At 64.4% G+C, this 57426-nt stretch carries 54 protein-coding genes (1 of these 54 only partly in view); 27 read left to right on the top strand and 27 right to left on the bottom strand.

What is annotated here, in order from left to right:
• Positions 1 to 643, bottom strand: the 5' portion of a protein-coding gene (locus ACQY5A_RS00850) for an FAD-dependent oxidoreductase (RefSeq protein ID WP_428338468.1). 608 nt of this gene lie to the left of the window's left edge; the window shows 643 of its 1251 coding nt (coding positions 1-643); it begins with the start codon at positions 641 to 643; its stop codon lies off the left edge, out of view.
• A 230-nt stretch (positions 644 to 873) separates the two neighbouring features.
• Here ACQY5A_RS00850 and ACQY5A_RS00845 point away from each other — a divergent pair, with 230 nt between their 5' ends.
• The gene (locus ACQY5A_RS00845; RefSeq protein ID WP_428338467.1) at positions 874 to 4995 is read left to right on the top strand and encodes a SpoIIE family protein phosphatase; all 4122 of its coding nucleotides are present in this window, start codon (positions 874 to 876) and stop codon (positions 4993 to 4995) included.
• The gene (locus tag ACQY5A_RS00840) at positions 4995 to 5330 is read left to right on the top strand and encodes an STAS domain-containing protein (RefSeq protein ID WP_428338466.1); all 336 of its coding nucleotides are present in this window, start codon (positions 4995 to 4997) and stop codon (positions 5328 to 5330) included. The genes ACQY5A_RS00845 and ACQY5A_RS00840 overlap by 1 nt, the downstream gene beginning before the upstream one ends.
• Here ACQY5A_RS00840 and ACQY5A_RS00835 read toward each other — a convergent pair.
• Positions 5327 to 5521 carry a hypothetical protein gene (locus ACQY5A_RS00835; protein ID WP_428338465.1) on the bottom strand — a complete coding sequence of 65 codons (195 nt, stop codon included), beginning with the start codon at positions 5519 to 5521 and terminating at the stop codon, positions 5327 to 5329. The two genes, ACQY5A_RS00840 and ACQY5A_RS00835, sit on opposite strands and share 4 nt — an antisense overlap.
• A 156-nt stretch (positions 5522 to 5677) precedes the next feature.
• On the opposite strand from ACQY5A_RS00835, the gene ACQY5A_RS00830 reads away from it, so the two are divergent.
• Positions 5678 to 6490, top strand: a complete 813-nt coding sequence (locus tag ACQY5A_RS00830) for an adenylate/guanylate cyclase domain-containing protein (protein WP_428338464.1) — start codon at positions 5678 to 5680, stop codon at positions 6488 to 6490.
• A 640-nt stretch (positions 6491 to 7130) separates the two neighbouring features.
• Here the strand turns inward: ACQY5A_RS00830 and ACQY5A_RS00825 are convergent.
• Positions 7131 to 7316, bottom strand: coding sequence for a hypothetical protein (locus ACQY5A_RS00825; RefSeq protein WP_428338463.1), 186 nt, complete (start codon positions 7314 to 7316; stop codon positions 7131 to 7133).
• 562 nt (positions 7317 to 7878) lie between these two features.
• Positions 7879 to 8001, bottom strand: coding sequence for a hypothetical protein (locus tag ACQY5A_RS00820; protein WP_428338462.1), 123 nt, complete (start codon positions 7999 to 8001; stop codon positions 7879 to 7881).
• Positions 8002 to 8070: 69 nt separating this feature from the next.
• On the opposite strand from ACQY5A_RS00820, the gene ACQY5A_RS00815 reads away from it, so the two are divergent.
• Positions 8071 to 8661: a hypothetical protein gene (locus ACQY5A_RS00815; RefSeq protein ID WP_428338461.1), complete on the top strand. Its 591-nt coding sequence runs from the start codon at positions 8071 to 8073 to the stop codon at positions 8659 to 8661.
• Between the two features lie 243 nt (positions 8662 to 8904).
• Here the strand turns inward: ACQY5A_RS00815 and ACQY5A_RS00810 are convergent, their stop codons facing one another.
• Entirely contained in the window at positions 8905 to 9318 is a 414-nt protein-coding gene (locus ACQY5A_RS00810) for a nitroreductase/quinone reductase family protein (protein ID WP_428338510.1), read from the bottom strand.
• Positions 9319 to 9624: 306 nt separating this feature from the next.
• Here ACQY5A_RS00810 and ACQY5A_RS00805 point away from each other — a divergent pair, with 306 nt between their 5' ends.
• Positions 9625 to 10140 carry a cupin domain-containing protein gene (locus tag ACQY5A_RS00805; protein WP_428338509.1) on the top strand — a complete coding sequence of 172 codons (516 nt, stop codon included), beginning with the start codon at positions 9625 to 9627 and terminating at the stop codon, positions 10138 to 10140.
• A gap of 29 nt (positions 10141 to 10169) precedes the next feature.
• Here ACQY5A_RS00805 and ACQY5A_RS00800 read toward each other — a convergent pair whose 3' ends face one another.
• The 5 genes from ACQY5A_RS00800 to ACQY5A_RS00780 form a co-directional block, all read right to left on the bottom strand.
• Positions 10170 to 10559 carry a hypothetical protein gene (locus tag ACQY5A_RS00800; RefSeq protein WP_428338460.1) on the bottom strand — a complete coding sequence of 130 codons (390 nt, stop codon included), beginning with the start codon at positions 10557 to 10559 and terminating at the stop codon, positions 10170 to 10172.
• Positions 10560 to 10620: 61 nt separating this feature from the next.
• Positions 10621 to 11145, bottom strand: a complete 525-nt coding sequence (locus ACQY5A_RS00795) for a cupin domain-containing protein (protein WP_428338459.1) — start codon at positions 11143 to 11145, stop codon at positions 10621 to 10623.
• Between the two features lie 2 nt (positions 11146 to 11147).
• On the bottom strand, positions 11148 to 11756 hold the full coding sequence (locus tag ACQY5A_RS00790) for a carboxymuconolactone decarboxylase family protein (protein WP_428338458.1): 609 nt from the start codon (positions 11754 to 11756) through the stop codon (positions 11148 to 11150).
• A 51-nt stretch (positions 11757 to 11807) separates the two neighbouring features.
• A complete protein-coding gene (locus ACQY5A_RS00785) occupies positions 11808 to 12782 on the bottom strand; it encodes a hypothetical protein (RefSeq protein WP_428338457.1) in 975 nt (324 codons plus the stop codon).
• Positions 12783 to 12791: 9 nt separating this feature from the next.
• Positions 12792 to 13364 (bottom strand): carboxymuconolactone decarboxylase family protein, encoded by a 573-nt coding sequence (locus ACQY5A_RS00780; protein WP_428338455.1) that lies wholly within the window; start codon positions 13362 to 13364, stop codon positions 12792 to 12794.
• Positions 13365 to 13468: 104 nt separating this feature from the next.
• On the opposite strand from ACQY5A_RS00780, the gene ACQY5A_RS00775 reads away from it, so the two are divergent.
• Positions 13469 to 13678, top strand: coding sequence for a hypothetical protein (locus ACQY5A_RS00775; RefSeq protein WP_428338454.1), 210 nt, complete (start codon positions 13469 to 13471; stop codon positions 13676 to 13678).
• Between the two features lie 5 nt (positions 13679 to 13683).
• Here the strand turns inward: ACQY5A_RS00775 and ACQY5A_RS00770 are convergent, their stop codons facing one another.
• From ACQY5A_RS00770 to ACQY5A_RS00755, 4 genes are all read right to left on the bottom strand, one after another.
• Complete coding sequence (locus ACQY5A_RS00770; RefSeq protein ID WP_428338452.1) at positions 13684 to 13926, bottom strand: hypothetical protein; 243 nt, start codon at positions 13924 to 13926, stop codon at positions 13684 to 13686.
• A 42-nt stretch (positions 13927 to 13968) separates the two neighbouring features.
• The gene (locus ACQY5A_RS00765; protein ID WP_428338450.1) at positions 13969 to 16809 is read right to left on the bottom strand and encodes an RND family transporter; all 2841 of its coding nucleotides are present in this window, start codon (positions 16807 to 16809) and stop codon (positions 13969 to 13971) included.
• On the bottom strand, positions 16806 to 17228 hold the full coding sequence (locus ACQY5A_RS00760; protein WP_428338508.1) for an MmpS family transport accessory protein: 423 nt from the start codon (positions 17226 to 17228) through the stop codon (positions 16806 to 16808). The genes ACQY5A_RS00765 and ACQY5A_RS00760 overlap by 4 nt, the downstream gene beginning before the upstream one ends.
• 230 nt (positions 17229 to 17458) lie before the next feature.
• Positions 17459 to 17965, bottom strand: coding sequence for a hypothetical protein (locus ACQY5A_RS00755; RefSeq protein ID WP_428338449.1), 507 nt, complete (start codon positions 17963 to 17965; stop codon positions 17459 to 17461).
• 31 nt (positions 17966 to 17996) lie between these two features.
• Here ACQY5A_RS00755 and ACQY5A_RS00750 point away from each other — a divergent pair, with 31 nt between their 5' ends.
• From ACQY5A_RS00750 to ACQY5A_RS00720, 7 genes are all read left to right on the top strand, one after another.
• Positions 17997 to 18539, top strand: a complete 543-nt coding sequence (locus ACQY5A_RS00750; RefSeq protein ID WP_428338448.1) for an N-acetyltransferase family protein — start codon at positions 17997 to 17999, stop codon at positions 18537 to 18539.
• A 33-nt stretch (positions 18540 to 18572) separates the two neighbouring features.
• Complete coding sequence (locus ACQY5A_RS00745) at positions 18573 to 20051, top strand: MFS transporter (protein ID WP_428338447.1); 1479 nt, start codon at positions 18573 to 18575, stop codon at positions 20049 to 20051.
• A gap of 114 nt (positions 20052 to 20165) precedes the next feature.
• A complete protein-coding gene (locus tag ACQY5A_RS00740; RefSeq protein WP_428338446.1) occupies positions 20166 to 20522 on the top strand; it encodes a DUF732 domain-containing protein in 357 nt (118 codons plus the stop codon).
• 585 nt (positions 20523 to 21107) lie between these two features.
• Complete coding sequence (locus ACQY5A_RS00735) at positions 21108 to 22106, top strand: Gfo/Idh/MocA family protein (protein WP_428338445.1); 999 nt, start codon at positions 21108 to 21110, stop codon at positions 22104 to 22106.
• 48 nt (positions 22107 to 22154) lie between these two features.
• Positions 22155 to 23786, top strand: a complete 1632-nt coding sequence (locus ACQY5A_RS00730) for a class I adenylate-forming enzyme family protein (RefSeq protein ID WP_428338444.1) — start codon at positions 22155 to 22157, stop codon at positions 23784 to 23786.
• Positions 23773 to 24546, top strand: coding sequence for a class II aldolase/adducin family protein (locus ACQY5A_RS00725; protein WP_428338443.1), 774 nt, complete (start codon positions 23773 to 23775; stop codon positions 24544 to 24546). The genes ACQY5A_RS00730 and ACQY5A_RS00725 overlap by 14 nt, the downstream gene beginning before the upstream one ends.
• A 10-nt stretch (positions 24547 to 24556) precedes the next feature.
• The gene (locus ACQY5A_RS00720; RefSeq protein WP_428338442.1) at positions 24557 to 25825 is read left to right on the top strand and encodes an amidohydrolase family protein; all 1269 of its coding nucleotides are present in this window, start codon (positions 24557 to 24559) and stop codon (positions 25823 to 25825) included.
• A gap of 128 nt (positions 25826 to 25953) precedes the next feature.
• Here the strand turns inward: ACQY5A_RS00720 and ACQY5A_RS00715 are convergent, their stop codons facing one another.
• The 5 genes from ACQY5A_RS00715 to ACQY5A_RS00695 form a co-directional block, all read right to left on the bottom strand.
• Positions 25954 to 26532, bottom strand: a complete 579-nt coding sequence (locus tag ACQY5A_RS00715) for a hypothetical protein (protein ID WP_428338441.1) — start codon at positions 26530 to 26532, stop codon at positions 25954 to 25956.
• A gap of 155 nt (positions 26533 to 26687) precedes the next feature.
• A complete protein-coding gene (locus tag ACQY5A_RS00710; RefSeq protein WP_428338440.1) occupies positions 26688 to 27776 on the bottom strand; it encodes an NAD(P)H-dependent amine dehydrogenase family protein in 1089 nt (362 codons plus the stop codon).
• Between the two features lie 149 nt (positions 27777 to 27925).
• Positions 27926 to 28681, bottom strand: coding sequence for a cutinase family protein (locus tag ACQY5A_RS00705; RefSeq protein ID WP_428338439.1), 756 nt, complete (start codon positions 28679 to 28681; stop codon positions 27926 to 27928).
• 136 nt (positions 28682 to 28817) lie between these two features.
• The gene (locus ACQY5A_RS00700) at positions 28818 to 29939 is read right to left on the bottom strand and encodes a DUF1214 domain-containing protein (protein ID WP_428338438.1); all 1122 of its coding nucleotides are present in this window, start codon (positions 29937 to 29939) and stop codon (positions 28818 to 28820) included.
• Positions 29936 to 30511, bottom strand: coding sequence for a TetR/AcrR family transcriptional regulator (locus ACQY5A_RS00695; protein ID WP_428338437.1), 576 nt, complete (start codon positions 30509 to 30511; stop codon positions 29936 to 29938). Before ACQY5A_RS00695 ends, ACQY5A_RS00700 begins: the two co-directional genes overlap by 4 nt.
• Before the next feature lie 28 nt (positions 30512 to 30539).
• Here ACQY5A_RS00695 and ACQY5A_RS00690 point away from each other — a divergent pair, with 28 nt between their 5' ends.
• Entirely contained in the window at positions 30540 to 31787 is a 1248-nt protein-coding gene (locus ACQY5A_RS00690) for a sulfotransferase family protein (RefSeq protein WP_428338436.1), read from the top strand.
• Positions 31788 to 31794: 7 nt separating this feature from the next.
• Here the strand turns inward: ACQY5A_RS00690 and ACQY5A_RS00685 are convergent, their stop codons facing one another.
• The 3 genes from ACQY5A_RS00685 to ACQY5A_RS00675 form a co-directional block, all read right to left on the bottom strand.
• The gene (locus ACQY5A_RS00685; protein WP_428338435.1) at positions 31795 to 32340 is read right to left on the bottom strand and encodes a peptidoglycan endopeptidase; all 546 of its coding nucleotides are present in this window, start codon (positions 32338 to 32340) and stop codon (positions 31795 to 31797) included.
• Positions 32341 to 32675: 335 nt separating this feature from the next.
• Positions 32676 to 34400 carry a DUF4407 domain-containing protein gene (locus ACQY5A_RS00680; RefSeq protein ID WP_428338507.1) on the bottom strand — a complete coding sequence of 575 codons (1725 nt, stop codon included), beginning with the start codon at positions 34398 to 34400 and terminating at the stop codon, positions 32676 to 32678.
• Between the two features lie 172 nt (positions 34401 to 34572).
• Complete coding sequence (locus ACQY5A_RS00675) at positions 34573 to 35589, bottom strand: DNA topoisomerase IB (protein WP_428338434.1); 1017 nt, start codon at positions 35587 to 35589, stop codon at positions 34573 to 34575.
• A gap of 147 nt (positions 35590 to 35736) precedes the next feature.
• Here ACQY5A_RS00675 and ACQY5A_RS00670 point away from each other — a divergent pair, with 147 nt between their 5' ends.
• Together ACQY5A_RS00670 and ACQY5A_RS00665 are read left to right on the top strand one after the other, a co-directional pair.
• Positions 35737 to 36300 carry a hypothetical protein gene (locus ACQY5A_RS00670; RefSeq protein ID WP_428338433.1) on the top strand — a complete coding sequence of 188 codons (564 nt, stop codon included), beginning with the start codon at positions 35737 to 35739 and terminating at the stop codon, positions 36298 to 36300.
• An 89-nt stretch (positions 36301 to 36389) separates the two neighbouring features.
• Positions 36390 to 36818 carry a type II toxin-antitoxin system Rv0910 family toxin gene (locus tag ACQY5A_RS00665; RefSeq protein WP_428338432.1) on the top strand — a complete coding sequence of 143 codons (429 nt, stop codon included), beginning with the start codon at positions 36390 to 36392 and terminating at the stop codon, positions 36816 to 36818.
• Positions 36819 to 36839: 21 nt separating this feature from the next.
• Here ACQY5A_RS00665 and ACQY5A_RS00660 read toward each other — a convergent pair whose 3' ends face one another.
• Positions 36840 to 37124 carry a LapA family protein gene (locus ACQY5A_RS00660; RefSeq protein WP_428338431.1) on the bottom strand — a complete coding sequence of 95 codons (285 nt, stop codon included), beginning with the start codon at positions 37122 to 37124 and terminating at the stop codon, positions 36840 to 36842.
• 116 nt (positions 37125 to 37240) lie between these two features.
• On the opposite strand from ACQY5A_RS00660, the gene ACQY5A_RS00655 reads away from it, so the two are divergent.
• Entirely contained in the window at positions 37241 to 38545 is a 1305-nt protein-coding gene (locus ACQY5A_RS00655) for an NAD(P)/FAD-dependent oxidoreductase (protein ID WP_428338506.1), read from the top strand.
• Positions 38546 to 38602: 57 nt separating this feature from the next.
• The gene (locus ACQY5A_RS00650) at positions 38603 to 39775 is read left to right on the top strand and encodes a glycosyltransferase (protein WP_428338430.1); all 1173 of its coding nucleotides are present in this window, start codon (positions 38603 to 38605) and stop codon (positions 39773 to 39775) included.
• Here the strand turns inward: ACQY5A_RS00650 and ACQY5A_RS00645 are convergent.
• From ACQY5A_RS00645 to malQ, 3 genes are read right to left on the bottom strand one after another with little or no spacing between them, the layout of a single operon-like run.
• Entirely contained in the window at positions 39772 to 40239 is a 468-nt protein-coding gene (locus tag ACQY5A_RS00645; protein ID WP_428338429.1) for a nuclear transport factor 2 family protein, read from the bottom strand. The genes ACQY5A_RS00650 and ACQY5A_RS00645 overlap by 4 nt on opposite strands.
• A complete protein-coding gene (locus ACQY5A_RS00640; RefSeq protein WP_428338504.1) occupies positions 40236 to 41117 on the bottom strand; it encodes an LLM class F420-dependent oxidoreductase in 882 nt (293 codons plus the stop codon). Before ACQY5A_RS00640 ends, ACQY5A_RS00645 begins: the two co-directional genes overlap by 4 nt.
• 21 nt (positions 41118 to 41138) lie before the next feature.
• A complete protein-coding gene (gene malQ, locus ACQY5A_RS00635) occupies positions 41139 to 43298 on the bottom strand; it encodes a 4-alpha-glucanotransferase (protein ID WP_428338428.1) in 2160 nt (719 codons plus the stop codon).
• 303 nt (positions 43299 to 43601) lie between these two features.
• On the opposite strand from malQ, the gene eccB reads away from it, so the two are divergent.
• From eccB to ACQY5A_RS00595, 8 genes are all read left to right on the top strand, one after another.
• Positions 43602 to 45116, top strand: a complete 1515-nt coding sequence (eccB, locus tag ACQY5A_RS00630; protein ID WP_428338427.1) for a type VII secretion protein EccB — start codon at positions 43602 to 43604, stop codon at positions 45114 to 45116.
• A complete protein-coding gene (gene eccCa / locus ACQY5A_RS00625; protein WP_428338426.1) occupies positions 45113 to 49288 on the top strand; it encodes a type VII secretion protein EccCa in 4176 nt (1391 codons plus the stop codon). Before eccB ends, eccCa begins: the two co-directional genes overlap by 4 nt.
• A 201-nt stretch (positions 49289 to 49489) precedes the next feature.
• On the top strand, positions 49490 to 49789 hold the full coding sequence (locus ACQY5A_RS00620; RefSeq protein WP_428338425.1) for a PE family protein: 300 nt from the start codon (positions 49490 to 49492) through the stop codon (positions 49787 to 49789).
• 14 nt (positions 49790 to 49803) lie between these two features.
• Positions 49804 to 51003 carry a PPE family protein gene (locus ACQY5A_RS00615; RefSeq protein WP_428338503.1) on the top strand — a complete coding sequence of 400 codons (1200 nt, stop codon included), beginning with the start codon at positions 49804 to 49806 and terminating at the stop codon, positions 51001 to 51003.
• Between the two features lie 379 nt (positions 51004 to 51382).
• On the top strand, positions 51383 to 52663 hold the full coding sequence (locus ACQY5A_RS00610; protein ID WP_428338424.1) for a PPE family protein: 1281 nt from the start codon (positions 51383 to 51385) through the stop codon (positions 52661 to 52663).
• Positions 52664 to 53380: 717 nt separating this feature from the next.
• The gene (locus ACQY5A_RS00605; RefSeq protein WP_428338423.1) at positions 53381 to 53680 is read left to right on the top strand and encodes a PE family protein; all 300 of its coding nucleotides are present in this window, start codon (positions 53381 to 53383) and stop codon (positions 53678 to 53680) included.
• A 15-nt stretch (positions 53681 to 53695) separates the two neighbouring features.
• A complete protein-coding gene (locus tag ACQY5A_RS00600; RefSeq protein WP_428338502.1) occupies positions 53696 to 54940 on the top strand; it encodes a PPE family protein, SVP subgroup in 1245 nt (414 codons plus the stop codon).
• 228 nt (positions 54941 to 55168) lie between these two features.
• Positions 55169 to 55540, top strand: a complete 372-nt coding sequence (locus tag ACQY5A_RS00595) for a hypothetical protein (RefSeq protein ID WP_428338422.1) — start codon at positions 55169 to 55171, stop codon at positions 55538 to 55540.
• 27 nt (positions 55541 to 55567) lie between these two features.
• On the opposite strand, the gene ACQY5A_RS00590 is transcribed toward ACQY5A_RS00595, so the two are convergent.
• On the bottom strand, positions 55568 to 55762 hold the full coding sequence (locus ACQY5A_RS00590) for a ferredoxin (protein WP_428338421.1): 195 nt from the start codon (positions 55760 to 55762) through the stop codon (positions 55568 to 55570).
• Positions 55763 to 55906: 144 nt separating this feature from the next.
• Here ACQY5A_RS00590 and ACQY5A_RS00585 point away from each other — a divergent pair, with 144 nt between their 5' ends.
• Complete coding sequence (locus ACQY5A_RS00585; RefSeq protein WP_428338420.1) at positions 55907 to 57088, top strand: cytochrome P450; 1182 nt, start codon at positions 55907 to 55909, stop codon at positions 57086 to 57088.
• The last annotated feature ends 338 nt before the right edge of the window (positions 57089 to 57426 follow it).

Raw genomic sequence — 57426 nt, 5'->3', positions numbered from 1 at the left:
TGAGTGGCCTGGCCATCAGCCGCGGAAGTGATTGCATGCCAGCGGCGGGCAGTGCGGGCACTCCGAGCAGAAACGCCCGCGCCAGCAGCAGAGCGAACGCGTTGGAGCTGCAACCGGTGTCCTCGAGAAGAACTCCGGCCAGGAAGCGGTCGATCACACGGCGCAGCTCACCGCTGACACCCTTGTTGTTCAGTGCCGATTTCAGTGTGATGTCCTCGTCCACATGCGATTTGAGGGCACCGGGTCGCAGTGCCGGAAGGGCCCACCGCGCTACCGCGACGATATCGGCTGGCCGAATAACACCTGACGCCAACATCTTCGGCATCAGCTTGGGCTCGCGCAGTGGGTGAGCCAGGACAGCTGAGGTGGACTGGCGCCGCACCGCGACCCCCGCACCGAACGGTTGCAGATCGAGCGCGGTGATGTCGACAGCGTGCGGCAGCTCCGGGTAGGCCGGGTTCAAGACCTGAAAGCCACGATCACAGAGGAAACCGTCGAACACATCGGTGCGCACGCGGCCCCCGACGTCATCGTTTTGTTCCCAGACGCGAACGTCACGGCCCGCAGCCGCCAACACGCCGGCGCACCGCAGCCCGGCCAACCCGGCGCCGATCACCAACACCTCAACACCGTTACCAATCACAGCCCACCCACCCTTCTCGCCGCCCGACACTGACATTGCCTTGATCACCGACGCCAAAACCACCGAGGGTCGATCCGGCGGGCTTGGATTCCGGGAAAAAAGGGAAACCGTCGTCGATTCGCTGAACGACGCTCGGGCCAGAGGCTGATCTTGGCGGTTGCAATCAAGTGTCTTCCGACAAAAGCTGGCACTCTGGGCAGAATGACGCTAACCCGTCACAGGTCGAAAGGATGTCAGTGGTCTTTCGCGCAGACCAAGAGATCGGACGCGACCTAGCCGCTGTCGACTGGGCGGCAACTCCACTCGGTCTGGTAGAAGGTTGGCCACAAAGCCTGCGTACGACCGTCGACATTCTGCTGTCGTCGCGTTTTCCGATGTGGATGGCGTGGGGCCCGGAATTGACGTTCTTCTGTAACGCCGCCTACCGCCGCGACACCCTCGGCTTGAAATACCCGTGGGCGCTTGGCCGCCCGGCTCGCGAGGTGTGGACCGAGATCTGGGCTGACGTCAGCCCACGGATCGACCACGTCTTGTCGACCGGAGAGGCAACCTGGGACGAAGCCTTGATGTTGCTGCTGGAACGGTCCGGCTACAGCGAGGAGTCCTACCACACGTTTTCCTACAGTCCGTTGCGCGACGAAGATTCGGTCGTGGTCGGCATGCTCTGTGTGGTCAGCGAGGACACCGAGCGTGTGATCGCGGAACGGCGGATGGCCACGCTGCGCGAACTGGGTTCTGACCCGAGCGTGGTGCGCACCGAGCGGGAGATGTTGAATTTCGCCGCCACCCAGCTATCGCGAAACCCGTACGACCTGCCCTTCACCCTCATCTACCTCTTCGATGACGACGGCAATGCTCGGCTGGCCGGGGCGAGTGGGATCGCGGTCGGGCATCCAGGGGCGCCGCCGGTTCTCCAGAGCGGTGGTCCCTCGATATGGCCCGCCACAAAGGCCATCCAGGGTGAATCCGAACTGATCGAGCTTGGCCATCTCGCCGTAGATCTGCCGGTCGGCGCCTGGCAGCGGCCGCCCGTTCAGGCGCTCGTAGTGCCGATTCTGCAGCAGGCCGGCCCGCCGCTCGGGCTCTTCGTAACCGGGCTGAATCGGCATCGCCGGTTCGACGACGGCTACCGCGGGTTCGTGGAATTGGTGGCCACGCACATCGCCGCAGCGGTCGGCAGCGCCCGCAGCTTTCAAGCCCAGCAGCAACGTGCCGAAGCCCTGGCCGAGCTCGATCAGGCCAAGACCACGTTCTTCTCCAGCGTCAGCCATGAGTTCCGCACCCCCCTCACATTGATCCTCGGACCCGTCAACGAGCTGCTGGGTCAGACGGATGTCGGCGAAGATGCCCGCCGCGAACTCGAGCTCATCCAACGCAACGGATTACGACTGGCCAAGTTGGTCAACACCTTGCTCGATTTCTCCCGCATACAAGCGGGACGCATGCATGCCCGCTTCGAGCCGGCGGACCTGTCGACCTTGACCGCAGAGCTGGCCAGCGTCTTTCGCTCCGCATTCGATCGGGCCGGCCTGGTCTTCACGGTGGACTGCCCACCACTGGATCAGCCCGTCTATCTGGATCGCGAGATGTGGGAGAAGGTGATGCTCAACCTGCTGTCGAACGCGTTGAAGTTCACCTTCGACGGCTCGGTCGTCGTCCGGGTCGGACGCGACGCTACGGCTGCCGTCGTGACGGTCACCGATACCGGCATCGGAATATCTCGCGCAGAACTGCCGCAACTGTTCGAGCGTTTTCACCGCATCGAGTCGTCCCGTGCCCGATCCACGGAAGGCAGTGGAATCGGCTTGGCTCTGGTCAAAGAATTGGTCGGCATCCACGGCGGCACCATCCACGCCGACAGCCGGGAGGGCGCCGGCACGACGTTCACGGTGTGCCTGCCTTTCGGTGTGGCCCACCTGCCCGCGGACGAACTTGTGCAGACGCCGGTCTCGCGTGCGGTCTCCGGCGTGATCGCCGACCCATACGTGCAAGAAGCGTTGCGGTGGTTGCCATCTGGCACCGGAACCAAGGCCACCACGCAGGCGACCACGACGGGCGTGATTCCTGCCGAGAGCGACGGCGAGCGGGCACGGGTGTTGATCGCTGACGACAACACCGACATGCGCGAATACCTGACCAACCTGCTCCGGAATTCCGGCTATCAGGTGAGTGAGGCCGTCGACGGTCGGGAAGCATTGGCGGCCATCCGGGCCGACGTTCCTGATCTCGTCATCAGCGACGTCATGATGCCCGAACTCGACGGACTGCAACTCGTGGCCGCAGTGCGATCCGAACCCCGCACCGCGGCGATTCCGATTCTGCTGTTGTCCGCGCGCGCGGGTCAGGAAGCGTCGATCGAAGGTCTGCAAGCCGGCGCTGACGACTACCTCGTCAAACCATTCGCGGCGGCGGAGCTGATAGCGAGAGTCCGGGCCAACATCGAGTTGGCGCGGCTACGCAACCATCAGGCGCGCTGGCGCACTGCGATGGTCGACTCGTTGCAGGAGGCGTTCTTCGTCTGCGACGAGAACGGCGCCGTCGTCGAAATGAACAGCGCGTTCACCGAGATCCTCGGCTACGGGCCCGATCACCTTCCATATCCGGCGGCTCATCCGTGGTGGCCCGACCCGGACACCGATCCCGAAGCCCACCGGCTGGCCGAGGCGGCTTTCGCGGAAATGCTGGGCAGCACTCACGGCGGCTTCACCGTTCCGGTCGATCACCGCGACGGGCACCGAGTCTGGGTTGCCGCCAACTTCAACCATGCCAAGGACCCCGAGACTGGCCAGCAGATCATGGTCGGGACGATGCGGGACGTCACGGCCGAGCACTACCTGGTTCAACGCCAGACCGCACTGGCAGGCCTCAATCAGCTACTGGCTCAAGCAGATACGGTCGACGGCGCCTTGCGCGGAGCCGCCGAGGAGCTGTGCCGGGTGTGGCAAGCCCGGCGCGTTGTCGTCGTCACTTTCTCCAGCGCCGACGACGCCGTCGCGCCCGAAGTGGTGTGCGCGGGGGAGCCGGTGGGATGGGCAGAGTTGACGCCGCGGCAGCGGCAAACCATGCAGTCGTTACGCGACAGCGATCCACTGAATACTGTGGCCGATGAGCCGGGCGCAGCGGGGATCGCGCTGCGCCACCTTCGCTGGGCGTCGGTGTTGTGGGTCGAGTTGGCCGAGCAACGGCCGTTCACTGCTGAAGACCACACGTTGCTGACAGTGTTGGCTGGGCGCCTCGGTCAGGGCTTGCAGCGGGTTCATGAGGTCGACGAACAGCGCGAAACCGCTGTGGCATTGCAACATGCGATGCTCGGCCCGTCCAGCTTGCCAGGCGGCTTTGCGGTGCGGTATCTCCCTGCGAGTCGACCGCTGCAGGTCGGCGGCGACTGGTATGACGTTGTCAATCTCGATGGGGGTCGCGTCGCACTGTTCGTCGGTGACTGCGTCGGGCACGGGCTGGCTGCGGCCACCGTGATGGGACAACTTCGCAGTGCGTGCCGGGCGTTGCTTCTTGAAAAGTCGAGTCCGAGAGCGGTTCTCGAAGGACTCGACCGGTTCGCCGCGCGCCTCCCCGGCGCCGACTGCACCACAGCATTCTGCGCAGTTCTCACACTTTCGACTGGCGAACTGGTGTACTCGAGCGCGGGGCACCCGCCGGCGATCATGGTTCTTGTCGACGGTGACACCGAGTTGCTGGAAAGCGGACAGGGATTTCCCTTGACCGTCCGATCGGACAGCACCCGACCCGAAGCCAGGGTCACCATGTCGGCCCGCTCGACGCTGTTGCTCTACACCGACGGACTGGTGGAACGCCGTGGTGACTCCATCGAAGACGGCATGGGTCGGGCCGCGGATCTCGTCGGGGGTGGTCGCTCGTGCGAACTCGATGACGTCGCCGATGCACTCATGTCCGGACTCGAACCGCCCGGCGGCTACCCCGACGACGTGGCAATCCTGTTGTACCGGCAGCCGGCCCCGCTGGAGATGGACTTCCCCGCGGACGTCCGTCAGTTGGCCCCGAGTCGCGCAGCGCTGCGGACTTGGCTGAACGAGGCGGGAGTCGAACCCGACCAGATTCAGGACGTGCTAATCGCCACCGGCGAAGCCGTCGCCAACGCGATCGAACACGGCCACCGCAATCGCCCCGACGGAATCATCTCGCTACGTGCGACGGCCGTCGTGGACGGGCTTCACGTCAGCGTCGTCGACACCGGCGTCTGGAAGGTTCCGCACCCAGTGGCCAGCGAGCACCGCGGCCGCGGTCTCTCGCTGATGCGATGCCTGGTGCAGGACTTGAGCATCCATTCCAACGACGCCGGTACTACAGTTCATATGTACGCAAGGATCACGTAATGGTGACCCCGCTCACCCTTAACACCGACCGCGGCGTCGATGGGACACCGCGGGTTATCGCGGCGGGCGAGATCGATGTCAGCAACATCCACGCCTTCACCGAGGCGTTGACGGCAGCCAGCGAGGGCAACAGCAAACCCATCACCGTCGACATGAGCGAGGTCAAATATCTGGATAGCGCAGGCATCAACGCGCTCTTCAAACACGCCGACGAGATCGAACGCCTACACCTGATCGTCCATCCTTTTTTAATGAGGGTGATATCGATCACCGGTCTCAGCGCGATCGCGACGGTGCAACCTGCACCCGCCGGTCAGGACGGGCAGAGTGCCTAACGTCCTTTGAAGCGACGCAATTGGACCAACCCGTTGGCCACGGCTGCGACGCCGGCGATCAGCAGCGCCATCGACACGACCGCTGTGGCTGCCATGCCGAGTACACCGTGCAGTGGCACATTGACGAACAGGGACGCCACGAGCAGACCGGCGCCGACGGCGATCAGAGGCGGGCACGGGTCAACGGTCAATCCTCCTGAGCATCAATGACAATCAGGGTAGGCCAGGTTACATCGATGTACACCTGAGGATGGCGCCGGCGGCGGTGCGGCGGGCGGCTCTCAGTTCGGGTGCGCGAACCGTCATACTCAACCCGTGACAACACCGTTCGCTGGGGCGGGCTGTCGATGAACGCGGTAATGCTGTCGAGCGGCATCGCAGTCGTCGAGCTCGGCGGCCTCATCGCCTCAGGGGTGTTGCTCGTCGTCTCCCGGCGCCAGCTGAACCAGACCCGAGCGGAACTCGAGCGCAGCCGCCAGCCCACGTCGGGTCGGCGTCGACGTCGTCCCGGACTCGCGCCTTTCGCCATCAGGACGGCGTGGCGGACCGCCGACTCGCTGATCACCAAGGGCATTGGCGCCACTGTCCGTAACTCGATCGAGGATCTGGCCGGATGGGCGCAGGTCGAGCGCCCCGATCTCGCGCGACTGACCGCCGATGGCGATGTGGTGATCGCCTTCTCCGACATCGAGGACTCCACGGTCCACAATGAGGAGCTCGGCGATAGAGACTGGGTGAAGCTCCTGGAGCGCCACAACCGGCTCCTCGAGAAACTTGTCGCCGAGCACGACGGGCACGTCATCAAGACCCAAGGCGACGGCTTCATGATTGCCTTCGCCGACGCCGAACAAGCTGTGCTGTGGGGGATTGGCGTCCAACGAGCATTGCTCAAGAATGCCGACCAGTGGGGCGGGATCCGCGTCCGGATCGGTATTCACATTGGGCCGTCGGTCAGACGCGGAGACGATTTGTTTGGACGCAGTGTCGTCATGGCTGCCCGGATCGCGGGGCAGGCCGGCGGCGGCGAGGTCCTGATCAGTGAGGCGGTGCGGGTAGCCGTCGACGGCGCGGGCGGTATCGGATTGTGCGCACCCCGCGAGGCCGAACTCAAAGGCCTGCAAGGCACGCACAGTCTTTATGCTGTCAAGATTCCCGACTGAGGAGACAGGGCCGGATCTCCACCTGGTCATTGGGATCGAAATACCGCTCAGTCCCGTCGCAAGGTAACGGCTTCATGATTGCCTTCGCCGACGCCGAAAAAGCCGGTTAACAGATCGGTGGCGGTGCTGTTGCGACGGCTCGGGAGCCATAGTCACTCTTCGACTAACGACCCCGGCCATCGGGGGACTTAACGTTCCGGTCACAATTTACAGCGGTGCGGAGTGGACTCCCGGGTCATCGAATCAACGCGATCACGTGGAGTTCTCCAAAGCTGTTGCCGCGGTCTATGATTCGCTGCAGGTCCGCCGCGATGGTTGTTCGAGGATGGTCCTGAGCCTACTCATGCTGTGGTGATCGACGACGACTGTTACGAACGCGCCGTTGCGTCATTGAGTGCACATCAGGTGTACCTTTCGGCCCTCGATCCGAAGACTCCGGTACACGAGCAGGTAGACATCGCCACCACGAGGCGTTTAGAGTTCGGTGGCCTCCGCTCGGTGGGCTTCACTCTGCGACGGTCCCTTAGGTCATGAAACTCGTGGTGTAGCTTGTGCACCCGCACTTCCGGTGGGTTCAAAGGACTGCCTTTTGCCCGGCGGCGTTCATGTTTGAGTCTTGGGAGTGCGCGGACGAACCCCGTCAGGGACTTCCGCCGAACCGATCGATCAGGTGGTCCAGCGTCAGACCGTAACGTAAAAGGAGATTTCCATCGCGGTCGAGATCGATGCTGTCGGGCAGGTTTTGAGCTGCGTCCGCAACGAGATTGCCCGAACCAATCTGTCTGAGCATATCTAGCGCCTGCTGCTTGGTGATTGTCCTGGCCATCGTCGTAAGTCGAATCATCGTTCGGTTCCCAGAGTCCGACATGCGTAGCGCGGTGAGATCAATCGAGCATACAACCCAGGCAGGTGCCGGCACTTACCCAAGTAAGTCGTCAACCGTGCTCGGTTTTGGCGGTGTCGGCAAGGCTGGACTTGACTTAGTTGAGAGGGGCTTGCCCTACTCCTAGTCCACCATCGTTGCTCGATGCGGCTTAAGGGCCAACCCGAGGCGCCGAACCCGAAAAGCTGGTTCGCTGGGGAACCAACGAGGTCTCCGCTGGCGCCTATTCAAACCTCACGCCGCCCAGCAATGTGCGAACGCGCCGCGGTCAAACCGCCGTCGAGCGGGCAGGCCGCGCCGGTAATCCAACTGGATTCGCTGCTGGCGAGGAATGGGCGTGGCGCGATGCCCGGACTACCCAGCTCATGCCGTCACGCCGAATGCCCAGCACCTCGTGTCCCCGGGTACAGCGATAAACACGGATTTACTTGATCTCGTGTGCCGAGACGGTAATTGGGCTAAGCGATCCGCGTACGGTCAGCGGCCATCGTAACTGGGGCGGGTGTCAGCCGCGCACGACCCTGTTGGAGACCACGATCAGCGTCCGCTTGGGTGCCGCATCGGCCAGGGTCGTCGGGTGGGTCGTCGCAGGCGATGCGTGGTCGTCGTCGGATCCGCAATCGATCATGAAGCGACTGCGCAACTCAAGATCAACCGGATTCCGGATAATTACCGTCAACGAATTTAAGATCCTGAGGTGATCAAAGGCTGGCAGGCAACCTCATCGACAATTGTGGTGGCGGTGCTGACGTCAGCTCTGATTACTGGCGATCTCACCGATGAGGCGTTTCGCCGCTGGTGGTCATCGCGTGCTCTGACCACCGACATTGTCGGGGGCATTCTCGTCGTCCTGGTCACGGTGCTAGTCGTCGATCAACTTGTGCGGTTCCGCCGACAGCGCGACCAATCCCGCGCGACCGCCACGCAAGCCGCCATCGTGCTGAGTCAAGCTATCCGAGTCACGCGCTTAACTTCAGAACTGGGCGACAACTCCGGTGACCGCGCCGCAGCGTCTGAGGAAGGCAGAATCTACACGATCATGCTATTGGTTGCTGCACCGATCCTTATCGAGGCCAAAATTCCCCGCGCCTTCCTGGAGCAGGCTCAAAAGCTCGGTGCTCAGCTAACGCAGCGCCTGACCCCGGCTACCTATACGTTTCACCTGGCTATGCAATCAAACACGGACCTTGAAGAAACGCTGAACCAAGTCAAAATCGCAGCAGCCCCATTGATTGCGCTACTAACCGCGGCAGAGCGCACCGCCGCGGGCGGCGAGGATATCGAGTAAGCGAAGTACCGGTCGAGCCGCAACAGGGTAGTTCTCAGCAACCCACCAACGGCCAGTCGAAACTTCGTGGTCTCCACACCCGTAAGCGACGCGACTGGTTCTCATCGCTAAGCATTGCGACAGATGCCCGTCTCGGCCGCGACCGCACCGGCCGCTCGCAGCCGGCCCGAAAATTTGCCGCGCGCAACCTCGCCGGTCCTGAAGCGGGTTCCTCGATCGGTGCCTGGGTCGGTTCAATCACCTTCAGCTGGAGGCTCGCTGTAACTCGATGACGGGAATGAGGCGGTCGGTGTTGCGCTGATAGTCGGCGAACTGCGGTTCTACGGCACTTTGCTGCGCGTAGATGTTGTCGCGTTCGGACCCGTTTAACACTCGGGCCGTCACGGGGATCGTTTCGGTGCCTTCATCGGTGCCCACCTCCACGGTCGTGTTCGGGTTGGCGACCAGATTGTGATACCAGTCCGGATTTGTCTCGGCACCGGCCTTGCTTGCAAAGACGTAGATGTGTTGGCCGTCAAGATAGGGGACGAGCGGTGTGATGCGCTCGGTCCCCGATTTCGCGCCGCAATGGTGAACCAGGATGAGAGGCTTGCCTTCGAAAGGGCCGCCCACTTTGCCGCGGTTGACGCGAAAATCACCGATTACGTTGCGGTTCATCTCGTTGAGGTCGTTTGAATCCGGCACGGCCACAAACGATACACGTTTTTAGTCGCGATCTGATGGGCACTGGGTCCAATGAAGGCTGGGGCTACTGAAATGGTTGGATGCTCCTGCGATGACCGTGCGGTGGCGCAGATTCTGCGCGGATCGCGTTCTGCGACAGGCAATGTCCTCGGTGGTGGTCCACCTCGACGCTTGTACTCACCAATCCCGGCGCATGACACCAGATCTCGATATCCTTCAACAAGCCGGCCTTTCACAGAACGCAGACGGCCCCACCAACAAGCTGGAGAAATCGTGAAGATGGAAGTGCGTCGGGTAGTTGCCGCCAACGATCACGTCGGGGGCGCCGGCATCGTCAGCGACGAGCGTTTGGCGGCCGTGTCGCGGGGGATCGGTGAAAACGTCAACGGCTGCGAAATATGGTCGACGAATACGATGCCGGTTGATAATTCACCCGGTGCCGACGAGTCTCAGCGCCGTGGCTACATCAAGGTGTACAACGATTACAACTACGTTGGCAGCGGGCAGGGGACGACGTTCCGGATCACCGAGTGGCTGCCTGGGCACCCTCGCTTCACCCATCGCACGCACACCCTTGACTACGACATAGTGCTGCGGGGCGAGATCGACTTGGAACTCGACGACGGTGAGGTTGTTCATCTCAAGGCTGGTGACGTCGTGGTCCTGCGAGGAAGCACCCATACCTGGGTCAATAGAAGCACCGAGCCAGCCGTGACGGCATTCATCCTGGTCGACGCCGCACCAGTCGAACTCGACACCGGCACGCTCAGTCCGGTGTTCCCCGCACCGCGCTGAGCCCAAGAGCCTGCCGCGACCAGTCGCCGTCAGAGCGACGTCGGACCAACCGCTCCGTAGACCGCCCGGACCTTGGTGGCGTCGTTGTCGGCCATGTAGAAGATGTGGACCATCGCTGGAGTGACAACGTCACCCCCGTCGTGGCGCTTCATCGTAACTTCACCACGAACGATCTTGACCGGCCCGCCGTCGTAGAACTCGGTCACTGTGTGTTTGGTGTCAATGCCCCTATCGAATTCTTGTAACTTCGCCTTGATCTGGGCGAGGCCAACCCAGTGACCGACGCCGAAGGTCATCTCGCCGTCGGCGGTGAAGCAGTCGAAATCCGGGCCGAACCGCTTAGTGTCGATCTCGTGGAAGAACTTCACGATCCACTCCGGCGGTGTCTGTGATTGCAGTCCTGCCGTGGCGTCGCTCATCGACTTTCCCTTTCCTTTGTGACGTGCCGAATTCGTGAAGGCAGGCGGCGGACCTGCACACTTAAGGGGTTGCCTGGCTTGGGTAGTGCTGGTCCAGCGTCCGTCCGTCGGCCACCACCGGGGCGGCGTCGATCATGATGAAGGCGAGCACGGCAGGTTCGGTGCCACGGTTCCACCAGGCATGCAGAGCGCCGCGTAGCACGACCGTGTCGCCAGCCCTCAGATGGATGGTCTGGTCGTCGTCGAGCACGAGGTCGATCTCGCCGGACAGGATCACGTCGTAGTCGACGCTTTCGGTGCGGTGGAACACCTTCGGGGTGCCGGGGGGTATCTCGGTGATCCGGAACGCGGTTCCTTGCCCGTTGCGGACGTAGAGGTTGCCGAATCGCTCGAGCGAGCCTTGTTGCTGCTCGGGTTGCGTGCCGGCGGTGTTGTCGACGGGCATGGCGTCGGTGACCCAGAGCTCGCAACCCGCAATGGGTAGCGACGGTCTGACCGTCGCGGCCTGCAGCACCTGATCGTCGGCGACGATTGACTGGCCGGCGGAGTCGTTCTCCACGACGACGCGGCGTACTTTGAGGGGCACTCTTACCTCCGTGTGGTGTCGTGAGCGGCGTCGGAAAGCCAGGAGGTCGGCTCGCCCGGCGGCACGTCGTAGGCGTTGAGCATCGAGCAGATCACCAGGTAGTGAATGGTCACGAAGACGGCCGTGTCCAGGGCGTCCTGGCCCAACGTCGTGACTACCGCCTCGTAGGTGGGTGCGGGCAGCACGCCGCCGCGCAGGAGTGCAGTCGCTACCTCTGCGGCCAACGACTCCTCGACGGTGAGGTCAGTGGGGCGGCCGCCGGCGCTGAGGATCGCGATCTGGTCCCGGGTCAGGCCGGCGTGGGCGCCGATCGCGGAATGGGCGTACAACTCGTAGGCCGCGTTGAGGTGGCCGCCGACCGTCAGGATGACGACCTGCCGGGCGCGGTCGGAGAGCCCGCGCATGTTTTCAACCGCCGATACGAACTGACCCAAGCCCGTTGCGAGCGCGGGGAAGTTCATCAGCACCGACCATGGGCCGAGGAACGCCCCGTCGCCGTTCTTGGCCTGAAACCCCGCTAGCGAGGCGGACTCGATGATCTTCTCCGACGCGTCGTAGAAGGACCGTTGTTCCGCTGTGAGCTCGCTGGGGCGGTAGAGCGGTAAACGCATGGGGTCTCTCTTCTTTAAGTCGATGTCAACTAAACGGTCCAGTAGAAGCGATCACCCGTCCGAAAGCTCGACCCGGAGCAGCGCGGCCTTTCGGGTCACGCCGTCGGGTGCGGCGGTGGTCCCGCCGTCGGTGGTCACGAACGCGACGCGGCCGACGTCGCCGTCACGTCGTCCCCAGGCCGCGCTGGAGGGGCCGACCAGCCTGGTGTCCAGGGGGTCCCCGGCGATGTGGCGGACCTCGCTACCGTGGCGCGGCTGCAGCGGAACCCGAGTCAGCGTATTGGTCCGGTGACGTGCGACGTAGGCGAAGCCGGCCTGGTCGTCGATACAGAAGTCGTCCGCGTTATCGATCGCCGCGACGAACTGCGCGCCGCCGTCGGGCTCATGCGTGTCCGGGTTCACCGCGACGCGCATGAACACCTTCTGCGCCGTCGAAGTGTAGTAAACGTGGCGAGCGTCGCAGCGCACGCCGTTGACGCCCGGCTGGGGCGGCGGCGCAATCTCGCTGTCGGGATCGGGGAACATCGTGTCGTCCGACAACCAGACCGAAGCCGATGCGCCGCGCGCCCCGGCTTCGAGGTCCACGCGCCAGATGAGGCCCGCGAAGCAGTCAGCGATCAGCAGGATCCCGGGCGCGAGCAGGCAGCAGCCGTTGAGCCCGCGGACCCGCTCGTCGGTGAAGGTGAAGATGAACTCCGGCTCGACAGGATCGCCGGAATCCCAGCGGTTGAGGTCGAGACGGGCCAGATGAGACTTATGCGTCGTGTAGGCCTCGCTGACGCAGATGATGAACACGTCAGGCTCCACCTCGGCGATGCCGGTGGTGAGGTGGTCGAAGGCGTGCACCAGGATCGGCTCCACCTCAGCGGTGAGGTCGGGCCCTGGCACGAGCCACAGCTCCTTCTGCAGGACGGCCGTGATGAGCACCGATCCGTCCTGGCGGACGGCGAGGTTCTCCAGAAAGTACCCTTTGGGGAACTGCGCGACGGGCGTGAGGGCCACGGTCGGGAGGGGGGCGATCGGCATGGTGTCTCCTTACTGGTCCAGCCCGACCGCGTTGGACGGCACGTCGTAGGTCATCAGCGTCAACGACACCATGGTGAACCAGCCCATCAGGGCCGTCACGTCCACGATCCCTTCGTCACCAAGCAGCCTCTGCGCGCGGCGGAAGAGGCCGGTCGGCACTATGCGCGCCGCCGCGAGCGTCGTCGCCAGGTCGTAGACGACCTGCTGCCGTTCGTTGTCGAAGGACGTCGGCAGGCCAGCGATCAGCGCTTCCACGCGATCGGGTGGCAGATTGCCTTGCTCTTCGCCGATCTTCTCGTGCTCGTAGTTGCCGTAGGCGGCTCGCCACTTCCCGTTGATCACGCTGGTGGCAATCTCGATCTCGGCCTTGGAAAGGCTCGACTCGGTCTGAAAGTACGCACCGGTCGGCACGATCGTCTTGGACAGGTTGGGGTTCGCCAACCAGATCTTGTGCGGACCAGGCACCAGTCCACGCAGCTTCATGGTGACGTCATAGGCCGACCTCATCTCGTCGCTCATCTGGTCCACCGGTGTCTCCTCGAACCGTCCGAAGGTTCCGAAGTCTGTGTCAGCGTTGGGCATTCCTGAGCTCCGTTGCGTGATCGCCGAAGTACGCGGGACTGCCATTCACGGTATGCGGGGATAAGCGATTGCGATACCTCCATAACGTCCGAAGCCCGGCCGTCATGGCGATCTTAAGTAAAACCTCGGTGGCCTTGGCCCACCCGACTGTTTCGACGGCGTCAGTCTTTGGACTCCGCGCCAGTTTGATCAGTGAGGCGGTGCGCGATGCCGTCCACGGCGCGGCCGGCATTGATGTGTGCGCACCCTACGAGGCCGAACTCAAAGGCCTGCAGGGCACCCACAGCCTTTACTCCGTCAAGATTCCCGCCTGAGGGGTTCAGGGCCTGATTTCCACCTGGTCATCGGGATTGAAATAACGCTCGGTTCCGTCGGTGAACTTGACCGTGCATATCTCCGGCAGGAAACTGCCGTCGTGCGGCGACAATTCCGAGACCACCCGCGACTTGACCCGTTTCCACGCGTCGTCACCTTCGCCATGCTCACGGAGCTGGTAACCCGGCAAGCGGTTGGTGAGGTCGACTGCCCGCAATTGGAGCACTCGGGGAGATGGCGTCGGCATAACATTCAATTCTGCCGAGCAATTCTTACGAGCAGATGACGGCTAGTCACGAGCTGGCTGCGGAAGCGGGCGACGGCGCACCACTGTCGGCCACCAGAACCACGGTCCCAGGATGGCCAGGATGGACGGCACGACGAACGAACGCACGATCAGCGTGTCGAGTAGCAGGCCGATGCAGACGGTTGAACCCATCTGACCGATGGTTCGCAGACCGCTTGTGAGCATGGCCAGCATGGTGAACGCGAACACCAGACCGGCCGACGTCACCACGCCGCCTGTGCTGCCGAGCGCCCGGATCAGACCGGTGTGAATGCCCCCGTGAAGCTCTTCCTTGACCCGGTTGATCAGCAGCAGGTTGTAGTCCGATCCCACCGCCACCAGGATGATGAACGTCAGCGGCAAGATCAGCCAATGCAACGGCAGCCCGATCAAGTGCTGCCAGAGCAGGATCGACAACCCGAACGCGCCGGCATAGGAGAACGCCACCGTCGCAGGAATCACCAACGCCGCCACCAGACTTCGCGTGATGAACATCATGATCAGGAAGATCAGCACAAAGGCGGCGATGGCCGCGATGAGCAGATCCGATGCGGCATATCCCTTGATGTCCTTGTCGGTGGCTCCCGAGCCACCGATATAGACCCGGGCCCCGGCCAGCGACGTCTCTTTGAGGATCGTTTTTATTGCATCGGGGAACATTTCGACATGTTCCACGCCTTCGGGGCCCATCGCGTCACCCTCGTGGGTGAAGATGAACCGGGCCGCCTTGCCGTCCGGCGAAATCATCAATTTCTCGCCGGTTTTGACGTCTTCATTGTCGAAACCCTCGTGCGGGATGTAGAAGAAATCATCGCTGCGCGATTTGTCCCAGTCGTTTCCGACGTTGACCGAGTCATCGAACGTCTGCTCGGTCGCCAGGGACTGAAGGTCGGCAGAACCGTACGAGTTGACCAACTTTGCCTTCAAAGCCTCGGTGTCATCGGCCGTGGCTTTCAGCTGCGCGATGATTTTCGGGAAGGTTTTGTCGACCTCCTCGATAGAGATTCTGGCGAAGTTGATCTGTTCAGCCAACTTGTCGATGTTGTCGATCGTGTCGAACACCGATCTGAACGTGAAGCAGATGGGAATGTCGTAACAGTGCTTCTCGAAATAAAAGTAGCTTTTGATGGGGCGGAAGAAATCGTCGAGATTTGATACTTCGTCCCTGATGTCCTCGCTGACCTTTTGCAGTTCCGCGATGGTGAGAGCCGTCTGATGCAGCTCGTCGGACACCTTCTGGAAGAAAACGATCTCCTTGCGCAGCACCTCGACGGAGTGCGACTGGATCTCTGCTTGCTCGTCGGTGTTGGTGTTCTGCTCCCTGTTGAAAGGCAGCTGTTGACCGTTGCCGCTGCCCTGAGTCGTGAACAGGTAGGGAATGCTGGCGTGTTCGAGCGGTCGGCCCAAGGGTCTGGTCATGCCCTGCACCATCGCCGCACCATGCAGGCGGATCAGAGCCCGAGCAACCCGGTCCAGCGAGATGAAGTCGGCCGAGTTGCGCATATCGTGGTCGGTTTCCACCATCAGCATCTCGGAGAACAATTTGCTCTTGGGGAAATGCCGGTCGGCGGCCTGGAAACCCAGATTCGACTTCGAATCGTGCGGCTGGTACTGCCGGTCGTCGTAGTTCTGCCGGTAGCTCGGCACGAAGATAGCCCCCAACATGACGATGGCCGAACTGGCGACCAGAATCGGCACCGGCCAGCGCACCACGCTCGCGCCGATCCGTCGGTACAGATGCGCCTTGGCGGCCTGTCGCGGATCGAACATCCCGAACAGGCTGCCCACCGTCAAAATCGCCGGGCCGAGCGTCATCGCCGCGGCGATGTTGAACAGCATCGTGATCGCGACCGCCGGCCCCATAGTGTGGAAATAGTTCAATCGCGCGAACGTCAGGCAGAAACACGCACCGGCGATCGTCAGCCCCGAACCGACGATGATCGGCGTGACACCCTTATAGGCAATGTAGAAGCTGTCTTCGCGGCTCTCTCCGGCTTGCCGAGCTTCGTGATAGCGCCCCATCAGGAAGATGCCGTAGTCCGTCCCGGCGCCCAAGGTCAGTGCGATGACGATGTTGACGGCGAACGAGGACAACTCGAGCAATCCGTGATGCCCGAGGAATGAGATGAGCCCCTTGGCGAACAGCATCTCGATGAGGACGCCGAGCAAAACGGGCAGCAGCGTGGGTGGTGAGCGATAGACGAACATCAACATGACCAATATGAGCAGGATCGTGATGATCGTGACGTTGTTCAAGCTCGAGTTCGCGATGCTCAACGTATCCGAGGCCAGTGGCGCCGCGCCGCTCACGAAAGCCTTGAGTCCCGGCGGGGGCGGGTCTTTGGCGATGATGTTGCGGACCGTGTTGACCGACTCGTTGGCCTCCATCTGGCCGATGTCGCCCGCCAGACGCAGTAACACGTACGTGCACTTGCCGTCCACACTTTGCGCCCCGGCCGCCGTGAACGGTTTGCCCCAGAGATCCATCACGAACTGCACGTGCTTGGTGTCACGTTCGAAGCGCTTCACCAAATCGTCGTAGTACGCGTGGTCCTGGTCGCCGAGTCGTCGGCTTTGCGCTTCGAACACCACCATGGTCAAATTCGTCGAATTGGACTCGTGAAACTTTTCGCCGATGTGCAGCAGCGCGCGCTGCGACGGCGCATAGTGCGGGACCATCGGACCGGCGAGTTCTTCCGCGACGTCCTCGACCTTGGGCGTGAACGCAGTCATCGTGACCGCGGAAAAACCCCAGAAGAAGATGAGTGGGATCGCGAATCGACGCACCATCCTGGGCAGGAACGGGCGTTTGACCCGGGGTTCATCCAGCCGGTGCTCGCTCATGCGGATTTCACCCTGCACTGGACGTCCGCGTCCGGATGATTGTCCGAAGCCTCGGGGACGCCGGACTCCGGCGGCGGGGGCATGCCATTGACCAGCATGCGGCAGCGCAGCGGACCGCCGTGGACATGCACTGAAATCGCACCGGATGCCACTGTCAGTGTGGTTGTCTCGTCGTGGCTCCAGGGCTCCGTTGTGAAGGTGACGTCGACCGGGTGGGGGTGCCCGGCGATGTCGACGTACACGATCTTCGCGGTCTTTCCGACGGGGCCGAACACCTGATACGTGAGCCGTTTGATGTTGAATTCCTCCGGCGCCTGCGGACCGTTTACCGTGATGACCGGCTCCGGCTCGGAGAATTGGTGCACCTTGTACATGCACACCAGGCCGACGCTCACGGCAATCACCGCAACCAGCGGCATCCAGAATCTGGACAGGACAGCCCGCCCGTGTGGACGAGGACTCACTGGATCACCTTTCGGAACGCGCTTCCCCGGACCTCGTGCTCTGAGCCGACTCCGTCGTCGGCGAGCGCATATCAATCAGGTTGACATGGGCACGTCATGACGTTACCAGTACAGAACGGGAACGACTACAACGTGCGGAACGTTATCACCTGCCGATGCACTCGGCAGCGCAGACAACCAGGGACTCAGCCCGCTACTTCCGCCGTCCGCAAACGACCCTTGAGTCGCTTGGCGCGCAGCAGTTGAATGGCGAGGTTCGTCGAGGTGAGCATCGGGATCACGCCAATGAACGATCGCTCGGACGGGGTGGCTCCCTGCAGATACTCCAGACACCCGAAGACGTAGTAGGTCGAGAGCGCGAACAACGTAAAGGGGATGCAGAAGGCCATGGGGTTGCCGCGGATGGCGACAATGCGCTGCGCGTACTCGAACTCTTCTCTTGTCATGGTTTCGCGTTTCCGCAACTTCCTGATGACGCGCGGCGCGGCCCGGATTTCCTCGCCGAACGGCAGCTTGGGTTCCGCCTCCAACCGCCGCGCGTAGAACGTTCCGATGGACAACAGCAGAAATGTCACCGCCAGGGCGATCAACGCGAGCAGACCCCAGAAATACGTACTCACATCCCACTCCTTCGCTCCGCCGTTCGAACCTAACATCACCGGCAGGATCCGGCCGATCGTCGACGGGCGCACAGCGCCGACGTCCGACTGCAAGACTGGCGGCATGCCCGTCATCAACACCCGTGTGCGCCAGGCCGGCCCGCAGGACGCCGGCGGATGCCTGACGATCTACCGCCCTTACGTCGAGAACACCGCGGTGAGTTGGGAACTCGACGTCCCAACCGTCGACGAGATGGCGGAGCGGATCACCGCAGCCTGCGAGACGCACGCGTGGTTGGTCCTCGAAAAGAACGACCGGACAATCGGATTCGCCTACGGGAACGCCTTCAACCGCCTTCCCGCCTTTCAGTGGTCAGTCCAGACCGGCCTGTATGTCGCCGACGATCATCATCGTCGCGGGGGAGGCCGCGCACTGTACACGCAACTTTTGACCCGCCTCGGCGAGCGCGGCTACCGACGAGCGTTGGCCGGTATCACTCAGCCCAACGAAGCCAGCAACGCATTTCACCGATCGATGGGGTTCGGAGATGCCGGTCTGTATCGGCGCGTTGAATACAAGCATGACCGTTGGCACGACGTCGCCTGGATGCAGCTCGATCTGCCGGTTCCGGTCGACAGTGCTGACCCGCCCGGATTGATCAATTGAACGTCTACGGGATCTGACGAGAAACGGGGAAACGTGAGCGACGGCGCCCAAACCGGAATCATCACCACCCACGTACCGGCACGTCTGGATCGGCTGCCGTGGTCGCGGTTCCACTGGCGCGTCGTGATCGGCCTCGGCGGCGTATGGGTACTGGACGGCCTCGAGGTGACAATGGTCGGCAACGTGTCGTCGCGCCTCACCGAAAAGGGCAGCGGCATCGCGCTCACCGCCGCGGACATCGGCACGGCGGCCGCGTTCTACATCGCCGGAGCGTGCCTGGGCGCGTTGTTCTTTGGCCACCTGACCGACCGCTTCGGGCGGCGCAACCTGTTCATCCTGACGCTCGCGGTGTACCTGGTCGCCACGGTCGCGACGGCGTTCGCGTTCGCGCCGTGGTTCTTTTTTCTTACCCGGTTCTTCACCGGCGCCGGCATCGGCGGCGAGTACGCCGCGATCAACTCAGCTATCGACGAATTGATCCCCGCACGGGTGCGCGGTCGGGTGGATCTCATCATCAACGGGACCTACTGGCTGGGCTCGGCCGCCGGAGCGGGCGGAGCGCTGCTTCTGCTGAATACCTCGAACTTTCCCCCCGACCTGGGATGGCGGTTGGCTTTCGGAATCGGCGCCATCTTCGGAATATTCGTCCTCCTGGTGCGGCGCAATGTCCCGGAAAGCCCACGCTGGCTGTTCATTCACGGCCGTAACCAGGAAGCCGAGGAAATCGTCGGCGACATAGAGGCCGGCATCGAGCAGGAGACCGGTCAGCCGCTTCCAGAACCGCCCGGAAAGCCGCTGAAAGTCCGCCAGCGCGAGACGATTTCATTTGTCGAGATCGCGAAAGTTGCTTTTCTGCTCTACCCGCGGCGCGCCGTGCTCGGATTGGCGTTGTTCATCGGGCAGGCATTTCTCTACAACGGCGTGACGTTCAATCTGGGCACCCTGTTGAGCGGCTTCTATGGAGTCGACGCCGCGAAGGTGCCGCAGTTCTACGTGTTGTGGGCGCTGAGCAACTTCTTCGGACCCTTGGTGCTCGGTCGATTTTTCGACACCATCGGCCGCAAAATGATGATCACCATCTCCTACATCGGCTCGGGGGCGGTGGCGGTTGTTCTCGCGGTCCTCTTCGTCACCCAGACCGGCGGGGTCTGGGCCTTCATCGGCGTCCTCGCCGCCACCTTCTTTCTGGCCTCCGCCGGTGCCAGCGCCGCCTACCTGACCGTCAGCGAAATCTTTCCGATGGAGACCAGGGCCTTGGCCATCGCGTTCTTCTACGCCGTCGGCACCGCCATCGGCGGTATCAGCGGGCCGCTGCTGTTCGGGCACCTGATCGAGTCCGGTCAGCGCAGCGAGGTCATGTGGTCGTTTCTCATCGGGGCGACCGTCATGGCGACGTCGGGTCTGGTCGAACTATGGCTAGGGATCAACGCCGAGCAACGTCCACTCGAAGAATTGGCGCTGCCCTTGACGGTGGCTGACGCGGAGCGCGACGAGGAATCCGACACGCGCTAATGCATCCGGTGGGCCACAACGTCATTAACGCCGGCTGAACTTGGGCTAGCTATGAGTCCAATTGTGCGGAGGCGGGGCTGCGCCCTGACCGCATCTTTGGAAGAGTTTCCAACCATGAAACGTCTGATGCTGCTGTTCGGCGTCGCCGCCGTGACCATTGGTGCGGCGCCGGCGTACGCCGACCCTCCGACTCCTCCCAATAACGACGCGGACTTCGTCCAGCAACTCCACGCTGCCGGGCTTACCTATCAAGACCCCGATAAGGCGGTCAAGGTCGCCAAGGGCATCTGCGATTTGGCCGATAAGGGGACTCCTCAGGCCGATATCGAGAAAAACCTGCAATCGCAGAACCCGTCATTCAGCGGGAACGGCGTGCGGAAGTTCGTCCTGCTCTCGGCCGCTGAATACTGCCCCAAATATTCGCCGAGCGAGGGTGGCTCCCCGAAACCGCCTGGCGCAGCGAGTAATTAAGCCCCGCTGCGGACTACCTGGTCGGCTGCGGCGCGCATCCGTTCCGACAATCGGAGCAGATCGTGTTCACCGATCCCGTTCTGGAGTGTGTACGCGAGCTGCCGCAATTCAACGGCGCAGTTTCGCATTTCGTTTTTAAGCGACTCGACCGGGATCATCGCGTTCCTCCTTGGGCAGGACGGGCGCTGTGCCCGGCAATCAAATGTGGAAAATCTCCGCAACCGGGCGCCCGCTCGGCGAGACACCCACAGCTGTTTCTACGAGGTGTTGACATCTGGTCAACACCCGAACTTTTCTGCCGCGCACGTCATTGACGACTACCGGCCAGACATGGCGCGCGGACAAATGTTGTTGCGCCGCAATAACATGGCACCGGCGGCGTCCAGAGAGTCGATGGGAACTGCACCAGCTCGCCAATCGGGGACATAGAGGGACGGTAAGCGCCATCCCTGCGTGCGGCATTAATAAATCAGATGTACTCGCTGAGAAAAAAATGAGCCGGCGCGGATGTCGAGTTTCGTGAAAGAAACTGAGTATTACTATGTTTCGCGCGCTGCCTGTAGAGCGAAGTGTTAGCTTCTCTCCGTGTCTGAACACGGAGAACCACTGCGGATCGGCGTGCTGGGCGCGGCGAGCATCGCCCCGTCGGCGCTCATCAGGCCGGCGAAGGACAACCCTGACGTTGCGGTCACTGCGGTAGCCGCACGCGACGCTGCGCGGGCTCGGGCGTTTGCTGCCAAGAACGACATCCCGCGAGTGCACGACAGCTACGAGGCGCTGATCGCCGACCCCGAACTGGATGCGATCTACAACCCGCTGCCGAAGGGTTTGCACGGCAGATGGACTCGCGCCGCACTCGACGCCGGCAAGCACGTGCTATGTGAGAAGCCGTTCACCGCCAACGCCGCCGAGGCCCGCGAGGTCGCCGAGGTGGCGGCGAAGTCGAACCGAGTGGTGATGGAGGCGTTTCACTACCGCTACCATCCGCTGACACTGCGAACCGAGCAGATCATTGCCTCGGGTGCGTTAGGCAAACTCGAGCGGGTCGAGGCCTCGTTGTGCTTCCCGCTGCCGAAGTTCTCCGATATTCGCTACAACTACGCGCTCGCCGGCGGAGCCCTGATGGACGCCGGCTGCTATGCCGTCCACATGGTCCGCACCTTCGGCGGGTCGACCCCGGAAGTGGTCTCGGCCCACGCCAAACTGCACGACCCGCAGATCGACCGTGCGATGACGGCCGAGCTGGAGTTCGCCGAGGGCCAGACCGGCCAGGTCCGCTGCTCGATGTGGTCGTTGCGGCTCCTCGAGATCAGCACCCGGATCGTCGGCGAGCGAGGCGAGTTGTCGCTGTTCAACCCGGTCACACCGCATTTCATCCACCGTCTGACCATTCGTTTGCCGGAGGGCAGACGTATCGAGCGTTTTCCGCGCCGTGCGTCGTATGCGTATCAACTCGACGTCTTCGCCGCCGCGGTTCTGCGCGGTGAGCCGGTGAAAACCACGCCCGAGGATGCGATCGAGAACATGACCGTGATCGATGCGATCTACCTCGCGGCCGGCCTTCCGCTGCGGCAGCCGAGCTGATCGTCGAATGCCGGTCACGTCAGCAGCACCTCCCCATATCATCGGGTGATGAGCACCGGCGGTCTGGACACCGTGGGTTCGCCGGCCTTCACCGACGAGGAATCGGCGCGCTACCGAGCCGCCGGCTGGTGGTCAGACCTGACGCTGTCCCAGGCGGTAGCCCGCAACGCCGAGCAGCACCCGGATCGTCTCGCGTACATCGACCACCACGGCTCGTCGTTGACGTGGTGCGATTTCGACCGTGCTGCAACGGCTTTGGCGGAGCAGTTGTCCGGCGCCGGAATCGCGCGAGATGATCGGGTCGCGGTGTGGCACGGCGACTCGGCCGCCCTTCACGCGCTCTTCGTCGCCGTCGAGCGCTGCGGGGCGGTCGTCGTCGGGATCGGCGCGCGGGCCGGCACCCGCGAGGTTGCCGCGATCCTGCACAGCTCACAACCGAAGATGCTGGTCAGCGATGGTGCGCGGGCCGACGACGCGATCCGTGCCGCGGCCGATGCCGCCGTCCACTCCGTGCCGGTAGTGGTGCTGGCGCACGGCACCGGGGGACTGCGACTCGACCTCGAGGCCGCGCCGGCGGCGGTGCGGGCGGGCCACCCGCTCGAATCCGACGACGTGTTCTTGATCAACTCGACGTCCGGGACCACCGGGTCACCCAAGTGCGTGGTGCACACCCAGAACCGCTGGTATTACTTCCACCAGAAAGCGGTCGCCAACGGACACCTGACGTCGGACGACATTGTTCTGCCCGTCATCCCCATGCCGTTCGGATTCGGCATTTGGACCAGTCACACGACGCCGATGTTCCTGGGCGCCACTGCGGTTATCCTGGACCGCTTTAGTGTGCGAGCCACCTGCGAGGCGATTGCAAAGCATCGGGTTACCGTGTTGTGTTGTGTCAGTACGCAGTTGACCATGCTGATCGCCGACACCGCATCCCGGGAGTACAACCTGAGTTCGCTGCGCGTCGTGTTCACCGGCGGGGAGTCGCTCCCGTACCGGCCGGCAGCGGAGTTCGAAAAGCTGACCGGTGCAAAGATTCTGCAGTTTTACGGTTCCAATGAGACCGGCATCCTGAGCGCCACGACACTGGACGACCCGCAGCCACGCCGCCTGCGGACCGCCGGCCGCATCGTGCCCGAGATGTCGGTGCGGCTCTTCGAGGGACAACTGGACGTCACCGGAACGGGACGCGGCCAGCCCGCGTGCCGAGGCCCGGCCACCAGCCTCGGCTACCTAGGCGGCACTGACCACGACACGTTGTTCACCCGCGACGGCTGGATGCGGATGGGCGATATCTGCGAGATCGACGCCGACGGCTACCTGAGCGTCACCGGCCGCACCTCGGACTTCATCGTGCGCGGCGGTAAGAACATCAGCGCTGCTCACGTCGAGGACGCGGCGACCATGCATCCCGCGATCGCAGTTGCCGCGGCGGTGGCAATGCCCGACCCGGTGTTCGGCGAAAGGGTCTGTCTCTACACCGAACTCGTCGACTCGCAGGCCGTCGACCTGCCTGCGCTGGCCGAGTACCTGTTGGCCGCAGGTGTTTCAAAGGAACTGTTGCCCGAGCGACTCGTCGTTGTCGACGAATTGCCGAGATCGTCCGGCGGCAAGATCGCCAAGGGCCGGCTTCGTGAGGATATTCACGCCAGGATGGAGGCCGATCATGAACGTGCCTGAGGCTCGCCGAGGTGGCCTGGAGGTGTGGGCGCCATCGGTGGTTCCGCCGATCGGGGTCGACCTGTCCAACGAGCAGTCGCTCGCGATCGCGTTCCGCCACTTGGCGGGAATCGGGTTCGCCGAGAACCTGGCCGGGCACATCACCTGGCAACCGGATGGGCAGAGCGACATGTTCGTCAATCCGTGGGGACTCTGGTGGCAGGAGATCACCGCCTCGGACATCTGCGTGGTCGACGCGGATGCGCGGGTCGTCAGCGGCCGCTGGGATGTCACGCCGGCCATCCATATCCACACCGAACTGCATCGCGTTCGCGACGACGCACGGGTGGTCATCCACAACCACCCGTATTACGTGTGCGTGCTCGCCGCATTGGGCAGGCTGCCGGAATTGCTCCATCAGACCGGCTCGCTGTTCCTGGACGACCTCTGCCTGGTCGATGCGTACGACGGCGAGATCGACAGTGCCACCCGCGCAGCTGATCTCGCGGCCCGTATCGGTACGGCGAATCTCACTGTGCTGGCCAATCACGGCGTCATCGCCACCGGCCGCAACCTGGCCGAAGCCGTGTACCGCGCCGCATCGATCGAGCGGGTCTGCAAGCTGGCCTATGACGTGCTGCTCACGGGCAAGGAGCCTGCGCAGATGAATTGGACGGACATGGCAGGTATGCAGCGATCCTTGATCGAACGGGCGGCTGACGTCTACTGGGCGGGCGCCACCCGCCTCACCATCAAGGCCGATCCTGCGGTACTGAGCTGAGTGGCTTGCGATGAAATCGATCGACGAACTGGCCACCAATCTGAGCTTCACCACCGCCAAGACCGGCGAGGAACGGTCGGTCACGCTACTACCTGATCCGCCCCGGGCGTCGCGCCAATACACACTGATCTCCGTCGACGACCACATCGTCGAACCGCCCGACACCTTCACCGGCCGTCTACCGCAGCGGTTTGCCGATCGGGCTCCGAAAGTGGTTGATACCGCCGACGGAGGTCAAACCTGGGTCTATGACGACCAGGTGCTGCCGAATGTCGGTTTCAACGCGGTCGTTGGGCGGCCGGTGTCCGAGTACGGCTTCGAGCCGGTGCGCTTCGACGAGATGCGCAGAGGCGCATGGGATATCCGCGAACGCGTCAAGGACATGGACCTCAACGGCGTCTACGCGTCACTGAACTTTCCGTCGTTTCTTCCGGGTTTCGCCGGTCAGCGGCTGCAGCAGGTGACCAACGACCGCGATCTGGCCCTGGCCTCGGTGCGGGCATGGAACGACTGGCATCACGACGTGTGGGCCGGTTCGTTCCCCGGCCGGATCATTCCGTGCCAGTTGCCCTGGCTGCTGGATCCTGAACTCGGCGCACAGATGATCCGCGAGAACGCCGAGCGTGGCTTTCACGCCGTCACGTTCAGCGAGAACCCCTCGATGCTGGGATTGCCGAGCATCCATTCGGGCCTCTGGGATCCGATGATGGCCGCGTGCGCGGAGACCGGGACCGTGGTGAACCTGCACATCGGATCGTCCGGCTCGTCGCCGTCGACCACCGACGACGCACCGCCGGATGTACAGGGCGTGCTGTTCTTCGCCTACGCCATCTCGGCGGCCGTCGACTGGTTGTACTCGGGACTGCCGAGTAGATTCCCCGATCTGAAGATCTGCTTGTCGGAGGGCGGAATCGGCTGGGTCGCGGGACTATTGGATCGACTCGACCACATGCTCAGCTATCACGCGATGTACGGTACCTGGGCGGCGCTGGGAGAGAGCCTGACCCCGGCCGAGGTGTTCACCCGCAATTTCTGGTTCTGCGCCGTGGAAGACAAATCCTCGTTCGTGCAGCACGAGCGGATCGGCGACGACAACATCATGCTGGAAGCCGACTACCCGCACTGCGACTCGACATGGCCGCACACCCAGGCGACCGTGCACGAGCAGATCGGCGACCTGCCATCGCATCTGATCCGAAAGTTCACGTGGCAGAACGCATCACGGCTCTACAACCATCCGGTGCCGGCCGACGTGCAGCGGGATCCCGAGGCGTTTTGAGTAGCCCTTCGATGGTAAATAGTGCTGTCGGGGCGTGCTTTCGCTTTCTCGCCGCTGGGCTTCATCCGCCCGCTGCCGGCTCGGGCGGCCGAAACTGCTGACCCGCAACCGAACCCGACCGGCTAAAGTCAGCCGCCGAGACCCTTCTTGACGGCGTCGTCCTGCTTTTGCCCGACCTCGGTGACGAATTCCGGTGGCGCCAGCGCGAAAGAGGGCCCGTCGAACTCCAGCGTGACCATCGCCTTGCCTTCGGTGAACACCAGCACCGTCACTCCCTTGGAGTGGTCCGGCGACAATCCCGAGATCGTCGAGCCGCCCACCCCGACTTCGGCGTTCAGCGATTTTGCGAGAAGAGTCTCGCGATGCGTTGCCTTCGCCGAGTCAAGCGCGCTGGCTGCGGCTTCGATGTCCGGCAGAATCTGAATCGTGTCGATGATCGCGTGGCTGTGATCTTGGTCAGCGAACGTGATCGTCGCGCCCTGTTGGCCATTCGGGTCTTTGGTGGCCGGCCCAGCAATGAAAGGATCAGGTGCCTTGATGTCACTGGCCTTGATCAGAAGCGTGGTGTAGTCGTTGATCGCCGGGTGTGGGGTGGTGCTGAATCCTGAAGACGGCGTCGCTGTTTTCGAATCGCTGCCGCAGCCCGACACCCCCACGAGCGTCGCAGCGATCGCCGTCGCGGCCATCGCTGTCAGGGGAATCCTCATCGACCGTGCTCCTTTACCTGGGATACCGCAAACCGTATCTCATCGGCAGCCTCCGGTAGAACTCCTGAGCCGCGGCCCAACGACCCGGAACGCAGCATGCTGGGTAAAGCCACTCATGCCCGCGGAATATTCCGCGTGTCAGCAGGTTTCGACGTCTAGCTCGCTGCAACGGGTTCGCGTGCATACAGCCCGCTCCCGGTGATGAACGGCAGATCGAGCGTCGTCCTGATGCCGGGCGAGGCTGCGACCACCGCCGGGATGGCGTTCACAATCCGGCCGGCCGCACCGCAGATCGCTGCCTGATTGTGGTCGCCGTAACGACTGCTCGGAACGATGTCCACCGCATAGGAGGGCTCGCCGGTGATCTCGACACGATAGGAACCGCCGCCCGCGGCGGGCTGAGGCAGGTCCGGGCGCAGATCGGGCCGCAACCTGGTGACGTGCTCGATCACGATCGCGGGATGCCCGTTGACCATGCCGCGGATCTCGAACTGCAGAACCGCCGACGTTCCCTTGGCCACGTGACCGACCGCGATGTCGAAGTCCTCGGGCGCCGGCTCGCGCTGGTAGGACTCGGTGATCTCGTCCACCTCGATGCCCAGACCGGCCGCGAGTTGCCGGATCGCGGTGCCCCAGGCAATGCTGAGCACACCCGGCTGAAGCAGCATCGGGATCTCGTCCAGGGGCCGGGCAAAGCCCATGTAGTGCATGACTTCGGCGCCGTCGTAGGACGCGTAGTCGTGAATCTCCATGCAGCGCACCTGTTCGATGCGTTGACACGTACCGGCAAGTGCGAGAGGAATCAGGTCGTTGACGAATCCCGGATCGACGCCGCTGATGAAGAGACTCGAATTACCTTGTACTGCAGCGTCTTCAACACGTTTGAAGTACTTGTCCGGGATGACGCCCCAGGGGTATTGCAGCAATCCGGGCGACGACCCGACGACGTTGATGCCGGCGCTGAGGATGCGCATGACGTCGGCCGTCGCCTCGGGCAGGCGGGTGTCGCCCATCGCGCAGTACACGACACACTCCGGCCGGGTGGCGAGCAGGGCGTCGAGGTCGTCGACGGCAGCAATCCCGGTGGAGACATTCAAGCCGGCAAGATCGCCGGCGTCCTTGCCGACCTTCTCCGGTGTCGACACGCACACGCCGGTGAGGTCGAATTGCGGATTGATGATCAGCTCGATCAACGCCAACCGACCGACGTTCCCAGTACCCACCTGGGCGACTCGGATCGCCATACATGTTCTCCATCCCCGGACGCGCGTCACAAACAGACCTCGACGCTAGTCCACCGCGAATGCGGGCGCGGAGAATCGTTGCACCATCCCGCGCAACGTCAGTTACTGGATCGCACCGTCATCGGCGTCGCCGATGCGGGGTAGTCGGCCTAGTTGCCGAAGCCGCCGTGCTGCGCCGCCTGTATCGGGGCTGGACTGCCGGGCCCCTGCAGGCGGCTGGCGGCGAAGTCCACGCCCTGAGCGATCACGCTGCCATCGTCGACGTAGCTGTTGTGTGCGGAGAAATTCATTCCGTCAGAGCAGACCGGGTCCTCCACGGCGCACACCTGAATGGTCTTGGCCTGATACAACGGCCCGATCACCAGCTGCGGCTGACCGAGGAAGTTCATCGCCCGGACGTTCGGTGTCCCGAATAGCACCACCGCAGCGACGTGATTGGCCACCGCGGGATCGAGCGGTCGGGGAATGGTTGCCGGGTCGACGTCCTTGGGAACAGAGTCCGGCACAGCGGACGATGTCAGGAAGCCCGCCACTGCTGCACCCTGCGAGTAGCCGCCGAGCACCATTTTGGTGTTGGGGCAGGCGGAAGTCTCGCTGACGACATGCGCCTCGGCGTCCCTGATGCCGTCCAGGCCAGTCGACCACTGATCGCTGGCCGGGTAGTTCACTGGGTAAACGTCCATCGACTTCCCGCCCAGCCGACCACGCAGGGCGTCGACGAAGGCTTGCCCGGTCGGTCCGACACCTGGATCCTCGCCGGTGCCACGCGCGAAAACCACCTGGGTGTCGGGACACGGCTGGGCGGATGCGGACGGAACGGTGGCGATCGGAAGTGCGGACACTCCGAGCGTCCACGCCGCGGCAGCCGCGGCACCAGTGAGACGAGTGACTCGACGCGCAATCATGACGCTCAAGATTCCCCCAGTATTGGTTGTCCAAACTAAGAATTCTCTGGGCATCGCCAAAATACCCTCGCTCGTAATCGTAGCCCTCGGCGGCGAACCGTGCCGCATCACCAGTTGAGTGCGGCGGCAGAGTGATTCAGTCTGACGCGTCGATGGAGTCGGGCGCATCAGCCGCTTTCACCAGCTGCACCTCCGGCCGAGCCGGCACCTCATCGGCGAGAAACCAGCGGAAGGCAAGGTTGCCACGGGGATAGTCAAGCGTGGTCAGCGAATTCGGATGCGTTGTCAACCCCCGAGAGAGCACCACTGTCACCGAGCCATCCGCATTGGGGATCGCGCTGTGGCCATTAACTGAGCAGCGGGCATCGGTCACACCGTGGGTCGCCATGAACTGGTTCCACACCACCAGGTTCCAGAACCGGCACGCCGGCGGCCGGTGGGTGATGACCAGCGCTTCGTCGTCGTCGAGTACGAAGCTGCCGTAGGAGTAGCAGGCGTCGCGGGCCGACCAGCCGAAGTTGGCGTCCGGCACCTGGTAAGGGTCGGCGAATTGGTTTGCTGCGTGAGCTATCTCGTGGCCGAGCGCGTGCGCCTGATCGACCCTCGCGCCGATAGCCAGCGGAATGATGGCGAACATCGTGCGCATCCACGCGGCGACGGACCGTAGCTTCGCCGCGGTCTCGGCATCGCCGTGCCGAACGGGCTCGGGCTCGTCGAGCGACTCGATGTGCCAGTGGACCCGGCGACCGGTCTGCGGGTCGGCCTGATAATCGCGGGTCATCAACACCGCGGCATCCGGTGTCGGCCCGAGCTCGAAGGAGAAGTTGCCGGCGGCGTCGATATCGAGATCGCCGTCGCGCACGATCGCCACAACGCGGTCCGACCAGCCGCCCGGCGATGGTTCGTTGTAAGCGGTCAGCGAGAAGTAGACGCTGTCGCCCCGGTTCCCGCTGATTCGGTAACGACGGTGCGGATCGACCGGGCAGATGTAGTAGTAGGCGTCGGTGTTGTCGCCGCCCCAGCGGCGGTCCCGCCGAAAGGGCGTGTTGACCGCCACGAACATGGGCCGGCTTGGCTCACCGAACAAGTAGGTGTCGAAGGCGACGCCCAGGGTGGTGGCCAGCATGCGGTAGCCGTCACCGATCTGGCGGTCGTCGGTGACGGCGCGGTCGCCGTCCAGGAATGAGCGGTCCAAACTGCCCAGCGTGTCCAGCAGCTCGCGCCAGGCGACGGTGGACTCGTGCTCGGTGCTGGTCATCCGCTTATGCCTCTCGTTATCAGGGTTGCCGTGCGTTGCACCCAGGAGTCGTCGAGCGCGTCGCCGCGGGTGAGCAGGGCCAGGAAGGTGGTACCGGCAACGACCTCGACGATTTCGGCTGCGGTGACGTCGGGACGGACCTCGCCGCGTGCGACGGCGTCGGCGAGGCGATCGTTCAACCCGCGAGACAAGATTTCGCTGAAGCGTTCCAGCAGGGTCGCGTGCAGGGTCAGATCGGCAGCCATCTCACCGACCAGTCCAGGCAACGCCGCCCGCGCGGCGGGGGTGTTCAGCACCACCGCGGTGCGGCTGACCATCTCGCGAACGTCTCCTGCCAGCGACCCGGTGTCCGGCAAGGCCATGGCGTCGCTGATCGGAAAAACCGCCTCGTGCACGAGGTGGGCCTTACTGGGCCAACGCCGGTAGATCGCGGGTTTGCTGGTGCCGGCCTGCCGCGCGATCGCATCCACCGACAAATCGGCGTAGCCGGTCTCGGCGAGCAACTCGACGGTGGAGCGCAGCACCGCGCTGTCGATGCGCTTATCCCGGGGGCGGCCGAGCTCTGTCGTCATTACGGAACTGAAAGTAACATAATTCGCCATGACAGATGCCCCGCTCGCGCTTGTACACCTTGACGACCTGGCCGTGCCGCGCTTCAGCACGGAGATGGACCAGACCCGCGACCTCATGGCCACGATGGCGGCAGAGTGCCCGCTAAACGGCGAGGTGCTGCACGCCAAGGCCGTGGCCGAGACCGGGCTGAACGATTTCGGATCCGACGACTACCGGGAGCGCCTCGACGTCTTGCTCGCCGCACTGCGTGAGATCCACGGCCTGCAGGACCCCGGGATCGTCAACTTTCACGCGCAGATGTTGCAGTTGCTCAAAAACCGGCTACTGCTCAACGACCTGCTGACGCGCCATCCGGAAATTCGCGACATCGATGTGCTACCGCCTGTCGTCATCGCGGGTTTACCGCGCACGGGCACCACCCACCTGCACAACTTGCTGGCGGCCGGGCCCACGTTCCGGACCATTCCGTACTGGGAGAGCGTGGAGCCGTTTCCGCTGGCAGCAGAGCTGGGTATCGAGCCGGATCCGCGTAAGGCGCGGATGGATATCGCCGTCGAGTTCATGAACTCGGCGATGCCGCACTTTCCGCTCATGCACGAGATGACGACAGAGCATGTCCACGAGGAGATCCAGCTGCTGGCCAACGACTTCTCCACGATGCTCTTCGAGACGCTCGCCCATGTGCCGCGCTGGCGGGACCACTATCTGTCCCACGACCAGACATCGTCGTACGAGCATCTGAAGCTTCAGCTGAAAGCTCTGCAATTCCTCCGGGGTGGCCGCCGCTGGCTGCTGAAGTCGCCGCAGCACCTCGAGCAGCTCTCGGTGCTGGACGCCGTGTTCCCCGGTGTCGTCGTGGTGTTCACCCACCGCGACCCGGTACCGGTGGTGCTGTCCATGCTCGCGATGTTGACCTACACGGCGCGCATGCACCGCTCTCCGGTGCCAGTGCACGAGATCGCGGCATCGTGGTCCGAGCGTCTGCAGTTGATGCTGAACGCACTTGTTCGAGATCGCGACCTGATTCCGCCCGAGCGGTCCATCGACGTCCACTTCGATGAGTTCATGAACGACGAACTCGGTGCCGTCGAGCGATTCTACGAGCTCGCCGGAGAGCCTCTCAGTGCCAGTGCACGCGCGGCGATGACTGACTACCTGGACAACCACCAGCGAGGCCGGCTGGGCAGAATCGCGACGTCGGCCGAAATGTTCGGACTCGACGAGCACGACCTGCCCGACCGGTTCGCTCGGTACCGCGAGCGGTTCTCAGTCTGACGCCTGTTCAGGCTGCTTCGGGTGGTGCGGGTGCGTCGTTGGGAGTGTCACCGGCCGGAGCGGCGTCCGGTGCAGGGGCCGGCGGCGGGGGAGGCGCAGGCTCGGCTGGCTCTGGTCCCGGCGGAGGCGGCTCGGGCGCGATCAGGTTGACCAGGACGGGCGCCGGTTCGGCGGGCGCGTCGCCGTCCACCGCTAAGTACATGTGGTGGCGGAACTGAGGCTGGTAGGCGCCACCGCCACCGATCCGCACACCACCGCCTTCGCCACTGGAGACCGGCGTGCCGTCGGGCAGCGTTACCGCGGTGTGTCCGCCGTTCCAACCGATCACCAGCGCACCGGGCGCGGTGCCGTACTTGAAGCCACGCGCCAAGAGGGCTGACTCTTCGTCACCCGTGTTGAACCTGCCGCTGAATGCCGGCCGGTCGGTTGCCATGTTGGATACCAGGGAGGCCAAGCCTGAACAGTCAGTGCCCGCCGGGGAGTTCCCGCCGGTGATGTAGGGCGTGCCTGACATCTGCTCGAGCAGACCCATCAGCGTTGCTAAAACAAACATGGGCCGGGACGGTACTGACAAGATCAATAGACAATCAAACTTTGTGGACGCCATCACTTTTACATGTTGAGAATGACGTACGTCTCACTTGCGCCCAAAAGAGCCTGGTGGATAGGTGTTTCGAAACCACTGATTTCACACGCGTGGAACAGTAACCGTTCCTTGACTTTTCGCTGAGAAAAGCGCCAAGTTGTCCGCCGTCAGGGCCAGACGCAGCAACGTTAGGCCAACAACCCTCTTTAGCAAAGAGTTATCTTTCGCTGTGATCGATATGACCTTTCTGCGCGGGATTTCGCGCGTCTGTGCAGGCGGTCCTACGGTGTTCTGTCGTTTGTCTATTCGGCGGGCGGCAACTGCCGCGGATCGTCACTCGCACGCAACTCGGCAAGTCCGTCGCGCTCGGTCAATTGAGGTGGCGATTCGCCGCGGCCCGACCTCAACGCCGTGATATTCCGTTTCGACGACGGGCGCCGTGGCGAGAGCGGCTGGGCCGCAAAAGTTCCGAAGTCGCCGTCGTGGTCGTCAGCCGACGTGTACGCGGGCGACTCAGCAGCTGGCGTGAAACCGGAACTTTCTTCGGAGTGCACGGTGACCCTATGAGTGCGCTTGAGCGAGAAGGTGATGTCCTCAACCTCCTCGATCACCTGGCGCGCGGTGCGCAATGGATGGGTTGACGTATCGATTGCGCGGGCCACGATTCCGGGAACCAGCGGGCGGATCCAGCGAGCAGCGGCTCTGGTGAAATCGGGAATGGTCGGAATCCCAGGCGTTGCAGGGGTATTCCGCCGCTCGACCGCCGCGGGCAGGTTTGCCGCTTCGGCGGCCGGCGGCGTTGCCGCCGCACCGATCGACTGCGTCGCCGCCAGGCTTGCGGCCTCCGCCTCGGCGGCGATCGGCAAATAGATGTCCTCGACCGCCGGTGTCGGGTCCGGTGTCGGGGGCTCGATAGCGGCGGTCACACGGTGGCGAAGCTGCGCCCGGTCGATCTCCAGCTGTGCTTCGACAGCGAGGCGGGCGTGCGCGAGTTGCTCTTCGGCCCACATGATTTCGGTGGCAGCACGCATCTCCGCTCGTTTGACGGCGATCGCCGTATCGGCTGTCAGTTCGGCACGTTCGCGTTCGGCCCGGGCCTGCGCATGGCGATCATGCGTCGTCTCGCCTCGCCACAGCCGCAGAATCGTCGGCAGTAGCGCGAGAAAGGCGAAGAATGCGACGGTAAGCAGTTGCAGAATCAAGATGTTCGTGCTGATCGAGGTCAGCTGCTGCATGGCGACCCACCGAGCGCCGATACCCTGATCCGCCTTGCCACCTTGCCGGCTTTCGCTGAGTGACCGCTCGCCGTCGACGATACGAGCATCCAGATCGGCGGCTCGGCTGTCACGGACAGCAACGGCTGCGTCCAGTTCTTGCTGCGAGTCCGCGAGAATCTGGTTGGCCGTTCGGGTTTCGGGCCCCGATCCGGGCACACCTGTGATGCGGGTTTGCGGACATGCCGGAGTGGGGTGGTATTCGCAGCGGGCGACGACCAGAGCCTCGTCGCGATGTGTGCGCGCCACGTCAACCGTGTGGTCGAGTGCGACACGCGCATCACGCACGCGCTGCAGGCTGCCTGATGCTTGTACGACAGCCGGAGCCGAGGCGGCGTTGCGCGTGGCCTGTTGTCGAAGGTGATGATCGATTGGGCCGGAAAGTATTGCAAGTGAGGCGAATTCGCCCGCAACTGCACACAAGACCAGGCCGACGGCCAACGCCCCGCGTTTCGGCGCGCCGCGGGCCGGGCCGGTGGCGGTCGTCCGGCTGATCGCCCCCACCAGCAGTGCGAACACCAGAGTGAACGGCAAGACCGCGAGCGCCGAGAGCCGCGTTGCCTGCATGACCGCAAGCGTCGTCACCCCCCATGTCAATGCGACGGTGGCGAGCACGACGACGCCGGCGACGGCATGCGCAGAACGCTCGTGCTGTTCGCCCAGTTCGCGGCGCTCGCCGCCGCCGACCCAGGTGAGCCACGCCCCGGCAGAAGAACCGGAGGAGTGCGGCGCTGTGACGTGGTAGGCGCACATTGGATCAGACACCCTCCGTGAATTGCCAGGTCAGGACATGGCCGGGGACATCAACTACATGGCTGGCGGCGTGGGGGACCATTGGCCCGCAGAATCGTCAGTCCGGATCGCGCCGGTGCGATAACGGAATTCTCTCATACGCGCCGCCCAGCACACGGCTACACGGTCGGCCTCAGCTCTGTTTGGCGCGTCGGATCATTCGGGCGGTCGCACGCTCGATGGTTTCGCGCCGGGCCTCCGGCGTTCGCTGACCTTTGGCCCGGCGCAGCGCAGGCGCAATGGTGAGCCCCTGCTCGTAGGCAATGACCACGCGAGGATCCACGTAGGAGCGTCGCGCTACCGCCGGGGTATTACCCAATTGCTCGGAGACCGCGCGCATCACGGCAGCTTCTTCACGACGGCGAGCCGTCTTGGAGTTCGGCTCGCGGGCAATCGCGAACGCTTCCGCGGCGAGCACCGTGCCATGCCAAGTCCTCAGATCCTTGACGCTGAAATCTGCGCCCACCAACTCCCGGAAACGCACGTTGAGGTCATCGGCGTGCACCTCGGACCAGCCGTCCGAGGTTCGGTAAGCCAGCAGCCGGTCGGTCGAGGTGTCGGCACGCAACAATGATCGGACCGCGCTCAGCACCAACGGATCTTCCAACGACACCGTCCGGCGCACACCGCTTTTGGCGGGATAGTCGAAGTCCACGCAGTCTCGACGCAGCCGAACGTGGTCGCGCAACAGGGTTGACAGTCCGTAGCTGCCGTTCTCCTCGACGTATTCTTCGCCGCCGGCCCGGAAGTAGCCCTGGTCGATCAGGTGCTGCGCCAACGCCAGCACGCGATCGCGTCCCACCCCGCGGCCCTTCAGGTCGGTGAGCAGGTGCAGGCGCCAATCCGGGAGCTGCTTGGCCAGGCTCACCGCCCGGTCGTACTTTTCCTCGGACCGCTCGGCTTGCCATCGTTCGTGGTAGACGTACTGGCGGCGGCCTGCGGCGTCGTTCCCGACGGCCTGAATATGCCCATTGGGATACGGCGAGATCCACACGTTCTTCCACGCCGGCGGAATGACGAGCGCCTCGATTCGCGCCAGCACCTCTGCGTCGTCGACGCGATCGCCGTCGACGTCGATGTAAGAGAAGCCGCGTCCGCGGCGAACGCGACCAAGCCCCGGCCCGTTGACCGCGCTCTTGCGCAGCCTCATGTCAGCGGGTCCGGTCCGACCGGAGATAGCTGAGGAATCATCGCGACCGGTGTACCCCGCGGCAGCGTTTGCCTAACCGGATGCGGCGCGGCCGACACGACGCGATCAGCCGTCGTCTCGGTGGCCGACGTGAGACGGTATTTACTCATGCAGGGCTTTGAGTACGTTAGCTACGAGACGTTCGGACGGCGCTTCTTCGAGGTGGCTGTGACCGAGGAGCGGGTCGGCGCCGCATTCGCCGCGATCGCCGGTAGCCAGTTCGAGATGCCGACGATGGCTCAGGGTCCAGGCAAGATCGCCCGAGTCAGCGCAGCGGTGACCATCAAGCAGCCCAAGGTCACGCGCAATGTCGCCGACACCATCACTTTTGACATCCACATCCCGCTGTTGATCGACCTGCTCGTCGACCTCCGCATCGACAAGCAACGGTTCACCGTGGACGGCGACATCGCGCTGAGCGCGACCGCGCGTGCCGCCGAACCGCTACTGCTGATTGTCGACGTCGCCAAGCCGCGTGCCTCCGATATCGCGGTTCACGTGTCGTCGAAAAGCATCCGCGGGGAGATCCTGCGCATCATTGGTGGCGTTGATGCCGAAATTCGCCGGTTCATTGCGCAATACGTCAACGACGAGATCGACGCACCCGAATCGCAAGCCGCGCAGGTCATTGATGTGGCCGATCAGCTTGATCAGACCTGGACAGGCATCTGACCAGCCCCCGGTTCATCCCGCCGACACGGCAGGGTAGGTACCGCCCGCGGAGCTACCGGCAATTCTCTGCCAGCAGAAAGTGAGACGACGTGGCAGGAGTGGATGTCTCGACAACGTCGGACCTTTCGCCCGCAGCAGCGTGGAAGCTGGCATCGGATCTGAGCCGATTCGGCGACTGGATGACGATATTCGGCGGTTGGCGCGGCGAGGTGCCCTCAACGATCAAACAAGGAACTGAAGTCTCGTCGCTCATCAAGGTCAAGGGATTTCGCAACGTCATTCACTGGGAGGTGACTCAATACCACGAACCCACCGCCATAGAATTGGCCGGCCGCGGTCGCGGCGGGGTTCACATCACTGTCGCCATGAAGGTCACTGACAACAAACCCGGCTCGACCTTCGAGCTGTCCTCCACACTGAGTGGTGGTCTACTGAACGGGCCGCTGGGGAAGCTGGTGGCGAAAGTCATCAAGTCGGACGTGCGTAAATCCGTGTCCAATTTGGCCTCCCTCGAATGAGCCCAGCCGGCGTTACGTGACTCAGTGCGCGACGCCGGGCGCGCTAGTCCAGTCTCGCTGAACTTGACGGACCCGTCGTACTTCCGTCGATCGCCACGCCAGCGATGCGCCGGCAGCGAGCAATGACACGCTCGCCGCACCGACACCCAGGTCGATCTGCCTATTGACGAGGCTGGCCACGCATACCACGAACGCGGCGATGGCCATCGCGACAAGGAGCAAAACGGGACGCTTGGCAACGGTGTTCACCGCCCGCCCGGTCGGCGGATGCGCGATGTGCTGGTGGTCGATAACCGTGTTCACCATCCGGCCTGGCTACCCGAATCCCGGGCAGGGAAACGGACCCGGCGACACCGAAGGCCTGCTGCGGATCCTCGACCGGGATCGGTTTGTGCGTCCCGCCAAGTGGATACATGGACGGGGTGACGTCGGTGGTGGTCGTGGGCAGCGGGTTTACCGGATTCGAGTGTGCGCGCCGGCTGGCACGCCGGCTGCGCAGATCCGATGTCGACGTGACGATCATCTCGCCTGTCGACTACATGCTCTACACGCCGCTGCTGCCGGACGTGGCGGGGGGAGTGGTCGATGCGCGATTCGTCGCCATCCCACTGGCGGGAACGCTCAAGGGCGTGCGGGCGGTTCGGGGCCGGGTGGACAGCGTCGATCTTGGGCAGCACCGACTCCGCTTCACCGACCTCGAGCAGCGCACCCGCGAAATGTCCTGGGACCGGCTGGTGCTGACTCCCGGTTCGGTGACGCGGCTGTTCGACATTCCGGGATTGGCAAAGTACGCAAGGGGTTTGAAGTCAGTAGCCGAAGCCCTTTACCTTCGTGACCACGTACTCGAGCAACTCGAGCTTTCCTGCTTGGACGAGGACGCCGAGCTGGCGCAGGCTCGACGCACCATCGTCGTGGTCGGCGCGTCGTATTCGGGAACTGAACTCGTTTTACAGCTCCGCGCACTGGCGCACGCCGCCGCCAAGCAGATGAGTTTCGACCCGGCTTCGGTGAGATTCCTGCTCCTCGACCTGGCCGAACAGGTGATGCCCGAGGTCGGTGAGAAGTTGGGAGCGCGCGCGCAGAAGGTCTTGCGACAGCGCGGAGTCGACATCCGACTGGGCTTGACTCTCAACGAAGTTCACGCGGGCCACGTCGTACTCAGCGACGACTCGCGGGTGAATGCCCACACCGTCGCGTGGGTGACCGGCGTGACCGCAGCACCGCTGATCGAGACGCTCGGATTACCCACCGAAAAGGGCCGGTTGAAGGTGCAGACCGATCTCGCCGTGCCCGGACATCCCGACGTCTTCGCCGCCGGCGATGCCGCTGCGGTGCCCGACGTGACTCAACCGGGCAAGATCACGCCGCCCACCGCGCAGCATGCGACCCGCCAAGGCAAGACGCTCGCCAGAAACGTAGCCGCCAGCCTCGGACACGGTAAGGCGCATGAATACAAGCACCACGACATGGGATTGGTGGTCGACCTCGGACCGCACCGGGCGGTGGCGAACCCGTTGAAGATTCCGCTGTCCGGTTTTCCGGCTAAGGTCGTCGCCCGGGCTTATCACCTCTATGCCATTCCGCGAGGGGTCAACCGCTGGGCGGTCACGCTAGCATTCCTGACCGACGCGCTGTTCGCGCGATCGGTGGTCTCGCTAGGGCTCTCGGCGCAGGACGACGCCGAATTCGCCACCGGCGAAGGCATTCCGCTACCGAAGACCGGCTGAAGCCGCCGTCCTGATACCGCGCGGTCGGGGCGTCTCATCGCGTATTAGGTTGTGGCGGTGAAGTTCGTCCTCGCCGCCTACGGCAGTCGCGGCGACACAGAACCCTGCATCGCCGTGGCAGGGGAGCTGCAGCGCCGAGGTCACGATGTGCGGATGGCGGTGACGGTCCCACCCGACCTGCGTGCGTATGTCGAGTCGGCGGCGCTGGTGACTGAGCCGTACGGACGCGACTGGCGGGAGCTGTTGGGCGACGAGGACTTCACCCGGATGCTGCAAAATCCGATGGCCGCTATCCCGCAAGCGGTCGAGTACGTGGCCCAGGTCGTGGCGGAGAAGACTGCGGCGTTGGTTTCGCTGGCAGAGGGCGCCGATCTTCTGGTGGCGGGCATGACCGAGCAGGAGACGGTCGCCAGGGTCGCCGAGTACTGCCGCGTCCCGTTGGCGGCGCTGCACTTCTTTCCGCCTCAAATCCTGCACCAGGGATCCCCTCCGGAGCGCGCGGCGACGCAGTCTGATCTGGAGCAACGCCGTGCACTGGGCTTACCGGACGAGTCCCCACCTTCCACTGCAGCGCTGGAGATTCAGGCGTACGACAACATCTGCATGCCAGGACTGACGGACGAGTGGGCCGCCAGCGCCGACCGACGGCCATTCGTCGGAGCGCTGACGCTGCAGCTACCTACTGACGCGGACGAGGAAGCGCTGTCGTGGATTTCGGGCGGAACACCACCGGTGTATTTCGGCTTCGGCAGCATGCCGATTCCCGCACCAAAGGACATGGTCGGCGTGATCAGCGCGGCATGTGCGCAGGTCGACACCCGCGCGTTGATATGTCTGGGCCCGAACTATTTTGGTGGAGCGCCGAATTCCGATCAGGTCAAAGTGGTGCGCGAAGTGAACCACGCCGCTGTGTTTGCCGACTGCCTCGCCGTCGTACACCACGGCGGCGCAGGAACCACCGCCGCGGGCTTACGAGCCGGAGTCCCGAACCTGGTGCTCTGGAACGGCTTGGATCAGCCGGTGTGGGCAGCGTCCGTCACGCATCTGGAAGCCGGTCTCGGGCGGCGCTTTGCGGAGTCAACCTTTGATTCACTCATTGCGGACCTGCGGGTGATCCTGACCCCGCAGTACGCAACCCGGGCCAAAGCGGTTGCGCAGCAGATGACTTCGCCCGACGCCAGCCTGACTCGCGCTGCCGACCTGCTCGAAGCGGCCGCGGTAAGGGGCTAAGCTTCGGGCCGCACCTGATGGATCGGCCGGGCATCGATGGCGTCAATCGTCAACGCCCGAAACCTAATTCGCCACTGTGCGCCGGCCGCACGCTGATACTCGTCCTCGTAGCGCAGATACCAGGTCACGTCACGGGTCTGGTCTTCACGTGAGACCCAGTGATGGGCGACGCAGCCGATGCGGCCGTGGGCGACATCGGGGCTGGGGCCGGCGTCATATACCTCGCCGACGATGGCGTGCTGCGTTCGGATGGTAGACGCGACGGTGGCGATCGCCGCACTGATCGCGACGTGGCCGAGCTGCCGGTGGACCGGCTCCAGTGTCTGCGGTGGATCCGGCAGCAGCAGCTCCGCGTCGGTCGTGAAAAGTTCTGCTGCCAAGTCGAATTGCCGGTCGTCGACGCGTGCGGCGTAGCGGTGCACCAGGTCGCTCAACGCCAGTCGATCGTCTGCGTGCAGCGTCATGTGGACAAGGACAGTCGTTGGGCGCAGGCCGACAGCTCATCCTTGGCCTGATCGAGATCGGCGATCGGCGGCATCGCCAAGGCCACCCGGTCCGCCCCATGGGCGGCGAGCCGCTCTGCCCGTTCGGGATCGATCTTGCTGACCGAATGACCCAGGGTCAGTTCGATATCGGCCGGATCACGTCCCGCAGCCGTCGCCTCGTCGCGCATCACGTTAAGCAGCTCTGCCAGCTGCGCGCCGGCCACGCCCAACGGCTGGAACCCGTCACCGATCCGCCCGGCCCGTCGAGCCGCCGCCTTGCTGTGCCCGCCGATGTGCAGCGGAAGATGCTTTCCCAGAGCAGGTTTGGGGCTGCAGACCATATCGTCGAACTGGAAGAACTCGCCGCGATGGGTGACGCCGTGGAATTGCTGATCCCACAGTGCCCGCAGAACCGTCAACTGTTCGTCAGCGCGGCGGCCCCGGCTGGTGAACTCGGTGCCACAGGCCTCGATTTCTTCTCGCAGCCAGCCGACCCCGATGCACAGCCGTAGCCTGCCGAGCGACAACGCATCCACCGTCGCTGCCCGTTTGGCGAGCACTACCGGATGATGATTGGGCAGCACCAGCACCCCGGTCGCCAACCCGAGCCGTTCGGTGTGAGCGGCCAGAAACGACAGCAGGTCAAGGGGATCGGGCACCGGACAGTCCGACCCCAACTCCACGCGCCCGGAAGGGTCGTAGGGGTAGACACTTTCGTACCGCGTCGCGAGAACGGTGTGCTCGACGGCGACGATCGACTCGAAACCGCAAGACTCGAGGTGCCGCGCGAAGGCCGCCATCCACAGCGGGTCCGCGGTGACGCCGGCGGCAACCGGCGCGACCACGCCGAACTTCAATGACGTCATGGCACGTCGAAGCTAACAGGTGGTCTCGCCGGCACCGCCGGCCGTCTGCGCTCGGAGCGCCTCGGCTAATGCGATCGCCCGGTGATCGGTGAACACATCTTCCAGCGGGATGGGTCGACCGTCGGGTCCACTGAGCGGGACCCGCCAGTTGGGATATTCATCGGTGGTCCCCGGCTGATTTTGGGTGCGCTTGTCGCCAACCGCGTCGGTGAGTGCCAATCCAAGCAGTCGCGACGGTGTGCGGCCCAGGTACTGGTGCAGGGCCAGCACGGTCTGCTCGTTCTCGTCGGAGTCGGCTGCCTCTGACAGCAGGCCGACCCGACGCAACTCGGCCAACCACGAGGCCCGCTCCGCCTCGGCGGCCGCGAATTGCTCGCCGACTGGACGTGTCAACAGTCCAAGCGAATCCCGTAGCCGCACATGCTCATTCGCCAGATACCCGGCGGTCGGGGGCAGGTCGTGGGTGGTCACCGATGACAGGCAGTATTCGCGCCACCGTTCGGCCGGCAGCGGGCCACCGGAACCGTCGCGGTCGAGTTCGAACCACAGAATCGAGGTGCCCAATACTCCACGCGCACGCAGATAGTCGCGGACCCACGGCTCGACCGTGCCGAGATCTTCGCCGACCACCAGTGCCGTCGCGCGATACGCCTCGAGCGCAACGATTCCGATCATCGCCTCATGGCTGTAGCGCACATAGGTGCCCTGGGTCGGCAACTCGCCCTGCGGAATCCACCACAGCCGGAACAAGCCGATGATGTGGTCGATCCGCACGCCGCCGGCGTGCCGCAGAACGCTGCGGATGAGGGCGCGAAACGGCCCGTACTCCAGCTCTTCCAGCCGATCCGGACGCCACGGCGGCTGCGACCAGTCCTGGCCCAACTGATTGAACTCGTCCGGCGGCGCACCCGCCGAAACGCCGGGCGCCAGCGCGTCCTGCAGGGCCCAGGAATCGGCTCCATCGGGATGCACGCCGACGGCGAGATCATGCACGATGCCCAACGACATCCCGACCGACACCGCCTGGGTCTGCGCAGCAGCGAGTTGCTCATCGAGCTGCCATTGCAACCAGCAATGGAAATCAACTGCTGCCGAATGCTTTTCGACGAACTTCGGCACGCCGTCGGCGCCGGGATGGCGTACCGATTCGGGCCACTGATGCCAATCGCTGCCGTACTTTTCGGCCAACGCGCACCAGGTGGCGAAGTCATCGAGCGCTGAACCCTCCCGCGCGCGGTAGGCCGCAAACGCCAGGTCGCGACCCGCCGTGCGCGCGACGGCGTAAACCAGCTGCAGCGCTTCCCGTTTGGCCGCCCATGCGCCGTCGCGATCGATCGAGTCCAGCGAGGCCGACCGGTTCTGGACGCTGTCGCGCAGCCGCCGAACCCGGCCGCGTTTGGATAGTTGCGCGTACTCCGGGATGGCCTCTACTCGTAGGTACAACGGGTTGACGAACCGGCGCGACGTCGGCAGATAGGGCGACGGCTCCATCGGCGAGGTCGGCTCCGCCGCGTGCAACGGGTTGACCAGGATGTAGCCCGCTCCGTGCAGCGACGCCGACCAGACCGCGAGGTCGACGAGGTCGGTGAGGTCGCCGACGCCCCAGGACTGCCGCGAGCGGACGCTGTACAGCTGGGTGGCCAACCCCCAGGTTCGCCGGGCGCCGAGGCGTTCGGGCACCCCGAGCCAGGTCGGCGTCACGATCAGCGCGGCGCTGGCTTCGTCACCCCCGGAGCGCAGGTGCACCCGGTGATAGCCCAGCGGCAAATCGTCGGGCAGCACGAAGCTGGCCTCTCCTACTCGGCGTCCGTCCAGGTCGAACGGTGGGGTGAAGTTGTCGACCTGCCGTACTCCGGTGCGGACGGTTCCGTCTTCCAGCTCCACCGACACGTCGGCGGGCTGTCCATGCGTCACATGCACCCAGAACTTCGTCTGCGTGCCGGCTTGACCCACGATGGTCGGCGGCAGCGCGCGCGACCAGTGGGCCCGCTGGTGCGCGGCCAGGGCCACATTGCGTTCGGCCTCGTCGGCGGCGGCGACGCCGAGTGCGGCCAAGACGGCCACCAGAGTGGTTTCCGGGACGTTGATCCGGCGACCACTCCAGTCGTCGTACGAGGTGGAGATCCCGAATCGACCCGCGAGTTCGACCAGGGACGGCGCCATGTGGCTCATGCCGTCATCTTGCTTGGCCAGAGGATGTGAATGCGACCCGACTGTTCACTTCGACGTCGTCGTTTCGGCGGGCTCGGTTAACTGGTGGCCGTACGATGCGCAGTGACGATTCTTCGAGTCTCCCCACTATCTAATCGGCAGGTGACAGCACTGTGGCGCAAACCACAGCTGGCGCGGACGTGAACTCCGGCCGTGCTCGAACGTTCGCGTGGCGCGGTCGCGCGGGGTGCCCTACCGTTAGCGCTGTGAATAGTGGGACTACAACGCAGCTTGTCGCTGCGTCTGCCTGGAGTGTGAACAAACATGGCCGGTGACCAGCAGCGGGGTTCGGGCTACGGCCTCGGGCTGTCCACCCGGACCCAGGTAACGGGGTATCAGTTCCTGGCCCGCCGTACCGCGATGGCGTTGACTCGCTGGCGGGTGCGGATGGAGATCGAACCCGGTCGTCGCCAAACGCTGGCCGTGGTGGCTTCGGTCTCCGCCGCCCTGGTGTGCTGCCTTGGCGCGTTGCTCTACTCATTCATCAGCCCATCGGGCCAGCTCAACGAGTCGCCCATCATCGCCGACCGGGATTCCGGCGCGTTGTACGTCAAAGTCGGCGACAAGATCTATCCCGCGCTCAACCTGGCGTCGGCGCGACTGATCGCCGGACGCGCGGATAACCCGCACAAGGTGCGCGGAAGCCAGATCGCCCAGCAGCCGCACGGGCCGCTGGTGGGCATCCCGGGCGCACCCTCGGAGTTTTCCCCGTCCACACCGGCGACGTCGTCGTGGCTGGTGTGCGACTCCGTGACGCCGACGGCCGGGGTGGGCGTGGTCTCGCCGGTAACGGTCACCGTCATCGATGGCACGCCCGACCTCTCCAACCGCCGCCGGGTGCTCAACGGATCCGACGCCGTGGTGCTCAGATACGAGAAGGACACCTACATAATCCGGCAGAGCCGTCGGTCGCGGATCGATGCGTCGAACCGCGCGGTGTTGCTGCCGCTGGGCTTGACCCCGGAGAACGTGAGCCAGGCGCATCCGATGAGCCGGGCGCTGTACGACTCGTTGCCCGTCGGTCCCGAGCTGACGGTGCCGAGGGTGCCGGACGCCGGCAAGCCCGCCGAGTTCGCCGGTGCACCCGGTCCGGTCGGAACCGTGATCGTGACTCCACAAATCAGCGGGCCGCAACAGTACTCAGTGGTGTTGGGCGACGGTGTGCAGACGGTCAACCCGGTGGTCGCCCAGATCCTGCAGAACGCCGGCACCCCGGCGGGCAACTCACCGGTGGTGGTGGCCCCCGCGTCGCTGGCGAAGATGCCGGTGGTCAACGGCCTGGACCTGTCGGCCTACCCCGACGCGCCGCTGAGCCCGGTGGATCTGAAGGAGAATCCCGCGACGTGCTGGTGGTGGCAGAAGACCGCCGGTGAGGAACGCGCCCGCATTCAGGTGATCTCCGGGCCGACCATCCCGGTTCCCACCGGCTCTGCCGACAAGGTCGTGTCGCTGGTGAAGTCCGACACGTCCGGCCGGGAAGCCGACCACGTCTTCTTCGGCCCCGAGTCCGGCAACTGGGTCGTCGTCACCGGCAACGACCCCGGATCCAGCACCGCCGAATCGCTCTGGTGGCTCACCAGTTCCGGTGCGCGCTTCGGCGTCGAGAACACTCGCGATTCCCGTTCGGCACTGGGGCTGACCACCGAGCCCTCTCCGGCCCCGTGGGTTGCCCTGCGTCTGCTGGCGCCGGGTCCCGCGCTGTCCCGCGCAGATGCGCTGGTGCGTCACGACACCCTTCCGACCGATATGAACCCCGCAGAGTTAGTGGTGCCCAAGTGAAGCAAGGTTTCGCACGCCCGACGCCCGAGCGGGCACCTGCCGTCAGGCCGGAGAACATCGTCCTTCCGACGCCGCTGAGTGTCCCGCCGCCCGAAGGCAAGCCGTGGTGGCTGATCGTGGTCGGCGTGCTGGTCGTCGGACTGCTGGTCGGCATGGTCGGCATGACCGTGGCCAACGGCTCGCGGATGTTCCTGGGCGCCGGTTCGATCTTCCCGATCTTCATGATCGGCGGCGTGGCCATGATGATGTTCGGTGGTCGTTTCGGTGGTCAGCAGCAGATGAGCCGGCCGAAGCTGGACGCGATGCGCGCCCAGTTCATGCTGATGCTGGACATGCTGCGGGAGACCGCGAACGAGTCCGCCGACAGCATGGACGCCAACTACCGGTGGTTCCACCCGTCGCCGACCACGCTCGCTGCCGCGGTCGGCTCCCCCCGGATGTGGGAGCGCAAGCCGGACGGCAAGGATCTCAACTTCGGTATCGCCCGTATCGGCGTCGGCATGACCCGCCCCGAGGTGACCTGGGGCGAGCCGCAGAACATGCCGACCGACATCGAGCTCGAGCCGGTAACCGGTAAGGCGCTGCAGGAATTCGGCCGCTACCAGAGCGTCGTCTACAACCTGCCCAAGATGGTGTCGCTGCTCGTCGAGCCGTGGTACGCGCTCATCGGTAACCGCGAGCAGACGCTGGGCATGATGCGGGCCCTCATCTTGCAGCTGGCTTTCTCCCACGGCCCCGACCACCTGCAGATGATCGTGGTCACGTCCGACATGAGTAAGTGGGACTGGGTCAAGTGGCTGCCCCACTTCGGCGACCCGCGGCGCCGCGACGCCGCCGGCAACGCGCGGATGGTCTACGGGTCGGTGCGTGAGTTCGCCGCCGACCAGGCTGAATTGTTCGCTGGCCGTGGATCTTTCACGCCTCGCCACGCAAGCTCGTCGGCCGAGACGCCGACACCGCATCACGTGATCATCGCCGACGTCGACGACCCGCAGTGGGAGTACGTCATCAGCGTCGACGGTGTCGACGGTGTGACGTTCTTCGACCTGACCGGTTCTGCGCTGTGGACCGGCAACCCCGAGCGGGTGCTGAAGTTCACCAACGACATCGGCGTGATCGAGGCGTTGCCCCGCGACCGCGACACCTGGATGGTGATCGATGACAACCGGTGGTTCTTCGCTCTCGCCGACGAAGTCACCGAGGTCGAGGCCGAGCAGTTCGCGCAGCGGGTGGCCCGTTGGCGTTTGGCTGAGGCCTACGAGGAGATCGGGCAGCGGGTGGCCCAGATCGGTGCGCGAGACATCCTGTCCTACTACGGAATCGACGATCCTTCGGAGATCGATTTCGAGAGCCTCTGGAGTAGCCGGCGCGACGCGCTGACCAGCCGCTCCCGGCTGCGGATCCCGTTCGGTAACCGCTCCGACAACGGCGAACTGCTGTTCCTGGACATGAAGTCCCTCGACGAAGGCGGCGACGGCCCCCACGGCGTCATGTCGGGAACGACCGGTTCCGGTAAGTCGACCCTGGTGCGTACCGTGCTCGAGTCGCTGATGTTGTCGCATCCGCCGGACGAGCTGCAGTTCGTGCTGGCCGACCTCAAGGGTGGTTCGGCGGTCAAGCCGTTCTCCGGTGTGCCGCACGTGTCGCGGATCATCACTGACCTCGAGGAAGACCAGGCGCTCATGGAGCGATTCCTGGACGCGCTGTGGGGTGAGATCGCGCGGCGAAAGACCGTCTGCGACAACGCCGGTGTCGACGACGCCAAGGAATACAACGAGATGCGCTCCCGGATGCGCGCGCGCGGTCAGGACATTCCGCCGCTGCCGATGCTGGTGGTCGTCATCGACGAGTTCTACGAGTGGTTCCGCATCATGCCGACCGCGGTCGACGTGCTGGACTCCATCGGCCGGCAGGGTCGTGCCTACTGGATCCACCTGATGATGGCTTCGCAGACCATCGAGAGCCGGGCCGAGAAACTCATGGAGAACATGGGATACCGGCTGGTGCTGAAGGCCCGTACCGCCGGTGCGGCACAGGCCGCCGGTGTGCCCAATGCCGTCAACCTGCCTGCGCAGGCCGGTCTGGGCTACTTCCGGAAGAGCCTCGACGAGATCGTCCGATTCCAGGCTGAGTTCCTGTGGCGTGACTACCGCCGCGGCGTCTCGCTCGACGACACCGGCCCGGCGATGCTGACCCACTCCGTCGATTACATTCGGCCGCAACTGTTTACGACCGGATTCACGCCGATCGAGGTCGCCGTGACCGGGCCGGACGATTTCGACGCCCTGACCAACGGTGACAACGGCGAGGCCTTCACCGGCTTCGCCGACGTGGTGGAGGAAGAAGAGGAAGAACAAGCGATCAGGACGCCGAAGGTCGGCACCGTGATCATCGATCAGCTCCGACGGATCGATTTCCAGCCGTACCGGTTGTGGCAGCCTCCGCTGGAGAAGCCGGTGTCGATCGAGGACCTGGTCAACCGCTTCCTGGATCACCCGTGGCAGGAGCAGTACGGCACGAGAACCGACCTGGTGTTCCCGGTCGGGATCATCGACCGGCCGTTCAAGCACGACCAGCCGCCGTGGACGGTCGACACCTCGGGAGCCGGTTCCAACGTGTTGATTCTGGGTGCCGGTGGATCGGGCAAGACCACCGCACTGCAGACGCTGATCACCTCGGCCGCCCTGACCCACACGCCGGAGCAGGTGCAGTTCTACGTGCTGGCCTATAGCAGCACCGCGCTGACGACGGTGTCCGCTCTGCCGCACGTCGGTGAGGTCGTCGGTCCGACCGACCCGTATGGCGTTCGCCGCACGGTGGCCGAGCTGCTGGCGCTGCTCCGCGAACGCAAGCACACCTTCCTCGAGTTCGACGTGCCGTCGATGGAGGTTTTCCGGCGACGCAAATTCGGTGGGGAAGCGGGCCGCGTACCCAACGACGGCTTCGGCGACGTCTTCTTGGTGATCGACAACTACCGGGCGCTCGCCGAAGAAAACGAAGTGCTGATCGAGCAGATCAACCTGATCATCAACCAGGGTCCGTCGTTCGGCATCCACGTGATGGCCACCGCCGACCGCGAATCGGAATTGCGGCCGCCGGTGCGTAGCGGTTTCGGATCCCGGATCGAGCTGCGCCTGGCCGCGGTCGAAGACGCCAAGCTGGTGCGTTCACGATTCGCCAAGGATGTTCCGGTCAAGCCGGGGCGCGGCATGGTCGCGGTGAACTATGTGCGACTGGACAGCGACCCGCAATCCGGCCTGCACACCTTGGTGGCCAGGCCGGCGTTGGCCGACACCCCGGACAACGTCTTCTCCTCGGACAGCCTGGCGGCGGCGATCAGCCAGATCGCGGTCGGCCACGCACCTCCGGTGCGCCGCCTTCCCGCGAAGTTCGGCCTGGACCAGGTGCGGACGCTGGCGCAGGCAGATCGGCGCCAGAACGTCGGCGCCGGTGGAATTGCGTGGGCCATCAACGAATTGGACCTGCAACCGGTGTACCTCAACTTCGCCGAGAACGCGCACCTGATGGTGACCGGTCGACGCGAATGTGGTCGTACCACCACGCTGGCAACAGTCATGGCCGAAATAGGGCGGGTATACGAGCCGGGAGCGAGCATTGCGCAGCCGACCACACGGCCGTCGGCGCAGGTTTGGCTCGTCGATCCGCGTCGCCAACTGCTGACCACGCTGGGCACCGACTATGTCGAGAAGTTCGCCTACAACCTCGACGGCGTCTCAGCGATGATGAACGAGCTGGGCCAGGTGCTGACCCAGCGTGAGCCACCGCCGGGCTTGTCGGCCGAAGAGCTGCTGTCCCGTGCTTGGTGGACCGGGCCGGAGATCTTCCTGATCATCGACGACGTTCAGCAACTGCCGCCGGGCTTCGATTCGCCGCTGCAGAAGGCCGCGCCGTGGGTGACCAGGGCTGCCGACGTCGGCCTGCACGTGATCGTCACCCGCACCTTCGGTGGATGGTCTTCGGCGGGCAGCGACCCGATGCTGCGCGCGCTGGCCCAGGCCAACGCACCACTGCTGGTGATGGACGCGGACCCCGACGAGGGCTTCATCCGCGGCAAGATGAAGGGTGGACCGCTGCCCCGCGGTCGTGGTCTGCTGATGGCCGAGGACACCGGCGTATTCGTCCAAGTGGCCGCCACAGAGCTGCGTCGATAGCAGCATCTCGAAAAAGTCTCCCTCCCGATCTGGGCAGGGGGACTTTTTTGTGCCCGGGGGCGGCGCAGGATCGCGGGCCGCTCGAAGGCGCTGCCAGCCGTTTCATAGCGGGCGCATAGCTTCGGCATGCCAGCGGCCCATCTTTCCTAGTTAATGTCTCTAACTAGTGACAGGTGGGTCGTGTTGTGAGGGGAGTGCCAAATGTCGTTTATGAGAGCGCAGCCGGTCGAATTGACCTCGGCCGCAGATAATCTGCAGGTCATCGGTTCGAGTCTGGCGGCGCAGAATGCCGTCGCCGCCGCTCCGATCACGGGCGTGATGCCCGCGGCCGCGGACGAGGTCTCCGCGCTGACCGCTGCCCAGTTCACCACTCATGCCGAGATGTACCAGGCGATCAGCGCGCAAGCCGCGGCCATCCACGACATGTTCGTCAACGCGCTGGGCGTCAGCGCCAGCTCGTACGCGGCCACCGAGGCCGCGAACGCCGTCGCTACCGGTTAAGGCGTTGCACCATGTTGGATTTCGGAGCTTTACCACCAGAGATCAACTCGGCGCGCATGTACGCCGGCCCCGGGCCGGGCTCAATGTTGGCCGCCGCAGCAGCCTGGCAGTCGCTGGCCGACGAGCTGACCTACGCGGCATCCGGGTACGGCTCGGTCGTCTCGACCCTGGCCGGCAGGGCATGGACCGGTACTAGTTCGACGTCGATGGCCGCGGCCGCCGCCCCGTACGTCACGTGGCTCAGCGCTACCGGCGATCAGGCCCAGCAGACGGCCGCACAAGCCACCGCCGCAGCCAGCGCCTACGAAAGTGCCTTTGCCGCAACCGTTCCGCCGCCGATGATCGACGCCAACCGGAGCCTGCTGGCGGCGCTGGTGGCCACGAACGTCCTCGGGCAGAACACCCCGGCGATCGCTGCGACGGAGGCGCTCTACGCGGAGATGTGGGCGCAGGACGCCGCCGCGATGTACGGCTACGCCGGCACGTCGGCAACCGCATCGCAAGTGGACCCGTTCACCGCACCGCCGCAGACCACCAATTCCAGCGCAATGCTGAGCCAGTCGGTCACTGCCGCTCAGTCCGCCGGGACGTCCAGTGGAACCGACCTCGACACGATCATGTCCTCTGGCCCGCAAATGATTTCGGGCATGCCTCAGGCGCTGCAGTCCCTCGCTTCGCCGCAAGCCCTGGACAGCGTCGCCTCGACGACCGGTTCGTCGACGTCCTCGACGTCGGCAAGCTCGCTGCTCAACGAACTCAGCACGCCGATGAAGTTCGCGTCGATGCCGATGAGCATGCTGTCCAAGCTGTTCACGGCGGGCAGCACGGCCACCGCGGCCAAGGCCGCGACGACGGCCGCCAACGAGCTGGGCGCGGCCCACGCGGTCGGGCTCGTGTCGAGTCCCAGCGCGCTCGGTTCGACGGGCATCGGCGCCGGCCTCCCATCGCTCTCGGCGGGCATGGGGCAGGCCACCTCGGTCGGCCCGCTGTCGGTGCCGTCCGCTTGGACCGGTGCGATGCCATCGGCGACCAGCGCCGGAACGGCGATGCACCTCAGCGGCGCCCCGTCCCTCGCGGCCGCGCCGGCAGGTACTCAATCCGCCATGCCGCCGATGATGCCGGTCGCCAACATGGGTGGGCGCGGCGGCGCTGCGACACCGACGCGATTCGAGCTTCGCTCGACTGTGATCCCCTTCACGCCGGCCGCCGGATAGCGGCGCGATTGCGGCCATCCGGTAGCCCGGAACCGAACATTGGCTGAACAACAGTCGATCGCGGATGAACACTGCTTGATCAGGAATGAATAGTCGGCTTCGTCGTCGCGGATCGCCCGCGCGGCCATCTAATGTCTCAGCCAGCGACTGTTCAGTGATGAACATCGACGCTCAATGTTGTTGACGCTGAGGGTTACCGAGGAAAGAAAGCGCATTTCGTCTGTGGCCACACACCGCGTTCCGCACATCGACATCGATCAGGCGGTCATCCACCAGGGCCCGCCGATTGCTGACCAGTTCATGACCGCGCCGCGCACCGCCGCTTCCATGCGGCTGGTGCCAGGCAGACACAATCTTGGCATTTTGACGGAGGTTTCTAGTGCTTGACTTCGCCCTACTGCCGCCGGAGGTCAATTCGGGTCGGATGTACTCGGGCCCCGGACCCGGACCGCTGTTGGCCGCCTCTGAGGCCTGGGACAGCCTGGCTGCTGAGCTGGGCTTCGCGGCCAGCGGTTACGGATCGGCGCTCGCGGAGTTGACGAGCAATGCGTGGGTGGGCCCGACGTCGGTGGCGATGATGTCGGCCGTCACGCCGTACATCAACTGGTTGACCTCAACCGGCGCGCAGGCCGAGGAGACCGCCAACCACGCGCGCGCAGCCGTCGCCGCATACGAGGCGGCGTTCACGATGACGGTGCCGCCGCCGGTGATCGCGGCGAACCGGGCCTTGCTCGCCGCTTTGGTCGCCACCAACTTCTTCGGGCAGAACACCCCCGCGATCATGATCACCGAAGCCCTGTACGCCGAAATGTGGGCGCAGGATGCGGCCGCCATGTACGGCTACGCCGGGGCCACGCAGGTCGCTCTGCAAGTGACGCCGTTCGTGGTCCCTCCAAAGACGACCACCGATGACGGGACGAGCAGCCAGAGCAACGCGGTGGCCAACGCCGCTACCACTCCGGCCAGCCAAGCCGCGTCAGCGGTCCAGAACGCGGTCGCGGCCGCGCCGTCGACCAGCTCTCAGACGACCGCGGCGGCACCGGCGGCGACCTCCGGTGCGACAACCGCCGCGACGCCGCCCACCTTCACCGGGCCGTTCGCCTGGATCGAGCAGCTGATCTACAACACCTACAACGCGTATCCCACCGGCGGTCTGGGTTTGGGCTTTTCGAACGCCAACCTGAACGCGTTGAGGCAGATCTTCCAGGCCTATTTCGCGGTCGGTCTCGCAAACTTCGGCTTCGGTATCGGCCAGCAGCTGATTACTCCCTCTCAGGCAGCGGCATTGTTCAACCCAGCTGGTGCCGCTGGTGCAGGCTTGATACCGACGCCGGCCCTTGCGCCCATTGGCGGCACTGCGGGCGTCAGCGGCGCACCGTTCACGGCCAGCAGCGTGTCGGCCAGTTTGGGCGATTCCGGCAGTCTCGGACGGCTATCGGTGCCCGCGAGTTGGCAAGGGGCATCGCCCGCCGTGGTCGAAGAGGCCAAGCTGGTCAGCGCCGCGCGCGCTACCGGGCCGGTGTCGAATGGAGTGCTCAACGGTGTTCCGATGTCGCCCAACGCCGGCCTGGGAGCCGGCGCTGGACGCCGCGGCAGCGGGTACATCGTGAAGTACGGAATTAAGCACTCCGTGATGCCCAAGCCACCCGCAGGGGGCTAGCCGCCGACCAATCGGCGGATCGATCACCGCCCTTGTCGCCGCGCGGCGCCAGGGGTACGCTCCGGCGCCCGTTCACCCGGCGAGTGAGCTTACCGATGAGGTGCTCGCCGGCAGTACTGCGTGTGACCGTCCAGCCCCATCCCACGCGCGTGATGGGGACGTCAGCGCGGAAATCCACCGTCCACACCCGATTGGGCGCATCGCGATCACGGGCGTTGGTGCGGATGAGCGCACTGGAGGCGCCGTGCGACCCGCAGCCCTTCTATACGTCAAAAGCATTGTGTTTGAACGTGCTTGACTACCCGGCGTTCGATGTGAGCGTTCCTTGGGCGTCGTGAGGCAGCCAGATCGCAGTGTCTTTGACCGATGTCGGGGGCGGCCGCGACCGGCTCGTCGGGCCGGCGGGTCACGGTGCACCGAAAGTACGTGCGGCGACGGCACGCACGGGCGATCTTCGGCACAGCGACACCGTGGTTCGACGCCAATCGAGGGGCTGCGCTTCCTGAGTTCGAAAGATCGGTCGAGTCACAGCATTACCGCAGGCGGAACGTCTGTCGAATTCAAAATGAACAGCCGATATCGCGGGGTGAATACTCTCCGTCCAGGCGTGAACAGTTAGGTCGGCAGGGGCTTTATCCGAGCGTGACCATCTAACCTTTCAACCGAACGGCCTTGCCCAAGGTCGTAGACGCGCAAGCTTATTGAGGAGGAGACCGGATGTCGTTCGTGACCACCCAGCCGGAAGCATTGTCGGCAGCGGCCACCAGCCTGCAAGGGATCGGCTCGGGTTTGAACGCCCAGAATGCTGCAGCAGTAGCCCCCACGACGGGAGTGGTTCCCGCTGCCGCCGATGAGGTTTCGGCGTTGACGGCAGCCCAGTTCGTCGCGCAGGGCCAGCTCTACCAGGCGGTCAGCGCCCAAGCCGCGGCCATCCACGAAATGTTCGTGAACACGCTGGGCACCAGCGCCGGTTCGTACGCCGCCACCGAGGCCGCCAACGCGGCTGCGGCGGGCTAGGGAGGCTTTTACATGGTGGATTTTGGGGCCTTACCGCCCGAGATCAATTCAGCCCGGATGTACTCGGGTCCGGGTTCGTCGTCGCTGCAGGCTGCCGCGTCGGCGTGGAACGGTCTTGCCGCCGAGTTGCAATCGGCCGCGCAGGGCTACGAGACAACGATCACGCAGCTGTCCAGTGACGAGTGGACCGGGCCGGCGGCGGCGTCGATGGCCAGCGCCGCACAGCCGTACATCTCATGGCTGCAGGAGTCGGCCACCCAGGCCGAGCAGTCCGCGACACAAGCGCAGGCTGCCGCCGCGGCATACGAGCAGGCGTTTGCGGCGACGGTGCCGCCGCCGCTGATCGCTGCCAACCGTGCCGAGACACAGGCGGCGGTGCAGGCCAACGTTTTCGGTCAGTACACGGCACTGATCGCGCAACTCGAGGCCCAGTACGCACAGATGTGGGCTCAAGACACCGGCGCGATGTACGGCTATGCGGGCCAGGCGGCGGCCGCCTCGAAGGTGACCCCGTTTGCCACCCCGGCTGCAACTACCAATCCGGCCGGGACGGCTAACCAAGCCGCCGCGGTCAGTTCGGCAACCGGCACTTCGGCCGCCACGAGCTCTCAGACGTTCCTGCAACAGCTGATCTCGTTGCTCCCGAGCAACATCCAGTCGCTGTTGACGCCGGCTGGCTTCCAGTCGGCGTTCGGGACACCGTCATCGGCCGAGGGCACGCTGTTCGGCTACCTCTTCGGTACGACGGTTCTGCCGACGAACCTGGCGGCGTTGGTCACCGACTACAACCCCTACGCCAGCTTGTTCTACAACACTGAGGGTCTGCCGTACTTCAGCGTTGGTATGGGCAACTTCGGCGTTCAGATCGCGAAGAGCGCGGGCTTGCTGGGCGGTGCCGCTCCTGCGGCTGCCGCCCCGGCACTCCCGGGTTTGGGTGGCCTGGGAGCCGGGCTCGGCGGCGGCGCTGCCGGCGCGGGTGCGGGCGCGCACGCGGTGTCGGCAATTACGGGCGGCGCCAACTCGGTTGGCAAACTCGCGGTTCCGGCGTCGTGGGTCGGTGCGACTCCGCAGGCGGCTCCGCAGGGCGTGCAGATGGTCAGCCACGTGGTCGCTGCGCCGGAGGCCGCGGGCGCCGGAAACGGGAACGGGAACCTGATGGGCGGTATGCCGCTGGCCGGTTCACGAGCCGGTGGCTTCGGCTCGGGCCCACGTTATGGTTTCAAACCCACGGTGATGCCCCGCCCGCCGTCAGCCGGTTAAAGGCCGATTCGCTTCACACCTCTTGGGGTGTCACGTCGTGGCGTGACACCCCAAGAGCGCTGTGCTCGCAAAAGCGAAAGCCGCGGACCCTCGGCTCCAGGGGAGGTGAAGCGCGGATGTCTCGATCATGGCTTGAATATGAACAGTTGGGGCATATTCGGAAGCGCCCGGGAACGGTGGCGTAGGTTTCCGCTAGGTGAACAAGCGCGGTCTGGGGCTGGAGGGTACGTGGCACAACATGCTGAGTCATCCGGCTCGCTGGCCCTCTCACAGCGACCCCGGGGCGCCACCCGCACGCACCCGAGGAGCGTGGACGGATCGCCGTCGCTCACTGCAGCAGGTGTTCTGCCGCAGCGCCCCCCGCAGCCCGCCGAGATAGCTCAGGCGCGCGTGTTCGAGCGGCTCCTCAGGGCCGAAGGCGCTGAACTACAGGAGCTCGCGAATCGCGTTGCCGCAGACAACTACCAGCAATCCGGGACTGACGACTCCCGGGCGTCCGACGAGTTGGCGCTGCTCAACGCGCGCATCGACGAGGTCCACGGTCTGCTGCACACATTGCAACAGCGTTTCCCGCACTCCGCGCCGGACGGTGACCGTTAGCCGGCGAGAACTAGCCTGCCTGTTCGGTCAATCCTCGTCTAGGATCAGCGCCATCTCCGGACAGGACGCCACCCCGTCACGCGTGGCTTGCGCGTCCTCCGCCGAAACCTCGTGCTCTTCAAGAGTGGAGTAACCAGAATCATCGATCGGGAAGATCTCGGGGTCAACCGCATAACACTGGGCGTGACCAACGCACCTCGACTGCTCGACTCGAACCTTCACGACGGCCAGTCTATAAAGACATGTCGGACATCGTCGCTCGAATCGCCACCCGCCAGCGCGGCCGAGCCACATACCATGTCTACCGGCGCCGACCCGGCACGTTACCGACGTCACTGAACGAACCGACAACGAGAGATCAGGTGCATGAGCTCCATCGATGAAAGCCTGTACGGCAAGGGCTTTCACCTTCCCCGGCTCGATTACTTCTCCCTGCCGATGGCCGCTGACCGTGGTGCCGGCTGGAAGGTCCTGCGCGATGCCGGGCCGGTGGTGTTCATGAACGGCTACTACTACCTCACCCGCCGTGAGGACGTGTTGGCGGCATTGCGTAGTCCCAATGTTTTTTCCGCTCGACTGGCGCTTCAACCGCCGGGAAGCCCAATTCCGGTGATCCCGTTGGGGTTCGACCCGCCCGAGCACACGCGGTACCGCAAAGTCCTGCAGCCGTTTTTCAGCCCGCACGGGTTGAGTAAGTCACGACCGGTGCTGGTTCGTCACGCCGGCGACATGATCGACGCCATCGCCGGCCGCGGCGAATGCGAGGCGATGGCAGACCTCGCGAAGACGTACCCCTACCAGGTTTTTATGGACCTCTACGGTCTCCCGTTGGAGGACCGGGACCAATTGATCGCCTGGAAAGACGCCGTGCTCTCCGACGACCTCTATGCGTCCATGGAGGACATCGCCCCGGCGGCGCAGGCCATGTACAAGTACCTGACCGACGCGATCCAGTACCGCCGGGAAAATCCGGGCTCGGACATGTTGTCCACCGTGATGCGCAGCAAAGGCAACTTCACCGATCTCGAGTTGCTGGGCATGAGCCACCTGCTGATCCTGGCGGGGCTGGACACCGTGACTGCGGCGATCGGCTTTGCCCTGTTGGAGTTGGCGCGCAGACCGCAGTTGCGCGAACAGCTCCGCGACAATCCGAAGCAGATCAGGGTCTTCATCGAAGAGATCGTGCGCCTGGAGCCGTCGGCGCCGGTCGCGCCCCGGGTACTCACCGAGACCGTCGTCGTCGGTGGCATGACGTTGCCCGCGGGCTCGTCGGTGTTTCTGTGCATGGCTTTGATCAACCGGGACGGCAGCGACGCGATCTCCACCGACGAGCTCACCATGGACGGTAAGGTGCACCGGCACTGGGGATTCGGCGGGGGACCGCACCGCTGCCTGGGTTCTCATCTCGCGCGCATGGAGCTGACCGTGATCGTCGACGAGTGGCTGAAGCGAATCCCCAATTTCGAGCCGGCGCCCGACTATCAGCCCGAAATCAAGTTCCCCAGTAAGACTTTCGCGCTCAAAGAGTTGCCGCTGCGTTTCGGCTGAGCCATATCCCGCACCCGCGATCAGCCGGGTGCTTCGCCGGTGCCGGCTCGGTCGGCCACCTGGTGGTCGCTGTGCTCCGCTCTGCGCGATCGGCTCGTCGAGCACGACCCTCGGTGGCCGCGCGGCAAGAAGGCGCGTGCGCGGCGTTATCCGCGTTTAGATTTTTTCGCCCTATCGGAGTGCGGTGCCCTCCACAGCTCCGCGACCTGCTACGGCGCCGACCAGAATGCGGGGGCCGATGCCTGACCGTGAAAACGACGTTTCAGCACTTCAGGAGACCTTTCGAGCTACCGATCGGCGCCTGCGGTGTGAGGCCTGTTACTTAGCTGTTACCGCAG

The sequence above is a fragment of the Mycobacterium sp. genome (genome assembly GCF_965277065.1).
GTDB lineage: Bacteria > Actinomycetota > Actinomycetes > Mycobacteriales > Mycobacteriaceae > Mycobacterium.
This window is presented reverse-complemented; position numbering and strand designations above follow the sequence as displayed.

Coding starts and splice junctions, on each gene's coding strand:
- ACQY5A_RS00845 (WP_428338467.1), top strand. CDS start 874: ATGTCAGTGGTCTTTCGCGCAGACCAAGAGATCGGACGCGACCTAGCC.
- ACQY5A_RS00840 (WP_428338466.1), top strand. CDS start 4,995: ATGGTGACCCCGCTCACCCTTAACACCGACCGCGGCGTCGATGGGACA.
- ACQY5A_RS00830 (WP_428338464.1), top strand. CDS start 5,678: ATGAACGCGGTAATGCTGTCGAGCGGCATCGCAGTCGTCGAGCTCGGC.
- ACQY5A_RS00825 (WP_428338463.1), bottom strand. CDS start 7,316: ATGGCCAGGACAATCACCAAGCAGCAGGCGCTAGATATGCTCAGACAG.
- ACQY5A_RS00820 (WP_428338462.1), bottom strand. CDS start 8,001: ATGATCGATTGCGGATCCGACGACGACCACGCATCGCCTGCGACGACC.
- ACQY5A_RS00810 (WP_428338510.1), bottom strand. CDS start 9,318: ATGAACCGCAACGTAATCGGTGATTTTCGCGTCAACCGCGGCAAAGTG.
- ACQY5A_RS00805 (WP_428338509.1), top strand. CDS start 9,625: ATGGAAGTGCGTCGGGTAGTTGCCGCCAACGATCACGTCGGGGGCGCC.
- ACQY5A_RS00800 (WP_428338460.1), bottom strand. CDS start 10,559: ATGAGCGACGCCACGGCAGGACTGCAATCACAGACACCGCCGGAGTGG.
- ACQY5A_RS00790 (WP_428338458.1), bottom strand. CDS start 11,756: ATGCGTTTACCGCTCTACCGCCCCAGCGAGCTCACAGCGGAACAACGG.
- ACQY5A_RS00785 (WP_428338457.1), bottom strand. CDS start 12,782: ATGCCGATCGCCCCCCTCCCGACCGTGGCCCTCACGCCCGTCGCGCAG.
- ACQY5A_RS00780 (WP_428338455.1), bottom strand. CDS start 13,364: ATGCCCAACGCTGACACAGACTTCGGAACCTTCGGACGGTTCGAGGAG.
- ACQY5A_RS00775 (WP_428338454.1), top strand. CDS start 13,469: ATGGCGATCTTAAGTAAAACCTCGGTGGCCTTGGCCCACCCGACTGTT.
- ACQY5A_RS00770 (WP_428338452.1), bottom strand. CDS start 13,926: ATGCCGACGCCATCTCCCCGAGTGCTCCAATTGCGGGCAGTCGACCTC.
- ACQY5A_RS00765 (WP_428338450.1), bottom strand. CDS start 16,809: ATGAGCGAGCACCGGCTGGATGAACCCCGGGTCAAACGCCCGTTCCTG.
- ACQY5A_RS00760 (WP_428338508.1), bottom strand. CDS start 17,228: ATGCCGCTGGTTGCGGTGATTGCCGTGAGCGTCGGCCTGGTGTGCATG.
- ACQY5A_RS00750 (WP_428338448.1), top strand. CDS start 17,997: ATGCCCGTCATCAACACCCGTGTGCGCCAGGCCGGCCCGCAGGACGCC.
- ACQY5A_RS00740 (WP_428338446.1), top strand. CDS start 20,166: ATGAAACGTCTGATGCTGCTGTTCGGCGTCGCCGCCGTGACCATTGGT.
- ACQY5A_RS00730 (WP_428338444.1), top strand. CDS start 22,155: ATGAGCACCGGCGGTCTGGACACCGTGGGTTCGCCGGCCTTCACCGAC.
- ACQY5A_RS00725 (WP_428338443.1), top strand. CDS start 23,773: ATGAACGTGCCTGAGGCTCGCCGAGGTGGCCTGGAGGTGTGGGCGCCA.
- ACQY5A_RS00720 (WP_428338442.1), top strand. CDS start 24,557: ATGAAATCGATCGACGAACTGGCCACCAATCTGAGCTTCACCACCGCC.
- ACQY5A_RS00715 (WP_428338441.1), bottom strand. CDS start 26,532: ATGAGGATTCCCCTGACAGCGATGGCCGCGACGGCGATCGCTGCGACG.
- ACQY5A_RS00710 (WP_428338440.1), bottom strand. CDS start 27,776: ATGGCGATCCGAGTCGCCCAGGTGGGTACTGGGAACGTCGGTCGGTTG.
- ACQY5A_RS00705 (WP_428338439.1), bottom strand. CDS start 28,681: ATGATTGCGCGTCGAGTCACTCGTCTCACTGGTGCCGCGGCTGCCGCG.
- ACQY5A_RS00700 (WP_428338438.1), bottom strand. CDS start 29,939: ATGACCAGCACCGAGCACGAGTCCACCGTCGCCTGGCGCGAGCTGCTG.
- ACQY5A_RS00695 (WP_428338437.1), bottom strand. CDS start 30,511: ATGACGACAGAGCTCGGCCGCCCCCGGGATAAGCGCATCGACAGCGCG.
- ACQY5A_RS00690 (WP_428338436.1), top strand. CDS start 30,540: ATGACAGATGCCCCGCTCGCGCTTGTACACCTTGACGACCTGGCCGTG.
- ACQY5A_RS00685 (WP_428338435.1), bottom strand. CDS start 32,340: ATGTTTGTTTTAGCAACGCTGATGGGTCTGCTCGAGCAGATGTCAGGC.
- ACQY5A_RS00680 (WP_428338507.1), bottom strand. CDS start 34,400: ATGTGCGCCTACCACGTCACAGCGCCGCACTCCTCCGGTTCTTCTGCC.
- ACQY5A_RS00675 (WP_428338434.1), bottom strand. CDS start 35,589: ATGAGGCTGCGCAAGAGCGCGGTCAACGGGCCGGGGCTTGGTCGCGTT.
- ACQY5A_RS00670 (WP_428338433.1), top strand. CDS start 35,737: ATGCAGGGCTTTGAGTACGTTAGCTACGAGACGTTCGGACGGCGCTTC.
- ACQY5A_RS00660 (WP_428338431.1), bottom strand. CDS start 37,124: ATGGTGAACACGGTTATCGACCACCAGCACATCGCGCATCCGCCGACC.
- ACQY5A_RS00645 (WP_428338429.1), bottom strand. CDS start 40,239: ATGACGCTGCACGCAGACGATCGACTGGCGTTGAGCGACCTGGTGCAC.
- malQ (WP_428338428.1), bottom strand. CDS start 43,298: ATGAGCCACATGGCGCCGTCCCTGGTCGAACTCGCGGGTCGATTCGGG.
- eccB (WP_428338427.1), top strand. CDS start 43,602: ATGGCCGGTGACCAGCAGCGGGGTTCGGGCTACGGCCTCGGGCTGTCC.
- ACQY5A_RS00620 (WP_428338425.1), top strand. CDS start 49,490: ATGTCGTTTATGAGAGCGCAGCCGGTCGAATTGACCTCGGCCGCAGAT.
- ACQY5A_RS00605 (WP_428338423.1), top strand. CDS start 53,381: ATGTCGTTCGTGACCACCCAGCCGGAAGCATTGTCGGCAGCGGCCACC.
- ACQY5A_RS00585 (WP_428338420.1), top strand. CDS start 55,907: ATGAGCTCCATCGATGAAAGCCTGTACGGCAAGGGCTTTCACCTTCCC.